The 57,671-nt window shown below is 47.6% G+C and carries 52 protein-coding genes, 5 tRNA genes and 1 other RNA gene (2 of these 58 cut by a window edge); 41 read left to right on the top strand and 17 right to left on the bottom strand.

Annotated features, from left to right (window positions below):
* The 4 genes from MHM89_RS15385 to MHM89_RS15370 form a co-directional block, all read left to right on the top strand.
* A protein-coding gene (locus MHM89_RS15385; RefSeq protein WP_239409166.1) for an alpha/beta hydrolase crosses the window boundary here: on the top strand, nt 1–456 show its 3' portion. 438 nt of this gene lie to the left of the window's left edge; the window shows 456 of its 894 coding nt (coding positions 439–894); its start codon lies beyond the left edge, outside the window; the stop codon is at nt 454–456.
* A 469-nt stretch (nt 457–925) separates the two neighbouring features.
* Nucleotides 926–1,336 (top strand): hypothetical protein, encoded by a 411-nt coding sequence (locus MHM89_RS15380; RefSeq protein ID WP_239409165.1) that lies wholly within the window; start codon nt 926–928, stop codon nt 1,334–1,336.
* 363 nt (nt 1,337–1,699) lie between these two features.
* Nucleotides 1,700–2,065, top strand: a complete 366-nt coding sequence (locus MHM89_RS15375) for a hypothetical protein (protein WP_239409164.1) — start codon at nt 1,700–1,702, stop codon at nt 2,063–2,065.
* A gap of 133 nt (nt 2,066–2,198) precedes the next feature.
* On the top strand, nt 2,199–2,624 hold the full coding sequence (locus MHM89_RS15370; RefSeq protein ID WP_239409163.1) for a hypothetical protein: 426 nt from the start codon (nt 2,199–2,201) through the stop codon (nt 2,622–2,624).
* Nucleotides 2,625–2,799: 175 nt separating this feature from the next.
* Here MHM89_RS15370 and MHM89_RS15365 read toward each other — a convergent pair whose 3' ends face one another.
* Nucleotides 2,800–3,207 (bottom strand): substrate-binding domain-containing protein, encoded by a 408-nt coding sequence (locus MHM89_RS15365; RefSeq protein ID WP_045978152.1) that lies wholly within the window; start codon nt 3,205–3,207, stop codon nt 2,800–2,802.
* A 10-nt stretch (nt 3,208–3,217) separates the two neighbouring features.
* The gene (locus tag MHM89_RS15360) at nt 3,218–4,408 is read right to left on the bottom strand and encodes a porin (protein WP_045978151.1); all 1,191 of its coding nucleotides are present in this window, start codon (nt 4,406–4,408) and stop codon (nt 3,218–3,220) included.
* Between the two features lie 389 nt (nt 4,409–4,797).
* On the opposite strand from MHM89_RS15360, the gene MHM89_RS15355 reads away from it, so the two are divergent.
* The 7 genes from MHM89_RS15355 to MHM89_RS15325 are packed head-to-tail and all read left to right on the top strand — an operon-like array spanning nt 4,798 to nt 12,801.
* Nucleotides 4,798–6,057 (top strand): HlyD family efflux transporter periplasmic adaptor subunit, encoded by a 1,260-nt coding sequence (locus MHM89_RS15355; RefSeq protein ID WP_045978150.1) that lies wholly within the window; start codon nt 4,798–4,800, stop codon nt 6,055–6,057.
* A gap of 24 nt (nt 6,058–6,081) precedes the next feature.
* On the top strand, nt 6,082–6,816 hold the full coding sequence (locus MHM89_RS15350) for an ABC transporter ATP-binding protein (RefSeq protein ID WP_138547854.1): 735 nt from the start codon (nt 6,082–6,084) through the stop codon (nt 6,814–6,816).
* A 2-nt stretch (nt 6,817–6,818) separates the two neighbouring features.
* The gene (locus MHM89_RS15345) at nt 6,819–8,132 is read left to right on the top strand and encodes an ABC transporter permease (RefSeq protein ID WP_239409254.1); all 1,314 of its coding nucleotides are present in this window, start codon (nt 6,819–6,821) and stop codon (nt 8,130–8,132) included.
* Between the two features lie 10 nt (nt 8,133–8,142).
* Nucleotides 8,143–9,348, top strand: coding sequence for an FtsX-like permease family protein (locus tag MHM89_RS15340; RefSeq protein WP_239409162.1), 1,206 nt, complete (start codon nt 8,143–8,145; stop codon nt 9,346–9,348).
* A gap of 49 nt (nt 9,349–9,397) precedes the next feature.
* Nucleotides 9,398–10,723, top strand: coding sequence for a sigma-54 dependent transcriptional regulator (locus MHM89_RS15335; RefSeq protein WP_152441464.1), 1,326 nt, complete (start codon nt 9,398–9,400; stop codon nt 10,721–10,723).
* The gene (locus MHM89_RS15330; protein ID WP_235419693.1) at nt 10,723–12,036 is read left to right on the top strand and encodes an ATP-binding protein; all 1,314 of its coding nucleotides are present in this window, start codon (nt 10,723–10,725) and stop codon (nt 12,034–12,036) included. Before MHM89_RS15335 ends, MHM89_RS15330 begins: the two co-directional genes overlap by 1 nt.
* Before the next feature lie 42 nt (nt 12,037–12,078).
* Nucleotides 12,079–12,801, top strand: a complete 723-nt coding sequence (locus MHM89_RS15325; protein WP_239409161.1) for a Sir2 family NAD-dependent protein deacetylase — start codon at nt 12,079–12,081, stop codon at nt 12,799–12,801.
* Nucleotides 12,802–12,851: 50 nt separating this feature from the next.
* On the opposite strand, the gene MHM89_RS15320 is transcribed toward MHM89_RS15325, so the two are convergent.
* From MHM89_RS15320 to MHM89_RS15305, 4 genes are all read right to left on the bottom strand, one after another.
* On the bottom strand, nt 12,852–14,117 hold the full coding sequence (locus tag MHM89_RS15320) for a hypothetical protein (RefSeq protein ID WP_138588700.1): 1,266 nt from the start codon (nt 14,115–14,117) through the stop codon (nt 12,852–12,854).
* Nucleotides 14,118–14,127: 10 nt separating this feature from the next.
* Complete coding sequence (locus MHM89_RS15315) at nt 14,128–14,640, bottom strand: outer membrane beta-barrel protein (RefSeq protein WP_045978143.1); 513 nt, start codon at nt 14,638–14,640, stop codon at nt 14,128–14,130.
* A gap of 144 nt (nt 14,641–14,784) precedes the next feature.
* The gene (locus tag MHM89_RS15310; RefSeq protein ID WP_239409160.1) at nt 14,785–15,318 is read right to left on the bottom strand and encodes a porin family protein; all 534 of its coding nucleotides are present in this window, start codon (nt 15,316–15,318) and stop codon (nt 14,785–14,787) included.
* A 160-nt stretch (nt 15,319–15,478) separates the two neighbouring features.
* Entirely contained in the window at nt 15,479–15,904 is a 426-nt protein-coding gene (locus MHM89_RS15305; protein WP_022945666.1) for a hypothetical protein, read from the bottom strand.
* 249 nt (nt 15,905–16,153) lie between these two features.
* On the opposite strand from MHM89_RS15305, the gene MHM89_RS15300 reads away from it, so the two are divergent.
* A complete protein-coding gene (locus MHM89_RS15300) occupies nt 16,154–17,089 on the top strand; it encodes a PDC sensor domain-containing protein (protein WP_239409159.1) in 936 nt (311 codons plus the stop codon).
* A gap of 56 nt (nt 17,090–17,145) precedes the next feature.
* Nucleotides 17,146–18,327 carry a response regulator gene (locus MHM89_RS15295; RefSeq protein ID WP_239409158.1) on the top strand — a complete coding sequence of 394 codons (1,182 nt, stop codon included), beginning with the start codon at nt 17,146–17,148 and terminating at the stop codon, nt 18,325–18,327.
* A gap of 196 nt (nt 18,328–18,523) precedes the next feature.
* Here the strand turns inward: MHM89_RS15295 and MHM89_RS15290 are convergent, their stop codons facing one another.
* Entirely contained in the window at nt 18,524–18,964 is a 441-nt protein-coding gene (locus MHM89_RS15290; RefSeq protein WP_239409157.1) for a hypothetical protein, read from the bottom strand.
* Nucleotides 18,965–19,298: 334 nt separating this feature from the next.
* Between MHM89_RS15290 and MHM89_RS15285 the strand changes: the two genes are divergently transcribed.
* The 5 genes from MHM89_RS15285 (at nt 19,299) to MHM89_RS15265 (ending at nt 22,546) form a co-directional block, all read left to right on the top strand.
* Nucleotides 19,299–19,907, top strand: coding sequence for a hypothetical protein (locus MHM89_RS15285; RefSeq protein ID WP_239409156.1), 609 nt, complete (start codon nt 19,299–19,301; stop codon nt 19,905–19,907).
* A 135-nt stretch (nt 19,908–20,042) separates the two neighbouring features.
* Nucleotides 20,043–20,621 (top strand): recombinase family protein, encoded by a 579-nt coding sequence (locus MHM89_RS15280; protein ID WP_239409155.1) that lies wholly within the window; start codon nt 20,043–20,045, stop codon nt 20,619–20,621.
* Nucleotides 20,622–20,700: 79 nt separating this feature from the next.
* Nucleotides 20,701–20,904 (top strand): hypothetical protein, encoded by a 204-nt coding sequence (locus MHM89_RS15275; RefSeq protein WP_135924098.1) that lies wholly within the window; start codon nt 20,701–20,703, stop codon nt 20,902–20,904.
* 142 nt (nt 20,905–21,046) lie between these two features.
* Complete coding sequence (locus tag MHM89_RS15270; RefSeq protein WP_239409154.1) at nt 21,047–21,991, top strand: hypothetical protein; 945 nt, start codon at nt 21,047–21,049, stop codon at nt 21,989–21,991.
* Between the two features lie 180 nt (nt 21,992–22,171).
* Nucleotides 22,172–22,546, top strand: coding sequence for a Rha family transcriptional regulator (locus MHM89_RS15265; RefSeq protein WP_239409153.1), 375 nt, complete (start codon nt 22,172–22,174; stop codon nt 22,544–22,546).
* On the opposite strand, the gene MHM89_RS18930 is transcribed toward MHM89_RS15265, so the two are convergent.
* Nucleotides 22,543–23,925: a tyrosine-type recombinase/integrase gene (locus MHM89_RS18930; protein ID WP_343224231.1), complete on the bottom strand. Its 1,383-nt coding sequence runs from the start codon at nt 23,923–23,925 to the stop codon at nt 22,543–22,545. The two genes, MHM89_RS15265 and MHM89_RS18930, sit on opposite strands and share 4 nt — an antisense overlap.
* A 136-nt stretch (nt 23,926–24,061) precedes the next feature.
* Nucleotides 24,062–24,419: a transfer-messenger RNA gene (gene ssrA, locus MHM89_RS15255) on the bottom strand.
* Nucleotides 24,420–24,675: 256 nt separating this feature from the next.
* On the opposite strand from ssrA, the gene MHM89_RS15250 reads away from it, so the two are divergent.
* Nucleotides 24,676–26,301, top strand: a complete 1,626-nt coding sequence (locus MHM89_RS15250; RefSeq protein ID WP_045978130.1) for a FapA family protein — start codon at nt 24,676–24,678, stop codon at nt 26,299–26,301.
* A gap of 13 nt (nt 26,302–26,314) precedes the next feature.
* Here the strand turns inward: MHM89_RS15250 and rnt are convergent, their stop codons facing one another.
* Nucleotides 26,315–26,995 (bottom strand): ribonuclease T, encoded by a 681-nt coding sequence (gene rnt, locus MHM89_RS15245; protein ID WP_239409151.1) that lies wholly within the window; start codon nt 26,993–26,995, stop codon nt 26,315–26,317.
* Nucleotides 26,996–27,175: 180 nt separating this feature from the next.
* Here rnt and MHM89_RS15240 point away from each other — a divergent pair, with 180 nt between their 5' ends.
* Nucleotides 27,176–28,042 (top strand): OmpA family protein, encoded by an 867-nt coding sequence (locus MHM89_RS15240; protein WP_239409150.1) that lies wholly within the window; start codon nt 27,176–27,178, stop codon nt 28,040–28,042.
* Between the two features lie 16 nt (nt 28,043–28,058).
* Here MHM89_RS15240 and MHM89_RS15235 read toward each other — a convergent pair whose 3' ends face one another.
* Nucleotides 28,059–28,409: a hypothetical protein gene (locus tag MHM89_RS15235; RefSeq protein ID WP_138547863.1), complete on the bottom strand. Its 351-nt coding sequence runs from the start codon at nt 28,407–28,409 to the stop codon at nt 28,059–28,061.
* Between the two features lie 63 nt (nt 28,410–28,472).
* On the bottom strand, nt 28,473–30,449 hold the full coding sequence (gene mnmC / locus MHM89_RS15230; protein ID WP_239409149.1) for a bifunctional tRNA (5-methylaminomethyl-2-thiouridine)(34)-methyltransferase MnmD/FAD-dependent 5-carboxymethylaminomethyl-2-thiouridine(34) oxidoreductase MnmC: 1,977 nt from the start codon (nt 30,447–30,449) through the stop codon (nt 28,473–28,475).
* A gap of 186 nt (nt 30,450–30,635) precedes the next feature.
* On the opposite strand from mnmC, the gene fabB reads away from it, so the two are divergent.
* The 10 genes from fabB to purF all read left to right on the top strand — a co-directional run bounded on the left by fabB (nt 30,636) and on the right by purF (nt 45,154).
* Nucleotides 30,636–31,850, top strand: coding sequence for a beta-ketoacyl-ACP synthase I (gene fabB / locus MHM89_RS15225; protein WP_022945657.1), 1,215 nt, complete (start codon nt 30,636–30,638; stop codon nt 31,848–31,850).
* A 104-nt stretch (nt 31,851–31,954) separates the two neighbouring features.
* Complete coding sequence (locus MHM89_RS15220) at nt 31,955–33,070, top strand: 4-phosphoerythronate dehydrogenase (RefSeq protein ID WP_045978127.1); 1,116 nt, start codon at nt 31,955–31,957, stop codon at nt 33,068–33,070.
* A gap of 16 nt (nt 33,071–33,086) precedes the next feature.
* Complete coding sequence (locus MHM89_RS15215) at nt 33,087–34,103, top strand: aspartate-semialdehyde dehydrogenase (RefSeq protein ID WP_045978126.1); 1,017 nt, start codon at nt 33,087–33,089, stop codon at nt 34,101–34,103.
* Between the two features lie 244 nt (nt 34,104–34,347).
* The gene (locus MHM89_RS15210) at nt 34,348–39,117 is read left to right on the top strand and encodes a FimV/HubP family polar landmark protein (protein WP_239409148.1); all 4,770 of its coding nucleotides are present in this window, start codon (nt 34,348–34,350) and stop codon (nt 39,115–39,117) included.
* 178 nt (nt 39,118–39,295) lie between these two features.
* Complete coding sequence (gene truA, locus MHM89_RS15205; RefSeq protein WP_239409147.1) at nt 39,296–40,099, top strand: tRNA pseudouridine(38-40) synthase TruA; 804 nt, start codon at nt 39,296–39,298, stop codon at nt 40,097–40,099.
* 152 nt (nt 40,100–40,251) lie between these two features.
* The gene (gene accD, locus MHM89_RS15200; RefSeq protein WP_022945652.1) at nt 40,252–41,127 is read left to right on the top strand and encodes an acetyl-CoA carboxylase, carboxyltransferase subunit beta; all 876 of its coding nucleotides are present in this window, start codon (nt 40,252–40,254) and stop codon (nt 41,125–41,127) included.
* A 30-nt stretch (nt 41,128–41,157) separates the two neighbouring features.
* Nucleotides 41,158–42,426 (top strand): bifunctional tetrahydrofolate synthase/dihydrofolate synthase, encoded by a 1,269-nt coding sequence (gene folC / locus MHM89_RS15195; RefSeq protein ID WP_239409146.1) that lies wholly within the window; start codon nt 41,158–41,160, stop codon nt 42,424–42,426.
* A 2-nt stretch (nt 42,427–42,428) separates the two neighbouring features.
* Nucleotides 42,429–43,052: an SPOR domain-containing protein gene (locus MHM89_RS15190; RefSeq protein WP_022945650.1), complete on the top strand. Its 624-nt coding sequence runs from the start codon at nt 42,429–42,431 to the stop codon at nt 43,050–43,052.
* 60 nt (nt 43,053–43,112) lie between these two features.
* Nucleotides 43,113–43,607 carry a CvpA family protein gene (locus MHM89_RS15185; protein ID WP_022945649.1) on the top strand — a complete coding sequence of 165 codons (495 nt, stop codon included), beginning with the start codon at nt 43,113–43,115 and terminating at the stop codon, nt 43,605–43,607.
* A gap of 17 nt (nt 43,608–43,624) precedes the next feature.
* Nucleotides 43,625–45,154 (top strand): amidophosphoribosyltransferase, encoded by a 1,530-nt coding sequence (purF, locus tag MHM89_RS15180; RefSeq protein WP_022945648.1) that lies wholly within the window; start codon nt 43,625–43,627, stop codon nt 45,152–45,154.
* A 60-nt stretch (nt 45,155–45,214) separates the two neighbouring features.
* Here the strand turns inward: purF and MHM89_RS15175 are convergent, their stop codons facing one another.
* The gene (locus MHM89_RS15175; RefSeq protein WP_239409145.1) at nt 45,215–45,814 is read right to left on the bottom strand and encodes a Yip1 family protein; all 600 of its coding nucleotides are present in this window, start codon (nt 45,812–45,814) and stop codon (nt 45,215–45,217) included.
* Between the two features lie 155 nt (nt 45,815–45,969).
* Here MHM89_RS15175 and MHM89_RS15170 point away from each other — a divergent pair, with 155 nt between their 5' ends.
* A complete protein-coding gene (locus MHM89_RS15170) occupies nt 45,970–46,740 on the top strand; it encodes a tRNA isopentenyl-2-thiomethyl-A-37 hydroxylase MiaE (protein WP_045978123.1) in 771 nt (256 codons plus the stop codon).
* On the opposite strand, the gene MHM89_RS15165 is transcribed toward MHM89_RS15170, so the two are convergent.
* From MHM89_RS15165 to ppiB, 3 genes are all read right to left on the bottom strand, one after another.
* Nucleotides 46,713–47,513 carry a transporter substrate-binding domain-containing protein gene (locus MHM89_RS15165; protein WP_138549131.1) on the bottom strand — a complete coding sequence of 267 codons (801 nt, stop codon included), beginning with the start codon at nt 47,511–47,513 and terminating at the stop codon, nt 46,713–46,715. The genes MHM89_RS15170 and MHM89_RS15165 overlap by 28 nt on opposite strands.
* 72 nt (nt 47,514–47,585) lie before the next feature.
* Nucleotides 47,586–48,338: a UDP-2,3-diacylglucosamine diphosphatase gene (locus MHM89_RS15160; RefSeq protein WP_239409144.1), complete on the bottom strand. Its 753-nt coding sequence runs from the start codon at nt 48,336–48,338 to the stop codon at nt 47,586–47,588.
* 43 nt (nt 48,339–48,381) lie between these two features.
* The gene (ppiB, locus tag MHM89_RS15155) at nt 48,382–48,873 is read right to left on the bottom strand and encodes a peptidylprolyl isomerase B (protein WP_045978120.1); all 492 of its coding nucleotides are present in this window, start codon (nt 48,871–48,873) and stop codon (nt 48,382–48,384) included.
* A gap of 185 nt (nt 48,874–49,058) precedes the next feature.
* On the opposite strand from ppiB, the gene cysS reads away from it, so the two are divergent.
* Nucleotides 49,059–50,438, top strand: coding sequence for a cysteine--tRNA ligase (gene cysS / locus MHM89_RS15150; protein ID WP_239409143.1), 1,380 nt, complete (start codon nt 49,059–49,061; stop codon nt 50,436–50,438).
* Nucleotides 50,439–50,633: 195 nt separating this feature from the next.
* Nucleotides 50,634–51,545, top strand: coding sequence for an EamA family transporter (locus MHM89_RS15145; protein ID WP_151172958.1), 912 nt, complete (start codon nt 50,634–50,636; stop codon nt 51,543–51,545).
* 52 nt (nt 51,546–51,597) lie between these two features.
* Here the strand turns inward: MHM89_RS15145 and folD are convergent, their stop codons facing one another.
* Nucleotides 51,598–52,455, bottom strand: coding sequence for a bifunctional methylenetetrahydrofolate dehydrogenase/methenyltetrahydrofolate cyclohydrolase FolD (gene folD, locus MHM89_RS15140; RefSeq protein WP_022945640.1), 858 nt, complete (start codon nt 52,453–52,455; stop codon nt 51,598–51,600).
* Between the two features lie 357 nt (nt 52,456–52,812).
* On the opposite strand from folD, the gene MHM89_RS15135 reads away from it, so the two are divergent.
* From MHM89_RS15135 to clpX, 8 genes are all read left to right on the top strand, one after another.
* Nucleotides 52,813–52,889, top strand: a tRNA-Pro gene (locus MHM89_RS15135).
* Nucleotides 52,890–52,939: 50 nt separating this feature from the next.
* Nucleotides 52,940–53,016: transfer RNA gene (locus MHM89_RS15130), tRNA-Arg, on the top strand.
* Nucleotides 53,017–53,024: 8 nt separating this feature from the next.
* Nucleotides 53,025–53,100 (top strand) — tRNA-His (locus tag MHM89_RS15125).
* 20 nt (nt 53,101–53,120) lie between these two features.
* Nucleotides 53,121–53,197: transfer RNA gene (locus MHM89_RS15120), tRNA-Pro, on the top strand.
* A gap of 28 nt (nt 53,198–53,225) precedes the next feature.
* A tRNA-Pro gene (locus MHM89_RS15115) sits at nt 53,226–53,302 on the top strand.
* A 1,183-nt stretch (nt 53,303–54,485) separates the two neighbouring features.
* A complete protein-coding gene (tig, locus tag MHM89_RS15110; RefSeq protein ID WP_022944379.1) occupies nt 54,486–55,790 on the top strand; it encodes a trigger factor in 1,305 nt (434 codons plus the stop codon).
* 104 nt (nt 55,791–55,894) lie between these two features.
* Complete coding sequence (gene clpP, locus MHM89_RS15105; protein ID WP_239409142.1) at nt 55,895–56,512, top strand: ATP-dependent Clp endopeptidase proteolytic subunit ClpP; 618 nt, start codon at nt 55,895–55,897, stop codon at nt 56,510–56,512.
* Between the two features lie 115 nt (nt 56,513–56,627).
* Nucleotides 56,628–57,671, top strand: partial view of an ATP-dependent protease ATP-binding subunit ClpX gene (clpX, locus tag MHM89_RS15100; RefSeq protein ID WP_022944381.1) — the 5' portion only. The gene runs 240 nt beyond the window's last position; 1,044 of the gene's 1,284 nt are visible here — the first part of the coding sequence; the start codon lies at nt 56,628–56,630; its stop codon lies beyond the right edge, outside the window.

Raw genomic sequence — 57,671 nt, 5'->3', positions numbered from 1 at the left:
GGCCTGCTAGGTGCCAGCCAAGCTGGCTGGATTATTCCAATTGCCGCACTCAATAATCAATCGGTAGAGTTTATGGTTCTCTTTAGTAGCCCAACTATCACGACTTTGGAGCAACTGAGGTTCCAGTTCTACACAAATGGAAGAGAAGATTTTTGGCAAACACAGAGCTATGAAGAGGCCCGTGAACATACCCTAAACGACCCTGATAAATATGAGTTCAATGCAACGGATCCGAAAGTTTATCTAGACTCTCTATCAATACCAGGGCTTTGGCTCTTTGGAGAGCAGGATATACAGGTCCCAGTCAAAATGTGTGTGGAGCAATTGAATGAACTAAAAGCTCAAGGCAAGCCTTTTGACTATGTCTTACTTCCATCGCTTGGGCACGATACGAACAAAGCAGAGCCTCTCGCTATTGCAATACATTGGATAGAGCAAAAATATGCCTCCAATTAACCCGCTATTCGTGTTTTGGCGAAGTTGGAAAAACCCAATCTCATGGCTAAATAACGGCTCAAATGCGACAGCAAGTTGCAGCGCAGCGCAGAGCATTATTAATCTCTAATGGCGCTTGGCCGACTTTTGAGGCTCACGAAATGAATGGTCGCTTTTGACAGCAGCCAAAAATCATTGAACTTAACATTGACCGGGCGAAAAGCAGATATTCACTTGCTAGCGAGTCTTGGAGTGCCTTTTAAATGCTGGTAAGGACATTTCCTCAGTCAAAAGAACCCTCCTAAAACTTGTTATCGACTCCTACTGTGTCGCAGTCAATAACGCATTGCATTCCTTTTGCTCTGCGGCACTATTTACTTTAATGTTTGATTCACGATAATTTTTTCAATAATACTCGCGTGTCTATAGGCGCTTGGTCTTTTATCTTGCAAGGTCTCGCTAATAAGTTTTTAAATAGTTAATGGGGTTTTTGAATATCCGCAATATTTTAGTAACTGATCGTTCAGTAGCAGAGTTCTGCTCAATATTCGATTCAGAAATAACCGTGATTACTTCTCAGCTTGAACACATTGAATCTTGTTTTGAGCAATATTTTAGTGAGCCTGAAAAGCAAAAATATAAATGGGTTCAGGAATTCACATTTATGACTATAGAGTCTGTTGTTACAGCAACAAGGCTTTTGATTGAAGGGCATATTAATGCCTCTGGGAATACAATGAGAATTTCCAATGAATCTATATGTTTAGCTATACTGCTTAGTGCAGAGAGCAACGTAGTAATTGATAAAGGAAAAAAAGCAAAACCAATCAACTTTACAAAGCCTATGAACAAGGTAAGAGTAATACAAAGGCTCATAGAGCTGTCGATAATGTTTTATTAAATGCTAGTACTTTAGGATTGGTAGAAGGGAGTGAGTGGCTCAAGCAAGCAAAGAATTTTTATAATGGTTATAGCCACGCATCGATAACGACAATGAGTTCATTGATGTTACCTTCGGGTAAGCCAATTATTGCAGGTGGTTTTTATAAGGAAAAATTAGACCTATATAAAGACCACCTACAGTTTATTGTTAGGTACGCAAATCATCTACCTAAGCTTATTGAGGCAATAGCTTTACGCAATTTAACAAGCAATTGAATTAAGATTCGTTTAAAGCTGTCCCGCCAATTGCTGCGTAATTCGCCCGCCAGCTTTGGCTCACTTACTAATTGGGCGTTATGTGGACAGGGATATTTGAATTAAAATGAAGTTTTTAATTTCTGCACTTGCTATTTTTTTGCTCATTGGTTGCACGACAGGCAGGTTGGAATATGTCACCCCGGAAGGCGAAACGAAGTACGGGTGCGAAACTGAATACACGTGGCAACCCAGTGTAGACAAATACGCAGTAGAGTACATTCTAAGTTACTGTGCCAAACAGGCTGCTCAACTTGGAAATACAGTCGTCAATACGAATCTGCTAAATCTAAACCTATCTATTCCCGCACCACCGACAGGTCAAAACTGGAGTTTTGACCTAGCGAAGTCAATGTACAAAAAAGGGCAGCTCACCGATAAACAATACGGTTACCTAATTGCTTATATGGATTTGGGGCATGACAAAGGTTGATGTTGCGGCAAGTTCAAATAATAAAGAGTTTATCCCACTCACTTCGGTCGCAGGTGCAGTAATGCAACCGTGCTTCGCGATGATGCCACTAGTTCAATATCCGCTAGCTTTGTGATTTAGGAGCAGGGTGGCCGTGAGAATATTCCTAATTTTGATAACTTCTTTATTGAGTTCAGCTTCTCTAGTCAATGATGCCGAGTTTTCATCGTTTAGAATAGGAACAGACTCTTACGATACTCGTAGTGGAGTCTTTAAACGTTTATTGTGTTTGGAAGGCCAAGATAGTATAGAAGTTGTTTTATCGCTTACTACAAGTGAAAAATTGCAACTTTTTCGTTTAGCTCAACAGGATATTTTTGAGGGCAATGCAGGTTTGGGTGAACTAGAAAGTGTATGTGTTAGCAGTTATCCATACGAAGTTATATATGGTGACAGCACGGGGGAAATTAAAACGACTTGTTATTCGCCTTTACAAGATGATGAAGCTTATTTATTAAAGTTTGTTTACTCTATTGATACTGTTCAAAATTTGCCAAAATCACATTGCAGGCATTATTAGTGCTTGCACGTGGGAAGCAATTCACCGGAAATAAAAAGTAGTGTGATGAGCTCACCCTACATAGTTTTATTCTGTTACTTAGGCCTTAGCACTCGCCATAGACACTTAAAACACTGCCAGATTGGACTAGGTTCAACCTATCCAATCTGGCAGGCTCGGTTTAGGTTTATTTAATTTAGAAGGTGGCGACCACTTTCACCTTGTCGCTGGCACTTGCGGCACTAACGTACCCTATTGCCCCAGGGTTGGCTGCCACAAAGTCAATCACCGCTTGATCGTTCGCTAACTTGTCCGGTGGTGTTCCTTTACCTGTGAACACCAGCTTAGACCAGTAGGCGTTAAGTTGTGAACTCGATTTGCCTACCACCTTATCGTTAAACTCATCAAAGGCGGGTGTGCCATCTTGATTCACCGCCGTGGCGCTATTGCCATCAGGGAAAGACTTAGATTTACCGAGATAAAGCTTCTTGATCGCATTTTGATCTAGACTTGCACCATTACTGGGATGAACGACTACGGCAATATCAGCCCACACCCCTTGCGCGAATACTAAAAGCGAAACTGCTGCTACTTTTTTTAACATGTTTTTCCCCTTAGAACACTAAGTCTACACCCATAGATACAAGATCTACTTCGGTATTGGTAATATCGTCTTCGAATCGACTCACATCAATTTTAAATGCCGCCGATGGATGGAAATTATAGCGTGCGCCTATAGTGTAGGTATTGGATTCTGCCCGCTGAGAGAGTAAGGCAAAGTTAGTTACATCTCGCAGCAACGGCGCATTTGGGTCACTCGGGTTAGTCGACACATTGATAGGGCCGTTAGGTGTTTGAATCTGTGCGGGTATCGTGTTCAACTCGGAACTGTCATTTTCGTCGTCGTTGTTTTCATAGGTAAAATGCACTGTCCAGTCATCGATACGATAACCCACCGAGGCATAGTACTGACTCTGTTTTGCTAAGAAGCTATCCTCAATTTCATACTGGGTATATTCAGCGTCAAATAAAAAGTTATTGTAATCAATACCAAAACCAATGCCGGCGAAGTAAGAGTCATCCTCTTCAACAGCTAAGTCTTGGCGTTGCTCATTGAGTCCATAGCCTGAAAGGCCACTAAACAATGCACTTAACTGTGCACTGTTACTTACATCAATAGAAACCTCGCTGAGAATGTATGCCGCTCGCGCAGTAAACCAGTCTTTTGATAGTGTCCAATTGAAGCCAAATGCATCATTGATTTCGACATTATCGCTCTCGGTAACTGCTGCTATATCTTCATTCACCGAGCCATACATCAGCTGGATGCTGCTATCCCATTCGCCAATATTGCTGTTATATAAATAGCTTAACCCTTCATAAGTGGAAAAGTTGAGGTTATACACCGATTTTGGCGGGCGCACCCAACGATAGGCGTAACCCACATCTAAAAAGTCTGAATAGCGATAAAAAGGAATACGCATTTTCCCGGCGCTAAGCTGTGAATTGTCAGATATCTCGTAGGTGAGATAGGCCCATTCAAACTCAGCATCAAAGTCGTTCTCTCCACGCGCAATAACCTGTGCGGTGGCGCTTAGGCGCTCTTGTAAATCGGCCGACACCTGCAAGGCGAACTTGCTCTCTTGCTCCATATTAAAGTCGTTATCATATCCATAGAGCGTATCGTCATCATCCAGAGTTTGACCACCGACAATAGAGGCGAAACCATTTATTCTTACCTCAGCAAAGCTGGGCAAGCTAACCAGTGCGGCTGCAATAGACAGCCCTAGTAACGTTTTCTTCATGTTGATTTCCTTACTGTTACCGATTAAGGGTGCCTTTTGAGCATAGAATAAAATACCTAGTTAACAAGGTAGGTGACTGATACTTAAGCAGTAGTTCAAGGCAAGCGTATTGCTAATGAAGTGAAGAAAGTGTCCGCTGCGGACACTTTTATTGTCCGCGGACACCTTAGATTCTCAAGAGCTATATTAAAAGTTTATGAAAAACAACAAGTTAATCTTTATTTCTAAGTTGGCATGGTTTTCGTAACCCTGTACTCATACGTACTAAGGGAAGTTGTTATGCTATTAACTTTATTTGTTTTTTTTACCTCTCCATTATTGGTGCTTGCGGCGGCACTTATCAGCACCTGGTTACACAGTAACTGCCTGTTGGTCGGGGAGGCGCAGTCATGATCCGCGATACCCAAGCACAGGACACTGTTGTGAAAGAGCGCCAGCGCTCATACAAACCCTTGTTGATTGGTCTTATCAGCGTATTAGTCATCGCTGCAGCGCTCTATACCTTTGCTAGTCCCCAGTCTAATACCAGCCACTCCATTGCCCGTGAGAGTGTCAAAATTGCCACCGTCGAGCGGGGCAACCTGGTTCGCGATATCGCTACCACAGGGTTTATCGTCGCGGCCAATGCCCCGCAAGTATATAGCCCAACGCAGGGCTATGTGGAACTGCTGGTCAACCCCGGCGATACCATTGCCGTGGGGCAGGTCGTGGCGCGAGTTAAAAGCCCCGAGCTGGCCAACAACTTAAAACAACAGCAGTCTGAGCTTCAGCGTTTAGAAGATGAGCTTTCGCGCAAAGAATTACAGGTGCGCCGCGATAAACTCGCACTTATGCGCACGCTGGATATGGCCAAAGTGACTTTAGATGCGGCTAAACGTGAGCATCGTCGAGCGCTTATCTCTATTAAAGACAATCTTATCAGCCAAATTGATATGGAACAGGCACAAGATGAATTAGCGCGTGCCAAATTGGCCTATAAACATGCTCAGCAAGAAGTACAAATTGGCGAAGACACCTTAGCATTCGAATTAAAGTCAGCACACAGCGATGTCACCAGGCAGCAGCTTGTTGTTGATGACATCAGTCGCAAAGTGCGCGAGTTAGCGATTGTCGCGCCGGTCAGCGGGGTTGTGGGTAACCACTTTGTTCAACAGCAAGCAGCTGTGGCTCCGAGCCAGGCACTGATGACGTTGGTTGATTTAAGCGCTTTTGAGGCCGAATTACAGGTACCTGAAAGCTATGCCAATGAGCTTGGCTTAGGCCTTGAGGTCGAACTCAGTATTGGCTCTGAGCAGCTGATGGGGGAGCTGGTGTCTATCTCTCCTGAAGTGAAAGATCGCCAAGTGAGCGCCCGAGTGCGTTTTACCCAGCGTGAGGGCTTGCGCATTCGTCAAAACCAACGGATTTCGGCACGCATTCTTCTAGAAAACCGTGAAGATGTATTGATGGTGCGCCGTGGGGCATTTATGAATCAAGGCGGCTTTGTGGCCTATCGCGTCAATGGCGACGTGGCTGAACGAATTCAAATTCAAACAGGGGCGAGCAGTATGGCGGCGGTCGAGCTCACCGCAGGGGCACAGCAAGGCGATGAACTCGTGGTGTCCAGTTACGATGTATTTAACCAAGCGCAACGTGTATTGCTGCGTTAAGCGCTTATATAAAAGGATATAAAAATGATTAAAATGAATAATATCAACAAGGTATACCAAACGGATATGGTGCAAACCCACGCCCTACGGGATTTCAACCTTAATGTTGAGCAGGGTGAATTTATCGCTGTCACTGGGCCGAGCGGCAGCGGTAAAACCACGTTTTTAAACATTGCCGGGATGTTAGAGCCATTCTCTAGCGGTCAGTATCAGCTCGACGGTGTGGATGTGGGTGGTTTGAACGACAATCAACGAGCTGATTTACGAAACCAAAAAATTGGCTTTATTTTCCAAGGATTTAACCTTATCCCAGATTTGAACTTGTATGAAAATGTGGAAGTGCCATTGCGATATCGCGGTATCAAAGCCGCAGAGCGTAAAAAGCGCATTGAGCGATGTCTTGAGCTGGTAGGCCTCGGTGCTCGCGCCAAACACCTGCCACAACAGCTCTCTGGGGGACAACAACAGCGTGTCGCGATCGCTCGGGCGTTGGCCGGCGAACCGCGCTTTCTACTTGCCGATGAACCAACCGGAAACCTCGATAGTTTAATGGCGCGTCAGGTCATGGAAATTCTTGAAGATATTAACCGTGAAGGGGCGACCATTGTCATGGTTACTCATGATCCGGAGTTGGCACGCCGAGCGCCGCGCAATATTCAGGTCGTCGATGGCCAACTTGCTGATTTTAGTCTGTATCAAGGCCGACCTAGTAGCGCAAGCAGTGCCGGCGATATTGCTCAACAGGCTGTAGGGGGCTAATGATGTTTTGGCACTATATTGATTTAAGTTGGCGCTCGCTCAAGCGTACCCCCATGGTGAGCACCTTGATGGTGTTGGCTATCGCCATTGGCATTGGTGTAACGATGACGACTTTATCGGTGTATCACATGATGAGCGCCGACCCTATTCCGGCAAAAAGTAAACAACTGTTTGCCGTGCAATTGCAGTCAATGGACGATGGCGACGGCTGGTGGACCAGCGATGATTTGCCTTATCAACTGTCTTTCCCAGATGCAGAAAATCTATACCAAGACCGTGCAGCGAAAGCGCAAGCGCCGATGTTGCGCACAGGTTTTGCCGTACATCTTGGAGATGCGCGTACCAAGCCACAACTGATGGGGGCAAGAGCGACGAGTCGCGACTTTTTCAGCATGTTTAACGCCCAGTTTGTGCATGGTGGAGCATGGCGCGAGCAGGCGGACAAAGACGCAATGAAACAGGTGGTCATTGAGCGTAGCTTGAGCGAAGAACTTTACGGCCAGCAAAGTCCAGTGGGAAAAACCTTATACCTCGACAATCATGTGTTTGAAGTGGTGGGAGTTGTTGCGCCAGTCACCCGTCATATCAAATTTTACGATTTGAATAATGGCGCGTTTCGCAAGCCAGAACGCATTTTTGTGCCGTTCTCTTTAATTCGTGAGCTGGAATTGCCCTCATGGGGGAACTCCAACGGTTGGAAACGCGAAGAGATCAAAAGCTATCAAGATAAATTGAATTCGGAGATTTATTGGCTGCAATATTGGGTCGAGCTCGATAATGATGAGCAAAAGCAGCAATACAGCGACTATTTGCGCAATTATATCGACCAGCAAAAGCAACTGGGGCGGTTCACGCGAGAGCATCCGAAGTTTTCCTTGCGCGATGTTAATCAGTGGATGACGTACAACAAGGTCGTCAGCGAAGACAATAAAATTTTAGTGTTATTAAGCTTTATGTTCTTGGCTGTTTGCTTGGCGAATATCCTCGGTCTACTGCTCGCTAAGTTTATGCGTAGGGCACCGGAAGTGGGTGTGCGCCGAGCCTTGGGGGCGAGCAAAACACAAGTATTTATGCAGCATTTGGTCGAGGTTGCCTTGCTTGGCAGCTTAGGCGGTGTGCTCGGTATTTTTCTGGCACAGTTGAGCCTCTGGGGCGTGCGAGAAAGTTACAGCGCCTACAGTGACTTGGCTACCATGGACGCGTTCATGCTTATCAGTGCGCCAGTCATTGCCATTATCGCGTGTGTCGTCGCTGGCTTGTTACCGGCTTGGCAGGTGTGTCGAACCAACCCCGCTTATTATCTGAAAACGCAGTAGGAGCTAGAGCATGTCAGAATTAAAACCCATGATAAACGCATTACTGCGCTCAAAAATTGGTGCTGTGTTACTACTGGTACAGGTAGCCATCACCTTGGCTATCGTCAGTAACGCGGCGTTTATGATAAGCGACCGTCTCGCCTATTTGAATCAACCTACTGGCTATGACGAGTCGGCTATTTTTAGTTTTCGAGTGAATAACTTTGACCCTGATATCAACCTGGTTCAGCAATACGCCTTGGATGAACAGGCGATCCGCTCTCTCGATGGTGTGGTTGATGTGGCGATGACTAACTGGGTGCCACTGTCCGGCAGTGGTGACTCGAGCAGTATGCACACTTCGCCACCGCCAGAGATGGGCCGTGGTGTGCGTGCAGCGTATCAGCTTACCAGCGACAGCGCCCTTAATACTCTAGGTGCCACCTTGATTGCTGGGCGTAACTTCCGTGCTGATGAAGTCGTGCACAGTGATAATCGCGACAATTTGCCAACCACAGCCATTGTCACCAAAGATTTGGCCGAGGAGATGTTTCCTGATGAGTCAGCGCTTGGGAAAACCGTTTATCAAGGGCAAGGCGCACTGAAAATAATCGGGGTTATCGATACCATTAAAGGCCCGTGGCTTGATGATAGTCGCCCGGCCAATGTGATCTTCTTCCCGTTTAATTATGCCGACTCGCGAGCCGAGTTCATAGTCCGCACCGAGCCCCATAAGCGTGCACAGGTAATGGCACAAATCGAAGAGCTGTTACTTAACAACGAATCTCAGCGTGTGATCTATCGTATTGAGGGATTAGATGAAAGCAAAGCCGCTTATATGGCGCGTGATAGGCTGGTCATGCGTATGCTGATCGTGTTAATTGTGGTCCTAGTACTGGTTACTGCGCTAGGTATTTTTGGCTTAACGCTGTTTAATATCTCCAAACGCACTAAACAAATCGGTACGCGTCGCGCCTTAGGTGCAAGACGCTCGGCCATTGTTCGTTACTTCTTGGTCGAGAATGCATTGGTTGCCAGTGTCGGTATTGTTCTTGGAGCAGGCCTGGCAATGTTATTAGGGCAGCAGCTTATGACGGTCTTTTCTTTGCCCAGTCTATCGTGGACTTTTGTCTTGGCGAGTGCCACTTTTATGCTCATAATGAGTTTGATTGCCGCTTGGGCGCCGGCTCAGCGAGCCGCCAATATCGAACCCAGCATCGCTACACGGTCTATATAATTACAATAACAAGCGGCGCCGATAGGTGCGCCGCCACATTATGGATAATATGAAAAAGATACTCATCGTTGACGATAACACCGCAGTGTTGGAAGCATTGTCGCTGCTACTGGAGATTCATGGTTATCATCCCGTGGTCTGTGAAACGCCCACCGAGGCGCTGCATATCGTTCGCTATCAACGTATTGCTTTAGTTTTACAGGATATGAACTTCAGTGCTGATACCACCTCAGGTGAGGAGGGCAGAGCGCTGTTTTATCAGTTACGAGAAATCAACCCACACCTTCCGGTGGTCTTGATCACCGCTTGGACCGAGCTCAGTACCGCAGTGGAATTAGTCAAAGCCGGCGCAGCCGACTACATTGGTAAGCCTTGGGATGACCAAAAGCTGTTAACGACCATCGAAAACCTTGTCGCGCTGGGCGAAGCCGCCAGTGAGAATGCAACCTTTAAACGCCAAGCCCAAGAGCGCAGCCAAGCTCATGCTGGCGCTGATTTAGCCGGGTTGGTATTTGCCAGTGCTGCAATGCAGCGGGTTGTGGATATGGCGTTGCAGGTGGCCCATGCTGATGTGCCTGTGCTTATCACGGGAGCGAATGGCAGTGGTAAAGAAGGCATCGCTGAGATTGTGCACCGTAACTCTGTACTCAAAGCACAGCCCTTTATTAAAGTGAATGCCGGGGCACTGCCTAGCGACTTAATTGAAGCAGAATTATTTGGCGCTGAAGCCGGCGCATTTACCGGAGCCAAAACCACACGCATAGGACGCTTTGAAGCCGCTGATGGGGGCACCTTGTTCCTTGATGAAATAGGTAACCTATCACTCGATGGGCAAATGAAATTGTTGCGTGTGCTGCAAAGTGGTGAATTTGAACGCGTTGGCTCCACGCAAACCCGTAAGGTCTCGGTGCGGGTGATCTCTGCGACCAATGCAGACCTGCGCAGTGATATTCAACAAGGGCGCTTTCGCGAAGACTTATATTATCGTCTCAATGTCATTGAATTAGCGGTGCCACCTTTGTGCCAACGCCAAGATGATATCCCAGCTTTAATTGCGCACTTTTTGCCAGGACGAGAGCTGAGTCCTCATGCCGAGCAGGCGCTGCGTCATCATAGTTGGCCGGGAAACGTACGCGAGTTGGAAAACGCCTGTAAGCGTATAGCGGTGCTTAAGCCGCAAGGTGAATTACAGGCAGATGATTTTGCTTTGCAAAGTGCTGAACAAGCACAGATGCAAAAACATGAGCCCTCGAAACAGGACATTGAGCACTCTATGCGTCTACATCAAGGCGTGGTGGCCAAAGTGGCACGGGATTTTGGTTTATCGCGACAAGCGTTGTATCGGCGTATGCAGAAATTTGGTATTGAATACTAATGGCCCTGTTAACTTCACCCACCAGTCGCCTTACCTGGCAGCTGAGCTCATGGCTGAGCTTGTTTGTTTGTGCGCCAGTTGTAGCTGGGGTATTGCTAGGGTTGTTATCGGTGTTGCAGGCGTTGCTCTTAGCCGTCGTGCTTGGCGCGCTGCAAGCCATGTTTATACATTATGTGGTCACACCCAGAGTGAAAGGGCTCCAGGCTATAGAGTCGGGGTTGTTGAACTTTAAGGATGGGGATTTTTCCACCTCTTTGGCTTATAACAAAAATGATGAGTTGGGCGATTTGTGTCGGCTTTACAATGAAACCGCGAGCAAATTACATCAAGAGCGGCAATGGATATACCAACGAGAATTGATGCTCGATAAGGTTCTGCATAGCTCGCCGCAAGCGCTGTTATTAGTGAATGACAAACAGCAGGTGGTGTACAGTAACCACAGTGCTAGGAGCTTGTTGTTTGCCGATTTACGCGTTGAGGGTGAGCAATTATCGGTATTGTTTGCGCGCATGCCAAACGGGTTAGCGCAAGCTTTGCAGGCAGGGAAAGAGGGCTTATTTAGTGTTGAGCAGCAACATGAGCAGCGGCAAACATGGCACTTAGCCACCGGACACTTCTTGCTCAACAATCAAGCTCATACCTTGTATATACTTAAGCCCATGACACGGGAGATCTCACGCCAAGAAGTGCAGGTGTGGAAAAAGGTGATCCGAGTAATTAGCCACGAACTCAATAACTCCCTCGCGCCGGTATCATCCATGTTGCACTCTGGGCAGTTGTTGGCACAAGGCATTGAAGACACCCGTTTAGCGCGAGTATTTACAACGATTGACGAGCGAATCGGTAAACTCAGTGAGTTTGTTCAAGGGTATGGGCGGTTCGCTAAATTACCACAACCGCAGATGAAACATTTCAGCTGGCACAATATGATGCAAGGGCTTACGCAGCAATGGGCTTTTACACTGCTTGGGGAATTGCCAGAGCAGGGCTATGGCGATGATACTCAGCTTGAGCAATTGCTTATTAACCTGCTCAAAAATGCCCATGAATCAGGCTCTCCAGAGGCAGATATCAGTGTTGAGGTGAATTGTAGCGAGGCGCAGCAGGAAATACTGGTTCGCGATCGCGGCAAAGGTATGTCAGAAGCCGTGATGGCCAGTGCGTTGGTGCCCTTTTACTCCACTAAAAGTTCGGGGTCAGGGCTAGGCTTAGCGCTGTGTCGTGAAATTTGCGAGGCGCATCATGGTGACATCAGTTTACACAATCGCCACCACGGTGGCTTAGTAGTGCGTGTGCACCTGCCCCTTGCTTAGTCGGTTGTGCCAGGCAAAAACAAAAGCGAACGTTAAATCAGCATGAGTAACACTTTATACATCACCGGCGCTGGGGTTAGCGCCGCCAGCGGTATTCCCACCTTTCGTGGTGAGGATGGGTTCTGGCGCATCGGCAGCGCACACTACACCCCTATGGAAATGGCAACTCGGGCCATGTACCAACATAATCCCAAGGAGTTTTTAGCCTGGTATTATCATCGTTTTGCTACGTACCGCCATCATGGCCCGAATGATGTGCATCACTGGCTCAGCGATAAAAATCTGATCACCCAAAATATTGATGGCTTAGATGCCAAGGCGGGGAACAACAATTATATCGCTATTCACGGGCGCTTAGATTTAATGACCGAATTTCATAACCAAGGAGAGGCGGTGACGACACACCCAGCGCCTTGGGAGAGCATTGATGAGGGGAACCTCCATGCTTCGTTGCTGGCGGCCTTTGCCATTGACGGTGAAAAGCCCCAGCTATACCACTCTTACAAACCTTTGGTCCTGCTCTTTGATGAGTATTACACCGACCTATATGGTATTACCGAGGCTCAGCAACGCATGCTATCAGCGGATGAAATCGTGTTTATTGGTACCTCGTTCAGCGTCAATATTACGCAAATGGCATTGGAGATAGCCCGAAGCAGAGGCATTGATGTTGAGGTTGTTGACCCTGAACCGGTGCAAGTAGCACATGCACAGGTGACTTATCACCGCATGACGGCGTTGGAATATGTGCAACGTATGGGTTAGCAGGTAATAAAAAAGCGCCCAACTGGGCGCCTTTAGTTAACGACTAGGAGTTAGTTGCTAATTTCAAAAATAACGCTTTGTTCTTGTTCGAGAAACCCGAATGTCATGAGCGCATCACCGCTGACATCCGGCTTTGCAGTGACATTCAAATACACTTCGTCACTTGCGCGCTTATTTAAGGTAGCGGTGACTAAGCTGTTATTGATAATCCACGTACTGGCATCAGTGACGTTAATGTTGTCGCTAAAACCAGTGTAATCTGCATACACACGTATTTCGGTGCTTTCACCTGCATTTAAGCTGATAGTTTCGCTATTGTCGTTTATAAAAATAGCAGATAACTCACCTTCTTGCGCAGAAGTGACTGACAGGCTGATGGAGTCTTGTACAGAGTCTGAGCAGCTCGCATACACCAACCCATCCCCTTTTTCAGTTGCCAATACGGCGCCACTGAATCTTGGGTTTGTTTCGATATAGGCGATAGCATTGTTATTTTCAGCCCAATTCACACCCGGCGTAACATCAACACTTTGCTCGTTAAGCGTGCCACGCACTTGCAAGGTTTCGCGCTCACCTAAATCAAGGTCTAAAGACTCATAGCTCTGCTCGTCGCTATCGACAAAACGAATGCTGGTGATTTGTGTTGGCGCGGTTGTGAAACTGAGCTGGTTACTGTTTGCTTGTGCGTAGGAGGCGCGCACTTGGAGATCATCACCACTGCTATCAGAGGTATATAAAACACCAAAATCATTGATGTAAGCCGTGGCACTGCCTGCCACTTCCCAGGTCAGCTTGTTGTTATCCACGGTACCTTGATACCCATCATCATAGGTGACGGCGGTGGTAATTGTGTTTGGTTGACAGGCATAAGCACGGGCACTGTTTGCGCTCAAGGTCAGGCTCGCTACTTGAATGTCTTTAATAGATACTTCGATGCTTTCACTAACGTCATTGATGGTTGTCGCAGTGAAGGTGACTAGGCCTTGTTCAGTGTCACTTTGAGCTTTAGCGGTGATTTTACCCTCGTCATTAATGCTCGCAAAATCAGGGTGTGAGGATTGCCATGTCACCTCTTTGGTAATGTCGCGAGAGTCGCCTTTTGAGTCCACCCCAGTGGCCTTGAGTTGCAGCTCATCACCAGGCTCAATACGAATGCCACCGCCAGTAATGGAAATGCTTTCAATAAGTTCACCAGATTGTCTTTGGCGCTCTTTCTCGAATGCGGTGTTAATGCTGTTGGCATTGTCATTGTCACTGCAGCCACTGAGCATGCCTAAACTTAAAAGCAGGCTGCTTGCCAATAGAGTTTTATTCATTGCTTTATCCTTAAAAAACATAACTCAGACCAACGCCCCACGCGTCAATGAGGATATCGTCTTTGTTATAACGCTGCTGGTAATCGGCATTAATACGAAAATTATAGGGAAGGTCATAATTTACTCTGCCTCCCCAAGCAAAGCCTGAGAATTCTTCTAAGCCATCATAGACACTGGGCTTGCCACTGAAGAGCACTTCGGTACGCGCATAACCTAAGGCTAAATCGACGCTAAAACCATCGTAATTCGGTGAGCGAAAGCGAAAAAATGCGCTGTAATTTTGGTCGATGTCCGTGGTGACACCTAGAAGATCGTCGTCGCTGCTACTCACTCCGCCTTGAAGCTCAAGGAAAATACCATTGTAAAGTTCAGCACCTAGCTTAATATTGTTCACCGTGGGGGAGGCGCTATTGCCATCAAAATCGGTGCTTAGTTGCAGATAATCTGCACCGATATAATATTCATTGGCGTGAGCGTAATTGCACGCGAGCGCCAAGCCTAAGCACAGCAGTTGCTTTTTCATTGTGTCTTCCTTCTCGAGATGATCCACAGCAGTGTATCAAAATTGTATCTAAAGTGGGTAACAAGATGTAACCTAAATTTCGCCAACAGGCTATGCTAGGAACGCAGCGCCCGAGGCAAGATAGTGCGGCCTTTATACAAGGGGTTAAAAATGATAACTCACGCCTAAACCGTAGCTGTCGAGCTCAACTTCGTTACCCAAATCACGTGATGTGTAATCAAGCGCAACATGCCAGTTAGGGTTCACGGCGTAGTCAATGCGTGCAGAATAGGCAAAGCCATCGTCAGAGATACTTTGGTTAAGTGCTTGATTAGTTAAATCTACTTCGGTGTGGGCATAGCCTAATCCTAAATCAAAGGCAAAACCACGATGGCGAGGGGTGAGTAAACGTACAAACAATGCGCGGTTAGCGCTTAACTCATAAGTGGTACCCTCAACCATGTCATCATTGTCGTAGACACCCAGCTGTGCCTCCAAAGCAATTTGTTCAAAGATAAATACACCACCGCGTAAATTAACGTGGCTAAAATCTGCTTGTCCGGGCGTGCCGACAGTCTTTAAATCCATTAATTGATAATCGCTACCAAGATAAAAGTCCATTGGGTTTTCAAAAGGACGATTGTCGGCATGGGCATTCAGGCAGGTAGCGGCAAGCAAGGCACACAGGAGCTTATTCATAACATTATCCCTGTTGTAGTGAGCAAAAAATTGTATGCAAAATCCTAACTTAATGATTTAGCGAAGTAAATGGATGTACTCTGTGGTGCTAACACAGCAAACAATAAAAAACCCAGCGCTAGGCTGGGTTTTGGTGCATCACAATGTTGAACTGTGGCTGTTATTGATTCGCTTCTAACTCTTCGCGTTTAGCGCGAATTTTTTCTTTCAGCTCTTCAATCTTTTCTTTTGTTTCTTCTGATAATTCACCGGCACCTTCTTTTGACTCTTCCCAAGCTTGCTGGGCTAGATCTTTAGAATCGGCAACTAAATTATCTAAATGTGTTTTACCTTCTTCACTGGCTACGGCAACAAGTGCTTGTGTTTCGTTAACAAGCTCATCAAGTTGCTCACCGAAAGACTCATCGTGCAATTGCGCGCTAAGATCTTTAGCATCTGCAACAGCAGAGTCCCATGCTTGGCTGATCTCTTCTTTTGCTTCGACCGCACTGTCTTTCGCTTGCTCTTTTGCTTCATTAGCATCTTCACAAGCACTCAGTACCAAGGCACTGGCTAGAACGGTAATAACAGCTAATAATTGCTTCATTGTGTCTTCCTCTTTGACAAAACCTGGGCTCAGTATAGCGGTAAAAATATAAATAGAGCATGAATTTGCTACTTTTATCTGAGCAGTTGTGACCGTGCACCATTTCGAAGCAGCGCTGTGCACTGATGGCGCAATGACTGCACCGGATTATGCGAATAAAAATTTAAGGTACTGAACACGAAAAGAAAAATAGAGTTGGCACTAATTCTGCGGCGGTCTTTGCCAAGCAAGGGGTTGAGGAGCACCGACATGGGCATTAGTTATCTGAGCGTGATTGAACGCTATCAAGAGCATCATAGCGTCATCACACCCTTACTCGATGCACTTATTCAGTCTTTGCAAGCCCACCCGCAGTGGCAAAACCAGCCACACCTTGCTTTTGCTAAGCTATGCCAACATTACCATTTTGCTGAGCTGTGTTATTTACTTGATAGTAGCGCAGTACAACTGAGTGCCAATATCGATAGCAAAGGGAACACCATGCACGGGCAGGGATGTAGCCGAGCCTCTCGGCCTTACTTCACGGCGCAGCAGCAGGGCCAATTTACACTCAGCGAACCTTACATCTCTTTAGCCACCGGCAACCTGTGTGTGTCGGTGATGGCCCCTTGCCAACAAGGTAGCGATAACAAAGGCTATGTAGTGGTTGATATTCACCTCGCTCAGCTGGTGGAGTATGTGATGGGGGACCGTTCTCGAAGCCGTTTTAGTGGCGTATTTAAAGCCGGCTACAGTGTCATTGTTATGAGCTTATTTACACTGGTATTAGTGCTTATGTACACCGTTAGCATGGAAATTTGGCACTTATTGCTGAGCCTAAATGGTGATAGCGACCCGCTGCAGCCTTTTGGCATTATTATCTTTATTACCTTAGCGTTATCCGTATTTGACTTAGGTAAAACCATCCTCGAGGAAGAAATTTTAATGCACAAAGATATCTTCCGTCACAGTTCTACGCGACGAACAATTACGCGATTTATTTCCACCATCCTTATTGCCATCTCCATTGAAGCGTTATTGACCATGTTCAAGGCTTCTTTGGGGCAGACAGAGTACACCACTGCCGCGCTGCTGATGATGCTGAGTGTGATGGGGTTGCTGATAGGGCTAGGCGTGTATGTTTATCTAGGTGCTAAGGCAGAGCTGCTGTTAATACAAGCTCAGCGAGCTAAAAAAGGCAGTTGAGGGCGTCTCTACTATACTTGTGGCAACGTTTACGCGGGCCTTGGGAGCGGTGAGCTATGTATGACAACTTAAAGAATCATCAGCACTACACGGTGATTCTTTACACCCCAGATAAAGACATCGACCAGCATGCGATTGATGTGCTTAGCAGACACTTTGACCATATTTTGGTTACCAGTGATAAGCAGCAACTACTGATTGCTGTGAGCCAATCTCCCGCTGTAGTTGTGTTTATGTCTTTTGAGCATTTTGCCGACGCGCTGCAGTTTTATTACACCCATTTAGAGCCAATGCAGCGCACGCCGCCCACCTTTAAGGTTGCCTACCTTATTGCTCGTAAAGACGAAGCGGACGCCTATCATGCGTTTGCCATCGACGCTATTGATGACTACGTGGTGGTGCGCCCGCTCTACGAGGTACATCGGCCGATATTAGTTGCAACCACCTTAATGCGCCAACTAGGTGTGATGGCAGCGTCGAAGCAAGCTAAAAAGGCCCATTTTCAGCAGCTTCACCTGAGCGCTAAGGTAGAGCAGCAAATGCTTGAAGGGCTGCGACATAAAAAAGCGCTGAAAGAGGCATTTACTCACTCTATAAATGAATTACAAGCGCACATTATGGACCAGTCCCAGCACTTGGGTGATGACGGCGAACAGGTTGATGTTAAAGAGGTAAAGGCACTGCTTTCGCGGCTATGCTCCAATGAGTTACGGCCTATGCTGCTCCATTTACAACAGCAAGCTTTAGATCTTCTGGAGCAATGCTTGCACTGTAGCAGTCAGCAAAGCGGTGACACTGTTGATACGTCGAAAGCGACAAACGAGTCGGTGCAGCCCTGTGTCAAAGATGCCAAAGTCAATGATATTTTACTGGTGGATCACGATGAGGTGTCGTTGCAATTAAGCGCCCGCTGCTTAGCGCATTATCAGTGTCAGGTGGTTGAAGTACTTAATGGCCGCGAGGCATTGAAACTATTACAACAACACGCATTTGATTTAATCGTGCTGGACATTAACCTTGATGACTCCGATGGTATAAACATCGCTTATCAAATTCAGCATAACCAAGGCACTAATCAGCAAACGCCCTTGATATTAATGGTTAAGCAGCTGTGCAGTGTAACTAAGCAGCGCGCAAAAGACGCGGGTTTTGAGGTACTGCTGGAAAAACCTTTGACCATGAAAAGCTTAGATGCGGCGCTTATCCAGCTGCAGCGCCGTCTGGCGCTAAAAGAATGAGCGCTTTTTTATAGTGATAAGTTGTACTAGCTCATACCTGTTTTATAGTTGAATTGGAAAGTTTAAAGCCGCGTAAAATACATGATTATGGGTGAAAAGCTGATGCTCATCTATTTTTGCTCTCTATCCTGTTCAAAAACTTTGCTTACATATACGCTCCAATGAACGCCAAAAGTAAAATGTTGGTGCCGGCACTTCATTCATTTTCATTAGTATCACTAAAGCAATCAACGTAGTCGGGTAATCGGGTAGCCTTATCAATTGCTAGACGATAAGAGAGTCGATAAGTAACGTCCTGTACAGTAGGGATTAAAGTGCCTGTTACTTCTAGCCAATTGCCACTGCAATTATCCATGAAATTGATGTTGTTCGTCGGCTCTACCAGTAACACTGAGATGGCTGACTCGGTGTCGTTTATCCTTTCGTGCGCAGGAGATAGGAATAAATAGGGCTGACCTATCTGTGAATAAAAGCCTTTTAAGCTAATACATTTTCGTGAAAACTTCTGTGGGTTAGCGATAACTTCAGTCACCGATGTGGTGTCGAAGTGTGCTTGTACTTGCTTGTCAACGGCTATGGCTTGGCTAGCAAAGCCAGCTAGTGTTGAACTTATTAGTATAGGAGCAAGTATGTTCATGAAAGTCCTTTTAAATAGTAGCTTTTCTTTCCAAAGAGATTTGTATTAGGCAATAAAAAACCCCGCGCCTTACAGCGCAGGGTTGTTATTGGTGGAGCTGGGGGGAGGCTACCTCACGCTGTCTTTAAGCCCTTTAATAGTCTTAAATAAAGGTTTTATGCTCGCCTTGGTTCCCCGAAATGGTTCCCCGAGCTGGGTTTTTCTTGATTCAACTCCCCATTTGGGAACTGAAGCGATGGGTAAAGCACTCCGCAACTTCCGCCACACGGGATAGATTTCTCTAAGTAAGAAGTCCGTGTTAATGTAATTCCTTACGTTATACCAAGGGAAGTCTATGAAAAGCATTGAAATATTTGGAATTTGTATATGTCTGATGCTCGCTGGAGGAATCTTATTTAGCGCGGTTGACTCCCAATTCAAAGACACTATCTACTTATTTGGCGCTTTGGGAGGTATTGTCGGTGGTGGTTGTGCAGCTTTGGCTCTTTTTATCTGGAAAAAGCAAATTTATTACAATAGGAAGTTAGAGGTCATAGAGGTAGCTTTAAAGGTTCAATTTTTGGCGAACAGCTACGTTAGAAAGGTTGTCAAGATAGATGATTTTTGTAGGTATGCTGTGGACCCTTCGATAACTGAGATAAAGCACCATATTGGAATGTTTAATGAGGCACAGGCGAAAGACACTAATCACTTTGACTTAGCGCTGAATGAGCTGAAAGGAAAGGCAGCTATGTATCAACGCCTTACTAATGATAGAAAGATAAGTGAGTTATCAAATGAAATCATCGCTGCAGCAATTCAAGTAAAGAGGTATAGAATTCCTTATGATATAGACACAACGGAGGAAATAAGAAATAGAGCTTTTAAGCTCCAAGAGCTCGTTGATATCGTTACTAAATTTAGATCTAAGTTCGAAACGCATATAGAAAAGAATAACTACTAGTCAAGCATTCCTTAAGGGTATACCCATAACGAACTTTTAGCATGAACCGAAAAGTAGTTCGTTTAGACTTGATCTTCCATGAACTCCATCGTAGGATGCAGACCTCTAGACCCTAAGTGAACTATTGGAGGTGTAATGACAGTTCATCGTTATGGCTATGCCCGAGTCTCAACCCTAGACCAGTCCACCAGCATTCAACGAGAAACCTTAGAGGCAGCCAAGTGCGACCGTATCTTTGAGGAAAATGCCTCGGGAACAACTCGAGAAGGCCGTTCGGAGTTATCCCTTGTCCTCGAGGTCTTAAGGGAAGGTGATACGCTTGTCGTTACTAGAATCGACCGTCTAGCTCGCTCTCTTAAGGACCTACAGGACATAGTCCACGACCTTAAATCTCGAGGCATTCACCTTGAAGCCACAGAGCAACCCGTCGACACAAAGACAGCCGCAGGAAAAGCATTCCTTGATATGCTAGGTGTCTTCGCGGAGTTCGAAACGAACCTTCGTAAAGAAAGGCAACTCGAAGGTATCGCTAAGGCGAAAGCTAAAGGTGTTTATAAGGGCAGAGCGCCACTCTCCGACGAGAAAAAGGCTAAGGTAAAGAGAATGTATTCAGACGGAATTAAACCCGCTCAAATCGTCAGAGAGACAGGCATTGGTAAAACATCAGTCTTTAAGATAATCAAAGAGATGCGCGAGAACCAACCTCAGAAATAGTCCCACTCGTGGGAGCTTCATTGTCAAAGCCATAAATCCATCGTAAGCTCCCGCACTTTCGATTAAGGAGTACGGAAATATGATCGATCAAACACACCTAGTTCAAGACATTTTAGTAGGCGACGAGACCGTCATTGAAGACTGCGAGATCTACAACATGACCCACGTCGGTCACGTCGATAAGTGGTTCGCCACGAACGCAGACACAGCGGTAGAATGGTTAATCGACAAGAAGCCCGCGATAATCTCCCATTTTGGCTGCTGGGTCGGTATTTCTGAATAGCCCCCGAGGGTCTGTATTTTAAAGTGTTCCTATAGGACCCTCCAAAGAACCCCCTAAGTCGTCCCGAAGCACTGCTGTACGTGGTCTTTACGCCGCTTAGGGTCTGACTTTTTATTTTTTTATTTATAAGGAGCAGAACCTCATGGGCAGAGCCCGTAAAGTCCCCTTATCGACCATTCTCCCAGTAAAGGAAGTAACCGCAAGGGAGCCCTTAGACTCAGGTTCCAAAGCTAAAGCGGAGGCCCTCGAGTCCCTCACGGAAGAACACCGTAAAGCCATTGCCAGCGGAACAGAGCGGGACGTTATACCCGCAGCTCAAGGACCTTCGATCGGGGCCTCCATTCCACCGTTGCTTGTAGCTAAGCCCCCTAAGGACCTACCCGAGAACTACAAGAATAGAATTACCGAAGACACGTTAGTGCTGGTGGACGGCTATCAGCGTTATAAGGCTATTAAGTCTAAGCATGGCCTCGAGGTACGAGTCAGCATTAAAGAAATCGAGGGTAACTCAATGAATGACCTCATGCTGGCAGCCCTCGAGGCAAACTATCAACGACCCTTAGTTATAAGTGCTAACGAGAAGAAAACCCACGTTTTTAGACTCCTCCTCCTTGGGGCTCATACCGAAGGGGCCGATAGGCTGATGAAGAAGTACGGGGATGTGTTCTCTCGCTCCACATTAGCTGAATACATATCCCTTGCTAAGTTCGCAAGGACCGAGGCCAACCTCAAAGACCTTCCCCCGAATGACGTAAAAGTAGCCCTCAGGGGGGCAATTAAAGATACCCTCGGGGATCTCCTAAAAATTAAGTACGACGCTAAGGGGTATCCGACGAAGTCGACTGTAAAGGCATGGAGAATGGTCCTCAAGGGTGGGGACATAACGCCCTTCATTGAAAGAGCCGAAAAGGAACAAGAAAGGACGAAAAGCGAAGCTAAATCTCTAGCTGGAGACTTATCCTATATCTTGAAGGGAGCAAGCCCCAAGGCACAGGTTCAAGCTTTGTCGATGTATCTAACGAAGGCCAAAGAACAGCTCGATAGCAAGCCAGACGACTCTTTTCTCGAATATTTCGGAGAAGACTAACGGTTATGCCTTGGGAAGGCTTACGGGTCCTTTCTGGGGCTGTCCTCGAGGGTAATTCTGGCCCCGTTGTTCAAATTCTGGGGGCCTTTGGGGCAGGGTTTATTTTGTTCCTAGCTCCGGACCCTTTAGCGACGGGATTCCCAGAGGTTTAGACCTAAAGGCAGAGTAAGGCTCTAGTGAATGAACCTTAAACACACAATGACCAGCCGCGAGATCGCGGAGCTAACGGGGAAACGTCACGACAACGTCGTTCGAGACGTCGAGGCTATGTTTAACGCCCTCAAAATTGAGGCGGTTGATTTTTTAGACAATTACGTCGAGGCGATGTTTGCCGCCCTCAAAATTGAGGCGGGGGATTTTTTAGACACCGAAGCTATGTTTACTGAGCTGAAAATTCAGCCGAGCGGCTACCTCGACAGTTACAAGGATTCGACAGGCCGCACCCTCAAGCAATACCGCCTAGACCGCGACCTTACGATGACCCTTGTCACGAAGTACGACACGGCTCGCCGCTATGCCGTCGTTAGACGTTGGTGGGAACTCGAGGAAGGCTAGGGCCTCCTTTTGCCCTCCTTGGGCTCTACGTTTAAGCCTTGGTACGTAATCTGATTAAGCAGCTCGGCCTTTTCTACAATAGTTAATCCCACAGAGTAGGTCCCATAAGTTTCCCCTACTTTCTCGTGCCCTGTTATCTCTGCGGCTTGATTATGGTGTAGACCTAAGCGCTCGAGTAAGGTCGACAAGGTTTTCCTCAGTGAATGAAACACATATCGTTCGTCATAACCTAAAGACCTTTTTAGTCGTCCGAATCGCTTCCCGATAGCCGATGAGCGCTCCCCATTGCTTGTTATTTTCTCTTTGGGCAAAAGGTAGCCGTCAGGACTGCTCTCCACTAGAGAATTGACTAGGGGAAGAATGTCGTTATGAACAGGAATATCGCGAAGACCAGCGTTAGACTTTGACTCGTCAATCGACAAAAAGGTTATGCCGTCTTTGGTCTTAACGTCTTCCACTTTTAACTGAGCTATCTCCTCGATCCTTGCGCCTGTGTAGGCCCCGAGAAGGATTAAGTCATGTAAGTTAGCATCGCCGCTTTTACTCTTTGCCTTAGCCACCAGCTTGATGACGTCTTCAACTTCCCACGCTTGACGTTGTTCTTTGCGGCTGGCCTTTTTCTTCTTACTATACTTGTGTCCTTCAAAGGGATTAACGCCTTCGGGGTCTAAGTGGCCCATACGCATTAGGTAGTCATAGAACGAGCGACAGGAACCAATGAGGCCCTTAATTGTGGCTTCGGCTTTCCCTTCGGCTTCTTGTTCAACGATCCACCTTGCGACCTCAGTCTTCTTAATAGGTAAGACAGGGAATTTATCATTGAGCCTCAATATCGCTGTGTGCCTTTGTTTTATTGTCCGTGGGATTAACTTCCCTTCTTGGGACTTGAGCCATTCTTCAAGGTAGGTCGTACAGGGGAGTGACTCACCATAGACTATGTTCGATAAAGTCCTAGCCGCGTCAGGGCCTTTCCTATCAGCAATTAGATCGAGGTACTCCGAGAATTCATGCTCTTTACTCCCTAGGCCCAATTCATGGACCTTATGGATGTAGAGTTGACCGTCCTCAGATCGGGCCTTTAATTGCGCAATGAGAGGCGCTTCTCGACGTTTTTCCGCCTCAAGCTCCCGTTTCCATTGGAGTGCGTCCTTAACGGCGCTAGACGCTCCTCTCGCTTGTTTAATCTGTGCCTTCCACTCGAGTATATAAAGGGCGGCTCGCTTTTGGGCGATATGAATATCGTCAGTTTCGAGAGTTTTCCAGAACTCAGACTTACCGATTACCTCGCGCACGTCCTCGGGAACCGTAAGACGAGCAAAGTATGTATTCCCACGAATAGCTATCCCACGGTAGCCACTTGGTCGCTTCCATTTAGCCATAGTACCTTAACGTGTTGATTTAACTTGGGAGTATTTTAGATTAAAAGAGGTTCCCCGAAAAGGTTCCCCGAATGAGTGGATAAAGAAAAACCCTAAGCTATTGATTTTACTCGTAACTTAGGGTTTCTCTAGGTGTTGGTGGAGCTGGGGGGATTTGAACCCCCGTCCGAAAAACCTCGACCATCGGTCCTACATGTTTAGTGTCGTCTTTTGGTTAACCTTTGAGTCTCGGACGCACACGATAAACAAAGGCGAGGCCGCTTAGTTTTAACCCTTCAACCCCGGCCAGGGTTTCCGTAGCGAGTCTGTGTAGGGTGACACTTCAGAACCGGGTCCACAGACATACACCGGAGAAGTGCTAGCGGGCTATTATGCCGCTAGAGCGTAGTTATCGTCGTTTGCGATTACTTTAAAATGCGGCTTTTTTACGAGGCCAACCGCACCTCGACATGCACCTCAGGCGTCTTGAATCCCGTCGAATCCTAATCAGCCCCTGAAATACGTTTCAGTATCCACAAGTATAACTGAGAGCATGACCCTACTACAAGCGAAAGCAACTGAATTTCTTATAAATCAGGCGTGTTTGCCTATTCCCTGTGCAAAACCAACGCATTTGCTATAACAACTGCGAAAAGAGTATGAACAATTACTTAACAATTAAGTATGAGTATGGTCAAATAGCGCTCGATGCAAAAACACTAATAATAAAATCGTGCCCACTTGCTGGGCGCTTCTTGGAAGTAAAATAACGTGTCCCTATTTGCCTTTGATAAGCTCAGTGGCGAGGTGAGCTTAATTGATCATCCCATGAATGGCTCAGTACCTGCCAGCGCTACCCAGCTTATGGAATTACTGGCGCAATCGCCTTACGCCGACTGCGAAATCCTTGATGCCAATATCGCGGCATTATTTAATCCGTCTAAGTCTAACCAGTCACGTGTTGTAGCGCGGGCAGTCAATGCTCGTCTGAATGTTAATATCGATGAACCACTGATGATGGCAGAGGGTGAGCTCACCTGCGCTCGTGGTGGTGAAATTTTGGATTTAGACAACGCTGTGCGCCAACTTCGTGAAGCTGGAATTAAAAAAGGTATTAGTCGTAAAGCGCTTGAGTTGTTGCTAGCAAAGCAGTTTGAGCTGCCACCAGGGGGGCGTGCCACGGCAATTGTTGCTGTTGGGCGTAAAGCCAAAAGTGGTGAAGATGCACGTTTTATTCGTCTATGCGCCACTGCTCAAGATCGCGTTTTATGTCCGAAAGAAGCTGAAAATGGCAAGGTGGATATGCGCGACCTTGGCGATATTATTACTGTGAAGCCGGGTAGCCCGTTAATGCAAAGAGTGCCAGCAACGGCAGGGGAGCCTGGGTACAATTTATTTGGTGAGCAACTTGCGCCTAAACCTGGTCGACAGTTTCCGCTTGAGGTCATGGAAGGCACGCGTCTAGATAGTGACAATGAGAACCTCTTGGTGGCCGACGCTGTCGGGGTGCCGGTTGCACTTGCTCGGGGTGTGCGAGTGGACGACGTGCTGTGCTACGACTTTGTTGATGCAACAACGGGGCATATTCGCTTCGAGGGCAGTGTGATTGTCAGCGGCGATGTAAAAGATGCGATGCAAATTGTCGCCACTGGTGATATCACCGTCTTGGGCTTTGTCGAATCGGCAACGCTACAAAGCGACAATGAGATCACCGTCGTTAAGGGCGTGATCGGACGCAAACGAGACGAGTCTGAACCCTGTAGTTGCCGTATTCAAGCTAAACGCAGTGTCTCTATTGGCTATGCTCAATACAGTGATATCCAATCGCAGCAAGATATCTTTATCGACCGCCAAGCACTGCACTGTGAGCTAAGCGCTCGGCGCTTAATTCGTGTTGGCCGGGGCAAAACCCCCCGAGGCAAGTTGATTGGTGGTTTTGTCAGCAATGCTTTGCGCATAGAAACTGGCGAGTTAGGCGCGCCATCGGGTACACGCACTAAAGTGTATCTGGGTCAGTATTACTATGAACTAAAACAAAAGCGTAAAACCTTGGCTGAACAGCAAAAACGCATTAACGAGAAGTTTGCTGCCTTACAGGTGCTTCGTAAAAAGGCCTTAAAAGAGGCGGATAATGACAAACGCAAACGTCAGTGTGCACATTTGGATAAGCATGAAGCTCAGTGGGTGGCCATCAAGCAAGGGTTAGAGAAGAAAAAGCGACTCGTGCAACAGCGCATTAATATGTTGTTGGGCACGAGCCGTGTGCGGGTAAATGACTTAATGCACCCTGGAGTGGAGCTGAAAATTGCCCATGATACAACGCAGATATCGCGTATCTATCCGCCGCATTCGGCGCTGTTGAGTGAAGGCAAAATCACTCAACAATTTCCACTTTAAGGCACATGCGGCCTTAGACGCCTTCGCTATTTTCCGGCGGTGTAGGCTCTTCGCTAGTCTCGGTACTAGCGAGCGGCCAGCCTCCCAAGCTTTGCCATTTGTTAACGATAAAGCAGAACAGCTCAGCAGTACGCTCTGTATCATACAAGGCGCTGTGCGCTTGGGCATTATCAAACTCAATTCCCGCAGTGCGACACGCTTTTGCCAGTACCGTTTGTCCCAACGCTAATCCGGCCAGCGACGTGGTGTCAAAGCTTACAAAAGGGTGAAATGGCGTGCGTTTAATTTTACAGCGCTCAATAGCCGCATTTAAAAAGCCATGATCAAAGGCGGCATTATGGGCAACCACCACGGAGCGTTGGCAGCCGGCGTCTTTTTGCGCTTTGCGTACAAATTTACAGATACTTTTCATTGCTTCGCTTTCATCCACCGCGCCACGCAAAGGTGAGAAAGGGTCGATACCATTAAACTCAATAGCCGATTGCTCGATGTTTGCCCCGTCAAAAGGGTCAACATGAAAGTGTTGCGTTTGGTCTAGGTGCAAGTAGCCTTGCTCATCCATTTTTAATGTAGTGACAGCAATTTCAAGCAATGCGTCGGTATTTTTATTAAAGCCAGCGGTTTCCACGTCGATAACTACAGGAAAGAAGCCGCGAAAGCGCTGTGCAAAGCGTGTTGGTTCTGTGTCTGCCATAATACTGCCCAAAGCCAATAAAGGCCGGCTATTATGGCAAAAACTGCGCCATGCCAACAGGGGCTAAGGTAAAATTAATCACGCCATAGTGCCATCAAGTTCGTTTTCTGTGGTACAAGTATTGCATTGCGTTTCGTACACGGTAAAAGCGTCAATGGTTCGACGAGGTATGTTCACATCATGATTAGGTTTTCATTAATTGCATTGAGTGTGTTGTTAAGCGCTCAGGCGCAGGCGGCGATGCGCAGCTATGAGGCTTCAGCACAGTCTTCGCATTGGACCTTGGTAGAAAACTCGCGTTTACAGTGCCAACTTAATCATGAAGTTCCCTATTATGGCGAAGCCATATTCCGCGCTCATGCCAGCAAAAATAAAGCCTTAAACTTTAATTTGGACATGGTTGTTCGCCCCAATAATTATGACTTAGCCGCATTGGAAGCGGTGCCGCCAAGCTGGCGCCCAGGCACCCATGCGAAAGCGTTAGCGTCAATGGAGCTACTGCGGCAATTCGATGGCGAGCTCGGTGACAGCACGGCCTGGGAGATGCTCTCAGAGCTAGAGAAGGGCAATCACCCCACTTTTTACTACCAAGACTGGCGTAACACCCGTGATCAGGTTTCGGTGGGCTTATCGTCGGTTAATTTTAAGCAAGCGTATTGGGCGTTTTTACAATGTCGTGACGGATTATTGCCTTTTAGTTTTGAAGATATCGCGTTTACGGTGATGAACTACAAGAAAAACTCTAGCGAGTTGACCAAATCATCGAAAAAGCGCCTCGCACAGATAGGTGAGTACCTCAAGCATGACAAAGAAATAGAGTCGGTGATGATCTCAGCCTACACCGATAGCTATGGTGGACGTTGGAATAACCTCGAACTTTCTAAACGCCGTGCGGCGGCGATTGCCGAGTATATTAAAGAGTTAGGTGTAGATGAAGGTAAGTTGGTGACTACGGGGTTTGGCGAGAAGCGCCATGTGGCTCCAAACGAGACGGTGATTGGTCGCGGCAAAAACCGTCGCGTAGTGATTCAAATAGCTAAGCCATAAGGCTCATCAGCGTAGCTTATTCGTTAGCGGCGCTGACCATGGCACTGATTTCTGTCCACTCATCACGTTGATACACACTAATGCGTACCGGGTGGCCGTTTACATCATAAAACAAGGTAAAGCGGCCAATATCACTGGTAATATTCAACGGTTCACCCAGCTTGCTCTGATAAAAATCAGTGACTTCGTTGTCAGTAAGTCGAGTGAAACCATCAAGCACCATGGGGTATTTCTTTTCCACGGTCATGCGGGTGGTAAAATCTTCTGGCAAAGGTAGCAAAGACAAGTCCGCATAGGCTAGGTTGCTCGCCGCTACCAAAACACTTCCTGCAAGGGTGGTAGCTAGTCGGCGAAAAGCGTTATTCATGGTTTCACTCCGATTATAAACACATCTTTATATTATAAAATTTAACCTATATTTAACCAAAAATCACTTTATTTGTCCGCGCTTTAGGTCGCGAATAATAAAACGGGCAGGGTGCAGGGCCTGATCGACACGATTTGAAATCGGTAACGGCTCGTCACATAGGCTGGCAACTAAGCTCTCAGCGCACAGGGGAGCCGTGCATAAGCCCCGCGCACCTAAGCCAGTAAACAAGTGTAAACCAGGGTTTTGATGACGCAGTGGTTGCTGGCCTTGCCACTGTCCTCTAGGTAGCAATGGGAAGGCCGCCATATAATCGTCTTGTTGCGCATATTGACCGATAATAGGCAAATGGTCGGCGAGGGTTGCGCGAATAGCGACTTTGGCACCGTTAATATCCTGCAACTCTCGAGTCCAGTCGCAATCACCATAAAACCCGGTAAATTGTTGCCAATTAGTGCGATCATCAGCATCGCGAATATCCCGCGCTTGGGTGTCTTTTTCAAAGGTTGCACCCATACAATGGCTGCCATCGTGAGCCGGTGTAAAATACCCTTTGTGGCAAAGCACAGTGTTGAGCTTGCGCGAGTTATCGCTGGCGCTCAGGTGTGACACTTGACCGCGCACACTTTGTAGCGCCAACTCGTTCTTTGGCAACAGCTCAGTGGAGTGCTCCCCCATACAAATAAATACATCGCTAAAATCGTCATAGCTCTGGTTTTTGCACAGCAACTGCCAACGCTCACCCACGCGATTAACAGCCGTAACCTGAGTGGCAAAATGGATGTCGATCTGCGCCTGCTGCTTGGCTTGAGTGACCAATGCCTGCACCAGTTCCACGGGGCTAACCCAGCCCGCATCAGGGATGAATAAACCACCATAGGGAGTATCAATGCCGGCAATATTGCTGGCTTGCTTCGCATCTACACCCTGTATCAACCACTGCGGCCAATTGTTCTTACTGAGCAAGTTGGCATGGCGTTTTTGTCCTTCCTCTTTAACGCCTTGTAGCAGCACGCCACACCATTGGTGGGCAAAATCAACATCGTTTGCCAGTTGCTCGTACAAGCGCTTGGCATATAAAAAGCTGTGCGCGAAGAGCTCACTGGAGGGCGATACATCTGCTTGCAAGTGCGGATACACTGCGCCTTGTTTGTTGTGTGACGCACCTTGAGCCAGTTCGTCGTCAGCGCAAAAGAGGGTGCAAGGAATATTGCGTGCCGTTAACCGATGAGCCAATGTCGCCGCAGCGATGCCACCACCAACAATGGCAACCTTATCTAAGGGGCGGGTATGGCGAACAAATGGCGCCGGAACATTGGTGGTCGCGGTGGTATGTTCAAGCTCACCCACTATCATCTCGCGCTTGCGGCCATAGCCTTTCACTTTATTCACCTTGAACCCGGCTTGCTGCAGCCCTCGGCGTACAAAGCCTGCAGCGGTGAAGGTGGCAAAGGTGGCGGCTTCGCGACCAAGATGTGCCATAGCATCGAACAAAGACTGCTGCCACATATCAGGATTTTTACTCGGGGCAAAGCCATCTAAAAACCACGCATCGACGAGACCATGCCGATTGAAGTTCATCTGCTCGATGCTATCAAGCACATCGCCAATCCATAAATCCAAGGTAACTTCGCCAAAGTGCAGGCGATGGCAGCCAGGCAAAGCCTCGGGGTACTGTGCCACCAGTTGCTCACTGTAATGGCTCAGTTGCGGCCAGGCTGCTAGAGCCCGGGCTAAATCCTGACGCTGGATAGGGAATTTTTCAAAGGAGATAAAATGCAGCCGGGTGGCTTTTTTCTCTGTTTGGGTGGCAAAGCGTTGCCATGCATTCAAAAAGTTTAAACCCGTACCAAACCCTGTTTCGGCAATGACAAATTGCTCGCGCGGATGACTGCATAGTCGCTCACTGATGTGGTTATGCTGATAAAATACATAATCAGATTCTGCCAGGCCGTCTTCATTAGAGAAGTAAACATCGTCAAAATCATCGGCGACGGGAGTGCCACAGTCATTAAAATGGATTTTAGCGTGGGTAATCATTTTAGCTCTTTGAGTAAGTCTTTGCCCACTATTTTAGCGACTTTACAGCGGTGCGTATATTGTCACTAAAAGATCATCTCGGGCGCTTGAAAATTTCAGTGTACATATGTACGCTGGAATGACCACTTCGGAATCAGTTTCCGCGTAAACTATACGCAATTTAGATCTAAGCTAAGGTAAATTCTCATGAGAAGAGCCGTCATTACGGGTATCGGTGTTGTTTCTAGCATCGGTAATAACAAAGAAGAAGTACTGGAATCTCTAAAAACGGGTAAAAGTGGTATTGCCTTTAACCCTGAATTTGCAGAATACAATTTGCGTAGCCAGGTCTCTGGCCACATTGATATTAATGTTAAAGATCACGTTGACCGCAAAGCCCACCGCTTTATGGGTGATGCAGCAGCCTATTCTTATATCTCAATGGCTCAGGCCATTGCTGACGCTAAACTCACCGACGAGCAAGTGTCTAATGAGCGCACCGGATTGGTTGTTGGCTCTGGTGGTGGCTCATCGAAGTATCAGGTGGAAGCCGCCGATATTCTTCGCGAGAAAGGAGTTAAGCGGGTAGGCCCATACATGGTTCCACGCACCATGGCTAGCACCACCTCGGCGTGTTTGGCCACGCCGTTTAAAATTAAAGGTGTGAATTACTCTATCAGTTCGGCCTGTGCCACCTCGGCGCATTGTATTGGCCATGCGGTAGAGCAGATTCAACTAGGCAAGCAAGATGTTATTTTCGCCGGTGGCGGTGAAGAGCTGCACTGGACCCTTGCGATGGAATTTGATGCTATGGGCGCCTTGTCGACCAAGTATAACGATGCGCCAGAAAAGGCGTCTCGTACTTATGATGCTAACCGAGATGGCTTTGTCATCTCTGGTGGCGGCGGTATCGTCGTGGTTGAAGAGCTAGAGCATGCATTGGCCCGTGGCGCGCATATCTACGCCGAAATTACCGGTTATGGTGCAACTTCTGATGGCTTCGATATGGTGGCACCATCGGGCGAGGGCGCCGTTCGCTGTATGAAACAAGCGATGCAAAACCTGCAGGGTCCTGTCGACTATCTCAATACCCACGGCACCTCAACGCCAGTAGGTGATGTCAAAGAGCTCGGTGCAATTCAAGAGCTATTTGGTGAGCAGTCACCGGCTATTAGCGCCACTAAAGCAATGACGGGTCACGCGCTCGGCGCAGCCGGTGTTCATGAAGCGATTTACTCTTTGCTCATGCTAGAGAATAACTTTGTAGCGCCATCTATCAACATTGATGAGCTGGACGAGCAAGCAAAAGGTTTGGATATAGCCACTGAGCGCCGCGATGTGGAGCTTAATACCGTGATGTCGAATAGCTTCGGCTTTGGCGGTACCAACGCCACATTGGTGATGAGTAAATACAAAGGCTAATTTTGCTGCTTTGTTAATCATAAAGCCACGCAGATGCGTGGCTTTTTGCTTTGTGTGCCAAGGGCGATTAGAATGGCGCTCCAAACTGGGCTGGGATAACTGCCATGAAGATATTAGCTGATCAAAATATGCCTTTGGTGGATGCATTGTTTTCACCGCTGGGCGATGTCGAGCGCTTCGATGGGCGCACACTCACAGCGGCACAAGCGCAGCATGCCGATGTACTGCTAACGCGCTCGGTGACCCAGGTGAACGAGCAGCTGCTAGATAGCAACACGCAACTCTCTTTCGTTGGCACGGCGACCATTGGTATCGATCATATCGACCAAGGGTATTTGCAAAACCGTGGTATTCCTTTCACCAATGCCCCAGGTTGCAATGCCATTGCGGTGGCAGAATACGTGCTAAGTGCCATGCTGGTGTTAGCGCAGCAACAACAGTTTTCGCTATTCACCAAGAAAGTAGCTATTGTCGGTGTCGGCAATATTGGCCAATGCTTAGCCGATAAGCTCGCCGCCATCGGTGTGCAAACCTTGCTGGTTGACCCGCCGCGTGCCGCGCGAGGTGACAGCGGCCAATGGTACGAACTAGAGCAGGCGCTAGCGCAAGCAGACATCATTAGCTTCCATGTGCCCTTGGTAAAAGAAGGCAGTCATCAAACGCGGCACTTACTCAATGCCGAGCGCATTGCGGCTTTAGCCAGCAACAAGGTGATCATTAATGCCAGTCGCGGTGATGTGATTGATAACGCTGCATTGCTTGCGCGTCAGCAAAGTGACAATGACCTGCATCTGGTACTAGATGTGTGGGAAAATGAGCCGCATATTCTTACTGAGCTGATGAATTATGTGGATTTAGCTACGGTGCATATTGGCGGTCATACCCTCGAAGGTAAAGGTCGAGGCACCTTTATGTTGTATCAAGCGTTGTGTCAGCACTTGGGGATTCGCGCTGAAGCCACCCTCAGTGAGCTGCTGCCGACGCCGAGTTTAAATGAACTCACATTAAGCCCTAGTTGGACATTGCAGGAGCTTGGCTCGCTTGTGCACCTTATTTATGACGTTCGTCGCGATGATGCCATTATGCGTCAAGCACTCGCGACAGAGGGCTTTGATAGCCTAAGAAAGAATTATCCGGTTCGCCGTGAGCTCAGCACTTTGCGGCTGCGCGGTGATAACCCTCACCTCAGTGCGCTGGCTGCACTGGGGTTCAGTATTTAATGCCTGAGGAAATAGCATGTCGCAAAAGTTTAACGTCGCGGTATTAGGAGCCACAGGGCTCGTAGGTCGCCAAATTATCGAAACGCTCGCGGAGCGTAACTTTCCGGTCGATAACCTTTATCCATTGGCCAGCAGTCGCTCTGCCGGTGAGGAAATTGAGTTTAAAGGCCAGAGCATTGAGGTGTTGGATGTCGAGCAATTCGACTTCGCTGATGCCCATATTGGTCTGTTCTCGGCTGGTGGCAGCGTGTCACAAAAATATGCTCCCATTGCCGCCGAGGCTGGTTGTATCGTCATCGATAATACCTCAGAGTTTCGCTATGAGTTTGATGTGCCACTGGTTGTGCCTGAGGTGAATAGCTCAGCGCTAGCAGATTTTCGCAATCGTAATATCATTGCCAATCCGAACTGCTCCACTATTCAGATGATGGTGGCGCTGAAACCTATCTATGACGCCTATGGCATCGATCGTATTAACGTCTCAACCTACCAAGCGGTGTCGGGGGCAGGTAAAGAAGCGGTGGAAGAGCTGGCTAAGCAAACGGCGCACTTAATGAATGGCCGGCCCATGGAAAATGAAGTCTTTAGCAAGCAAATGGCTTTTAACGTCATTCCGCAAATTGATAAGTTTGAAGACAATGGCTACACCCGCGAAGAAATGAAAATGGTGTGGGAGACGCAAAAAATTCTTGGTGATGACAGCGTATTAGTGAACCCAACAGCGGTGCGCGTGCCGGTATTTTACGGTCATGCTGAAGCGGTACACCTAGAAACGCGTATGCCGGTGGATGTTGAGCACGTTAAACAGCTGCTCGAGCAAGCGCCAGGTGTTGAGCTTATCAATGATGACCATGATTTTCCGACGCCGGTGACCGATGCAAGCGGCAATGACAGCGTCTATGTTGGTCGCGTGCGGCAAGATATTTCTCATCCACACGGCTTAAACCTGTGGATCGTCAGCGATAACACCCGCAAAGGTGCGGCGACCAATAGCGTACAGATTGCTGAGGCGCTCATTGCCGAATATTTGTAAAATGAAGGCCAAAGGCGAGTAAGTACAGTAAAAAAGCGGCAAATTGCCGCTTTTTTCTTAGTTATCAATTGTTTCGGAGTAAAGTGAAATTCCCTTTCCGGCGTGGATATTCCCCTATATCTGGTTTATAGTTTGAAAGTGGAATAAAGCTTGCTGATAAACACAAGAAAAACAATGACTCGGGAGATGGCTTTTGCGGCCGATAACCTTCCATAAAGCACAAAAAAATGAGTAAAGGAAAAGCATGCGCGGTTTAGTTACACTGGTTTTTGTTGTCGCGACCCTAGTAGCGGCTGGCACGAGTGCGCAAAGCACTGAAATTCGTGGTCCTAAAGGGGTCGACTATGGTGCTCAAGGCCGCTCTATCGGACCCATTAAGCCAACTGACACCTTGTGGCGAATCGCTGCCAAGGTGCGTCCCGACAACTCAGTGACCATGTATCAAGTAATGGTTGCCCTTTACGAGAAAAACCCCGACTCATTTTTAGACAAAAACCTTAACCACATGCGTGATGGCGCATATTTGCGTATTCCCTCGTTAAATGAAATTCGTACTATTGACCCAGCTCAGGCACGACAAAAGTCTGAGCAAGATGACCGTTTGTGGGAGAAAATTAAAAACGGCACGCTTAATAGTAATGAAATCGATCTGGTCGCGAAAAAAACCACGTCGGCGCGTCAAGAAGATGTCGAAAAAGCCAAAACGGAACTGAAAAGCGAATTAGAGCAGCTTAAGCGTTTACAAGGCGAGCGTTTGGTGGAGCTACAAGAGCAGTTCAAGTCGTCTGTGACCGATGTAGAGGCGATATTGACTGAGAATCGTCAACTGAAATCGCAACTTGAGAAGATCAGCGAACAGCTTGCCACAGTCAAAGATCAGCTTGACGAAAAGGACGCAGAGTTGCAGCGCCAGCTGCAACAAATACTGGCTGAACGTGAGGCCATGGCGCAGCAGAAGTTACAGCAAGCGCAGCAAGAACAAAGTGCACTCGAAGGCATCCCAACGTGGTTGAAATTAGTTTTGATGATGACTATTCCAGCATTAGCCGTGCTCGGGTTAATTATTTTCATTTTAAAGAAACGCCAGTCAGCAAAAGAGCCTGAGCCAAGCGACGACGATGAATTCCTACCGCAAACACCGGCGCCGCAAATGCAAACTCAACCTGAGGCCGGTATCGATGACCTAGATTTAGGTGCGGATGACGACAGTTTAGACGACAGCCTTGATGATTTACCGCTCGATGACCCCGATGATGCGTTAGATGAGCCAGGCATTCAGTTAGACGATGACGACTTCCTTGATCAAAGCGACGATATTTTAGATGAAGGCGGTGATGGGGCTGACGATATCGACTCACTGTTAGACCAAGACGAGTTAGACGGCTTACTTGATGATGACGTGGTATTTGACGATGAGTCTGATGCTGAAGTTAGCCAAGAAGAAGCGGTATTACAGCAAAATTTTGATGCCCCTGGTGATGACATCAGTGTTGATGTGCCAGAAGAAAATGAACCAGATAGCGATATTCTTAGCGACGAAGATATTGACGACTTATTTGCCACCGATGATAGCGAAGACGAGTCACAGGCAAACGCTAACGGTGAAGAACCGAGCGATGATAGCGATGAGGCGATGGCCGCATTGTCTGAGGAGTTGGCTGACGATCAGCTCGAGCAGATAGATGCCGAGTCAGGGGATGACACCTTTGATATTGATGAGCTTGTTGATGAAACGCAGTCCGAGCCGGCGGATGACGATTTCGATGTCGATGACCTACTAGAGGAAAACGCCGCAGACGAGCAAGGCGCTGAAGAAGATGACCTTGATGTTGATAGTCTGCTCGATGAAGCGGCAGAAGCGCCAGCAGCAGATGCCGATGAAAGCGATGTCGACATCGATGAGCTGATTGATGAAAACGGCGCAGACGAGCAAAGCGCTGAAGAAGATGACCTTGATGTTGATAGCCTACTCGATGAAGCGGCAGAAGCGCCAGCAGCAGATGCCGATGAAAGCGATGTCGACATCGATGAGCTGATTGATGAAAACGCCGCAGACGAGCAAAGCGCTGAAGAAGATGACCTTGATGTTGATAGCCTACTCGATGAAGCGGCCGAAGCGCCAGCAGCAGATGTCGATGAAAGCGATGTTGATATTGACGAGCTGATTGATGAAAACGCCGCAGACGAGCAAAGCGCTGAAGAAGATGACCTTGATGTTGATAGCCTACTCGATGAAGCGGCAGAAGCGCCAGCAGCAGATGCCGATGAAAGCGATGTTGATATCGATGAGCTGATGGATGAAAACGGCGCTGAAGAAGATGAGCTTGATGTTGATAGCCTGCTCGATGAAGCGGCAGAAGCGCCAGCAGCAGATGCCGATGAGGGCGATGTTGATATCGATGAGCTGATGGATGAAAACGAAGCAGACGAGCAAGGCGCTGTAGATGATGACCTCGATGGTGAGGACCTACTTGATGACGCACCTCAAGAGGAGCAGACATCTGATGAAGAGGGTGACGTCGAGCCGGAGCCAGAACTTGCATTGGAAGAAGATGATGGTTTAGACGGCGATGACCTTCTTGAAGATGTCCTTGGCGATGATCAGACTTCTGATGAAGAGGGTGACGTTGAACCGGAGCCAGAGCTTGCGCTGGAAGAAGATGATCTCGATGGCGACGTCGAGCCGGAGCCAGAACTCGCATTGGAAGAAGATGATGACTTAGACGGCGATGACCTTCTTGAAGATGTCCCTAGCGATGAGCAGACTATTGATGAAGAGGGGGACATTGAACCGGAGCCAGAGCTCGCGCTGGAAGAAGGTGACGACTTAGACGGCGATGACCTTCTTGAAGATGGCCCTGGCGATGAGCAGACTCTCGATGGCGACGTCGAGCCGGAGCCAGAACTCGCATTGGAAGAAGATGACGACTTAAATGGTGACGATCTCCTTGAAGATGTCTCTGGCGATGAGCTGATTGATGAAAACGCTGCGGACGAGCAAGACGCTGTAGAAGATGATCTCGATGGCGACGTCGAGCCGGAGCCAGAACTCGCATTGGAAGAAGATGATGACTTAGACGGCGATGACCTTCTTGAAGATGTCCCTAGCGATGAGCAGACTATTGATGAAGAGGGGGACATTGAACCGGAGCCAGAGCTCGCGCTGGAAGAAGGTGACGACTTAGACGGCGATGACCTTCTTGAAGATGGCCCTGGCGATGAGCAGACTCTCGATGGCGACGTCGAGCCGGAGCCAGAACTCGCATTGGAAGAAGATGACGACTTAAATGGCGACGATCTCCTTGAAGATGCTCCTGGCGACGAGCAAGCGGCAGATGAAGAGGGTGACGTTGAACCGGAGCCAGAGCTCGCGCTGGAAGAAGATGATGACTTAGACGGCGATGACCTTCTTGAAGGTACCCCTGGCGATGAGCAGACTCTCGATGACGAGGGTGACGCTGAGCCGGAGCCAGAACTTGCGCTGGAAGAAGATGACGACTTAGACGGCGACGCTCTCCTTGATGATGCTCCTGGCGATGAGCAGACACATGATGAAGAGGGTGACGTTGAGCCGGAGCCAGAACTCGCGCTGGAAGAAGATGACGACTTAGACGGGGACGATCTCCTTGATGATGCTCCTGGCAATGAGCAAGCGGCTGATGAAGAGGGTGACGTTGAACCGGAGCCAGAGCTTGCGCTGGAAGAAGATGACGAATTAGATGGTGACGATCTCCTTGAAGATGCTCCTGGCGACGAGCAAGCGGCAGATGAAGAGGGTGACGTTGAGCCGGAGCCAGAACTTGCGCTGGAAGAAGATGACGACTTAGATGGTGACGATCTCCTTGATGACGCCCCTCGCGATGAGCAGAGTCTTGATGAAGAGGGAGACGCTGAGCCGGAGCCAGAGCTTGCGCTGGAAGAAGATGATGACTTAGACGGCGATGACCTTCCTGAAGATGTCCCTGGCGATGAGCAGACTCCTGATGAAGAGGGAGACGCTGAGCCGGAGCCAGAACTCGTATTAGAAGAGGATGATGACCTCGATGGTGATGACTTACTTGCTGATGCACCAGAGCTTGAAATAGAAGAGCAAGCGCAACCGGATGCAAGTGATGAAGATTTAATTGACGAAAGTGCAGACCAAGAGCTACTTGAAGCAGACTTTGCTGATTTTGATGAGCCTGATCTCGAACTTGACTTAGGCGACGATCCGCTGCTTGAAGACGAAGATGCATCAGACGTTGAGCCTGTTAGCTCTCAAGAGCCCCAAATGGGGGATGTTGAACATCCTAGCCAGCAGCTAGATGACTATCCCGATCTTGAACTCGACGAGCCATTTAGTAGCGAAGCTGAGCAGCAACTCAGCGAAGCGATGGCTCAAGAGGGAGGTGAAGAGCTCGATCTCTCCAGTGATTTGGATGGCGACCTTGACGATGAGTTAAGCGCACTGATGGATGACTCTCTAGATGACGATATCGATGGTGACGAACAACTCGACGACAGTCAGCTCGATGAGGATTTCCTCGCTGACTTAACGCAGACCGATTTTGATGCTCTGCTCAACGAACTTGCTGAGCCAGATGAAGATGTGATCGGTGAACCGCAAGATAACGACCTTGATCTGCAGAGTTTGCTCGCCGATAGTGACTTTGACGCGGATGATGACGCGGTCGCAGACGCGAACGAAGACGACAGTGGTGCAGCAGAGCCGGACTATCTTGATATTGATGACCTGCTCGAGCAGAGTGATGACTCAGAGCCTGATAACGAACCCTATGATGAAGTCGATATGGATGTGGGCTTGGGTGAGTTTGATGACATGCTCGACGACTCGCAAAAGACCGATGTTGATAGTGAAGACGGCGGTTTCAGCGCTAAATTAGATTTAGCGAGGGCTTATATCGAAATTGATGATGTTGATTCAGCCCTCGAAGCGCTACAAGACGTGCTTGATAATGGCCCGCAGTCGCTCCATAAAGAGGCGCAAGCCTTGCAGGAACGTCTGAAACGCTAGCGTGTTAAGCTCAGCCGCGAGATGATAAATGCGCAGGCAAAGTGTCTGCGCATTTTTTGTATTAACTGCTTGTCTATGGGCAAGCTTGCTCCCTTCGGGAGCCTCATTACCCTCAGCATTAGCTATTTGCCCGCAGAGCGTTTAAAATGCCGAAAATTTTATTGAGCTAAGAGTATCAATGCGCGTCGCTTTAGGAATCGAATACAATGGTGCCCGCTACAGTGGCTGGCAGCGTCAATCTCATGTCAGCAGTATCCAAGCGGAAATTGAAACTGCGTTGTCCCGTATTTGTAATCACCCCGTGGATATTACTTGTGCAGGGCGTACCGACGCTGGCGTTCATGCCACCGGTCAGGTTGTGCACTTTGATACCCATGCTGAGCGTGATATGGGCGCTTTTACCTTAGGTATGAATTCGCAGTTGCCTGATGACATCGCCGTGCGCTATGCAATGCCAACCGCTGATGATTTTCATGCCCGTTTTAGTGCCACCGCACGACGTTACCGTTATGTCATTTATAATCACCCCTATCGCCCAGGCATCCTGCGCTCTGGGGTGACTCATTATCATCACCCGCTGGATGAAACACGCATGCAAGCGGCCTGTGCGTATATGCTCGGCGAGCAAGACTTTACCTCGTTTCGGGCGGTGCATTGCCAGTCCAACACGCCGTTTCGTAATATCCACCATCTATTTGTTGAGCGCATCGGTGATTACATCGTTGTTGATATTAAGGCCAATGCCTTTTTACATCATATGGTGCGTAATATTACCGGGTGCTTGATGGACATTGGGGTTGGTGAGCAAGAGCCGCAATGGATGCAGCATTTATTGGCTATTAAAGACCGCACCCAAGCCAGTGCAACCGCTAAGCCTAATGGTTTATATTTGGTGGACGTGGACTATCCCGAGCAGTGGCAAATTCCCAGCACGCCACTGGGACCGCTTTTTTTACCCGATAACGAGCCACCACAGAGCTAATAAAAAGGGGTGAATGGTGGGTGTAAATGGACTACGCCGACCAGTTTTTTATATCTAAGCAACTAATTTCATGTTTTAATTGTGCTAATTTATCGGCTAATTTTGGGGTGCTCAATCCGCCCCGGTCCTGACAAGCATTAAGAGAGTTGCCAATGAGCTGGTTAGAAAAAATCTTACCAAAAACCACAAAATCTTCTGGCAAGAAAGAAATTCCAGAAGGGGTGTGGGCTAAGTGTACGTCGTGCGATTCGATTCTGTACAAAGCAGAATTAGAAAAAGCCATGAACGTATGCCCGAAATGTGATCACCACATGCGTATCAGCGCCCGTAAACGTTTAGAGCTATTTCTCGATGACGCTGGGCGCGCCGAGCTCGGTGAGCAGCATGAGCCAAAAGATGTACTGAAGTTTAAAGACTCAAAAAAATATTCAGACCGCATCAGCGCCGCGAACAAAAGCAGTGGCGAGAAAGACGCCTTAGTTGCTATGAAAGGGCAGCTTAAAGGCATTCCTGTTGCGGCGGTATCGTTTGAGTTTGCCTACATGGGTGGCTCAATGGGCTCTGTTGTTGGCGCCCGCTTCGTTGAAGCCGTCAATGTGTGCTTAGAGCATAATATGCCGTTGGTGTGCTTTTCTGCATCAGGCGGTGCACGCATGCAAGAAGCATTGATGTCGTTGATGCAAATGGCTAAAACCAGTGCCGCGTTAGCAAAAATGAGTGAAAAAGGGCTGCCTTTTATTTCCGTACTGACTGATCCAACAATGGGGGGTGTATCGGCTTCTTTAGCTATGCTAGGTGATGTGAATATTGCTGAGCCCAAAGCACTGATTGGATTTGCCGGCCCACGAGTTATTGAGCAAACAGTACGTGAAACTCTCCCAGAGGGCTTCCAGCGCAGTGAGTTCTTATTAGAGCATGGTGCTATCGACATGATCGTTGATCGCCGCGAAATGCGCGACACTGTGGCGCGTTTATTGGCTAAGCTAATGAACTTGCCTTCTACCGAGCAAGAGCATAGAGTAGCGTAAATTTCTCGGTAACCTAGAAACTTACAACCTATGTCAGATTCCATACCGAGCCAATCGTCAACCCTTGATGATTGGCTTTGTTATTTAGAGCAAATCCACCCTGCTAACATCGAAATGGGCCTTGAGCGCGTGCAGAACGTTGCCGATAAGATGGGCCTTGTTCATACCCCTAGCAAAGTAATTTTAATTGCCGGCACCAATGGTAAAGGCACCACCGCACAATGCCTGGAAAAGCTATTACTGAGCCAAGGGTATTCCGTGGGCACCTATGCCTCTCCTCATCTTATTCGCTATAACGAGCGGGTCCGCATCAATGGCGCCGAGCTTGACGATCAATACCATGTTGATGCCTTTAACAGTCTCGAGCAAGGACGAGGCGATGTGCCACTTACCTATTTTGAATATGGCACCTTGGCAGCGCTGGCAATTTTTAAACGCGAAGCGGTGGATTATGTGCTCTTGGAAGTAGGGCTTGGGGGGCGTTACGACGCCACCAATATAGTTAATCCAGTCGCGAGCGTGATCACTACCGTCGATCTCGATCATAAAGAGTACCTCGGTGATACCCGTGAACTGGTCGGTTATGATAAGGCGGGGGTTTTTCGTAGCAATGTACTCGCAGTGGTGGGTGACTTAGATATCCCCCACACTGTGGTGGATTATGGCGAGCAAATTAATGCCGATTTGTGTCTGTCTAAGCGCGACTTTATTTTTACTGAAGATGAAGCCACCTTCAATTGGCAGATGGGCAAGCTGTCGCTGACCTTTGCTAAACCCGCTATTCCGGCGCAAAATGCCGCTACCGCATTGAGTGTGTTAGCAAAACTGGATTTATTGCCGGCGGTAACAGACATAGCTGATTGTTTGAAACAACTTCAGGTGAAAGGGCGCTTTCAACAACTGAGTAAGGAGCCCTTGGTCTATACTGATGTGGCCCATAACCGAGAATCAGCCCGTTATTTAGCCACACGTTTACAGAGCCTTCAGGCACAGGGTAAGACAATACATGCCATTATCGGCATGCTGGGTGATAAAGAGCATGCCGACGTGATTACCGCGATGGCACCGGTGGTTACTCATTGGCACGTAGCTGGATTAGATAATCCGCGCGGGTTGAGTGCACAGCAATTAACAGCCAAAGTGACACAGTCTGTCAAGGTTGAAGGAACATATGAGCAGGTCAGTGACGCAATGCGCGCTGTTTTACCACAACTTTGTGCGCAAAGCCTTTTGATTATATTCGGATCGTTTTACACTGTAGCACAAGCAATCACCTTTTTTGATAACGAGAGGGCGTAACAGTGAACTCAGGGTTTATAAACCGCTTAGTGGGAACCATTATTGTCGTCGTCGCTGCGGTCGTTTTTATTCCCAATATCCTTGATGGCGATAAAGTGCGCTACAAAGAAGGGTTTAAAGCCATCCCAGAGCGCCCTGAGTTTAAGTCTATTGATCTGCAAGAAGCGTTATCGGAAAAAGCCGATAGCGCACCACTGCCTGATGATGCCAAAAGCGAAGAACTGGCAGCCGATGACGATAAGTTGCAACAGCGTGGTGATACTCAAAGCGGGGCTGATGAACAAAGTGCGCAGCAGGTTACCGAGCGCAATGATACGGTCACGGTTAACACCTTAGCCAAAGATGAGCCATTGACCCGCCCACAACAGAGTGCGTTAAAAGAAATGGCCTATGTGGTGCAGTTGGGGGCCTTCTCTCGCCAAGGTAGCGTGGATGCCTTGAGCAAAAAGCTTAAAGATGCCGGTTTTAATGTATTTACCCGCCCGGTGAAGACCCCAAATGGCGAATTGACGAAAGTGTTAGTGGGGCCTGAATTGGATAAGGCAACCTTGGAAAAGCAACTCCCCCAGTTGCAAAAGCTCACTAACTTAAAAGGACGTATCACTCAATTCCAAGTGACAAAATGATCTGGTATTTAGTGCCTCGCTCCGTTAGAATGCGCCCCAAATAAACGACTAGTGGTTATTATGATCTGGGTTGATTACGCCATTGCCGGCATTATTGCACTGTCCACCATAATTGGTTTAGTGCGTGGCTTTGTTAAAGAGTCAATGTCGTTAGCCGTATGGGCCGCCGCGTTTTTTGTCTCCAGTTTATTTTACCCCTATTTAGCCTCCTACCTTACCAACATTTCAGAACCCCTTTTAAGAAATGCAGCAGCGATAGCCATATTATTTTTCTCTACGTTGCTTTTAGGCGGATTGCTAAACTATATTTTAGGCGAACTAGTGCAGCGCACTGGGTTGTCGGGCACCGATCGCGTATTTGGAATCGTGTTTGGTGCTTTACGTGGCGTGTTAGTCGTGAGCGCCATACTCTTCTTCCTGGATGCCTTTACCGGAGCCCCAAACACCGACTGGTGGAGCGCATCTCGACTAATCCCTGAATTTGGCTTTGTGATTGAGTGGTTTTTTGACTATCTCGAACACAATTCAAGCTTTTTAAATTCAGCTAACCGTTAATCGGCGAGGAAATTTTAATGTGTGGTATCGTTGGTATAGTCGGAACATCGCCCGTCAATCAGGCGCTGTATGACGGCTTGACTGTTTTGCAACACCGAGGCCAAGACGCGGCCGGTATTATTACCATAGACAATAATACCTTTAGTCTGCGTAAAGCCAATGGTCTAGTTAAGGATGTGTTCCATACTAGACATATGAAACGTCTGCAGGGAAATATTGGCATCGGCCATGTACGTTACCCTACCGCAGGTACGTCAAGCTCTGCAGAGGCACAGCCCTTTTATGTTAACTCGCCTTTTGGCATCGCCATGGCGCACAACGGCAACCTGACTAATGCCGAGCAGCTAAAAGAACAGCTATTTACCGAAGCGCGACGTCACGTTAACACCACCTCTGATTCAGAAATTCTCTTGAATATTCTTGCGCATGAATTCAGCAAATCTGACAAGCTGCACTTGGCACCAGAAGATATCTTCGCTGCGGTTTCTGAGGTTAACTCAAAAGTAGTGGGTGGGTATGCCACCATGGCGATGATTATCGGTCATGGCATCGTTGCTTTTCGTGACCCCCATGGCATTCGTCCGCTGATTTTCGGAAAACGTGAAACCGAAAAGGGCACCGAGTACATGTTCTCTTCAGAGAGCGTGGCACTGGATACTGACGGCTTTGAGGTGATTCGTGATGTGGCACCAGGTGAGGCCATTTACGTAACCGAGGATGGACAACTGTATTCGCAACTGTGTGCAGATAAGTCGGTACAAAACCCTTGTTTGTTTGAGTTCGTTTATTTTGCGCGACCGGATTCCACCATCGACAATATGTCGGTGTACGCTACTCGCGTTAATATGGGCACCAAACTAGGCGAAAAAATTAACCGTGAATGGGCAGACAAAGACATTGATGTGGTGATCCCCATCCCTGAAACATCCTGTGATATCGCCCTAGAAATTGCTTCGGTATTGGATTTACCTTATCGCCAAGGCTTTGTTAAAAACCGCTATATCGGCCGGACTTTCATCATGCCTGGGCAAGAGCTGCGTAAAAAGTCAGTGCGCCGCAAACTTAATGCGATAGATCGTGAGTTCAAAGGCAAAAATGTATTGCTGGTTGATGACTCTATTGTCCGTGGCACCACCTCAGCGCAAATTGTAGAGATGGCCCGAGAGGCTGGCGCTAAGAACGTTTATTTTGCTTCAGCAGCACCCGAGGTGCGCTTCCCTAACGTCTATGGTATCGATATGCCTTCAGCGGCAGAGCTAATTGCCCATGGACGTGAAGTAGAAGATATCAATGCCAGCATCGGCGCAGATGGCCTGATTTATCAATCGTTGGACGACTTGGTGGCTGCAGTGGCCCAGGAAAATCCAGAAATTAGTCGTTTTGAGACCTCTGTTTTTGATGGCAATTATGTTACGGGCGACATCAATCAGGACTACCTAAATCGTATTGATGAGTTGCGTAACGATGCTGCCAAATCAGTGCGAGAGCAAGCCATGTCATCGAGCTTGGAATTACACAACCAAGATAGCGATTCGCAAGATGACTAACTGTGGTTAAAGAGCAATAAAAAAGGAGCCAAAGGCTCCTTTTTTATTGCTCCCACACTGCTAACTGAAGACCGGCGAGACAATCCCGTTAGTCCACAAAATTGCGGTAGCGGCAAGAATAATAACGAGTAACACCAGACCACATGTCACTACAGAGCTGGCGTAGATAAAGCCCCTTTCATGGGGAATATGCATCAAGATAGGAACACCTGTGTAGAGTAAATACACCGAGTAGCCAACCGCGACAATGCCCACAGACACGATAAACCATAAAGCAGGGTAGAAGGCTGCAAAAGCGGCCATAAACACGGGAGTAGAGGTATATGCCGCAAGCTCTAAGGTCTGCGTAAAAGTTGGTTCGGCGCCAAAGGTTTTTGCCATCCAGTGAGCCAGGTATGCAAGTGCAAAAACCCCGACAATCAGAGCAACATACATAGCCACAGCTATCAGCATGGCGCTGTTGTGAGTAAGAAATACGGCATCGCCCGTGCCGACATGCCAGCCTAAGTGTACGCCGGAGTAGTAGCCCATTGCACTGGGAATACAGGCGATGAGGAGAATATGCGATAAGCTGTAAAGTAAACTTTCGTGGCGATTATCAATCGTTTGCCACTCTTCCACTGGGTGGGCGTATAAGCCCCAAAGATGGTTCAAAATCATAGGTGTGCCCCTTAAATAAACTGGTTGTTATGGCTGTATTATTTTTCACCAGCCTTAATTAAGGTATCGTTCAGAGCAAAGAATTTGTCAAGAAAGCCCCATGGTAAAATCAGTATGGTAAAATGATCGGCATTAGCGGTTAGTATTACAATTCTATGTTAGCGAAGTACCAACAACTCTTAGAACCGATCAACGCATTTTTACAATGTCAGACACCGGATGCATGGCTGCAGCAAGCAAAAAAGCCAGAGAACTTAACGGTAATTTTGACCGATCACCTTATTTGTGAGTTGAAAGCGGCACAAAGCGCCATGTACTTAATTCGTCGTTATGCGGTGGATGAGCAAAGTGCAGAAGCGCTGTTGGCTTGGCTCAAACCATACGAAGATTTTACCTACCGCCAGGTGGGGGATTGGCGAGAGCTAGCTGACTATAACCGCTTAAACAAATCGATGATGCCCAAGTCAGACACCCCTTATGGCCAAGACCTGATCGATAAAATGGTGTTACTCATCAAAGAAGAATTGCACCACTTTTATCAAGTGTTAGAGATTATGCAAGCCTGTGGTATTGAATACGATAAAATTACCTCCAGCCGCTACGCCAAGGGCTTGTTGCGACATGTACGCACCTACGAGCCGCAGGCGCTGATCGATAAATTGATTTGCGGCGCTTATATCGAAGCACGCTCATGTGAACGCTTTGCTATGTTGGCCCCCCATGTTGATAAGCAATTGGGAGAATTCTACATCTCCTTATTGCGCTCAGAAGCGCGCCATTATCAAGATTACTTGAGCCTTGGCGAGCAAATAGCAGGTGAAGATATCAGTGCCCGCATCGCTTTTTTTGGTGAAGTAGAGGCGGAACTTATTTCATCTCCAGACCCAGATTTTAAATTTCACTCTGGTGCGCCAGTATCAAGATAGTGCTGTTTAAGTAAACTTAGTACTGCTTGTTGCTGCGGTGGCGGCAAAGGATGCTGTGCCAATATATCCGCCACCCGACCTTGTTTGAGCAGGCTTTGCATGCCGCTGCGAAACGCCTTTAGATGGTAATGGCTAAGGGGATGCTGACGGGCGAAGGCTAAATGTAAGGTGTTTTCGCTCAACGCCGGTGAATCAAACATCAAGTGCTCAGAGAGTGCTAATTCACGAATAATATGTTCACCCACTTCTTGCGGACCGAGTACCCAGCTAATTCGACGGCGTTCGAGTAATTGCAAGGCTTTGCTCAGATTGGGCAACTCAACGTAGTCGATGCCGCCATAGTTTATGAGCAATTGCTCCTCACCATAGTCGCGACCAACGGCAATCGGGTCATGTGCGACTAACGCTAAGTCGCCAGTAAAATCACGATTGCTTTTTGCATGGCGGAAAAATCCACTATGGGCTTTTGCCAGTGCGGCGCTAAAGACAAAGTCTTGCTGCCGCGCCGTGGTTTTATATGCGCCTAATACGGCCGAATATTTCCCTTTCTTTGTCCCTCGTAAGGCCCGAGACCACTGCGTAAAATGAATACGCACAACTATATTTTGGCTTCGGAAAGCTTCACTGACTAAATGGGCCATCCAGCCATGTTGATACAAAGTGTTGGAAAAATAAGGTGGGAAAGGTTCTGTGGCGAGCTCTAATCGCTCCAATGCATGTGTGTGCTGACTGAGTATAAACACGAGTGCGCTTAAAAGTGCACGCAAGACCATACTTTGCTCCTATCGCAACATTGGGCAATCGTTCATTAGAGCAAGTATAGTTTGAAACTCAGCGAGCGCGAGTTAGTCAGCGTGTTGCCACTGTGTAAGCGTATCAGCATGGCCGCCATAGTGCAGCCGCATATGCTGTTTATCAACCACTAGAAAAGAGCTTTGCTCGTACCAATCACCGAGGACGATACGGGTTTGCTCTTGATCATATTGATGAACTGCAGGGCGGTGAGTGTGGCCGTGGATCATGATCCTTACTTGATGTTTCGAAAAGGTATCAAGTACTGCTGAGCGCTCCACATCAAGAATTTCGATGGCCTTGTGCTGTTGGCTTTGTTTGCTTTTTGCACGGGCCTTTTTCGCCACACGACGGCGATACCAAAGCGGCATCGCGAGCATTAGTCGCGGCCACCACCAACCTCGGCTTTTGCGCCGAAAACGCTGATATTCAAGATCTTGTGTGCACATTTCATCGCCATGCAATAGCAACACCTGTGTCCCGTATAGGTCTATCACCGTTTGCTCTGCAAGCAGTGTCATGCCTGCTTTTTGCGCATAACGTTGACCAAGTAGAAAGTCGCGATTGCCATGGGTAAAGTAAATGGCAATACCTTGGTCTGCGAGTTGTTTAAGCCGAGCGGCAATATCATCACTGAATGCGTCACTGGCATCGTCGCCCACCCAAACCTCGAAGAAATCCCCTAATATGTATAAGGCATCTACTTGCTGATCTATTTCTTTATCAAGGAAGTCGAAAAAAGCATCTGTGATCTCTGGTTGGTTGCTACTGAGGTGGAGGTCGGCAATAAACAAGGTGCGTGACATAGGCGTCCAGATAGTAAAGTGGCGCGCAAGGCGCGCCTATAAGTTATTCAACAATGACTTTGTTGATGATTACATCTTCTAGGGGGACGTCTTGGTGGAAACCGGCGCTGCCAGTTGCAACGTCTTTAATTTTTTCCACTACATCCATGCCTTCAACGACTTCGGCAAACACGCAATAACCCCAGCCTTGTGGAGTTTCACTGCTGAAGTTAAGGAAGTCATTGTCATTCACATTAATGAAGAATTGTGCCGTCGCTGAGTGGGGATCTGGGGTGCGAGCCATGGCCAGCGTGCCTTTTTTGTTGCTCAGGCCATTGTTGGCTTCGTTTTTGATCGGTGACTGCACTTTTTTCTGTTCCATGCCCGGAGCAAAACCGCCGCCTTGAACCATAAAACCGTCGATGACACGGTGGAAAATAGTGCCGTCATAAAATCCAGATTTGGCGTAGTTCAAAAAGTTTTCAACCGTTACAGGAGCTTTGTCAGCAAACAGCGCGATTTTAATCGTGCCAAAGTTGGTATCTAGTACAACCATGATGAGTCTCTGATTTAATAATTAGGGGCCTATTTTATAGTAGGGTAGCAGATCAGACAATGCACCAAGCAATGACACTGCACTAAAGGCTTTATTTTTGTTATTTTCAGAGGTCTTGCGTGTGGCGAGATAGTCGGGGCAGTGGTAAGATAGCGCCATTAATATAACGATAGGATCATATTGCAATGTTGCAGATATACAACACACTTTCACGTCAAAAAGAACGCTTTACTCCACTTAACGAGAATAAAGTAGACATGTATGTGTGTGGCATCACTATCTATGACTATTGCCATGTTGGTCATGCGCGCACCTATGTTTCCTTCGATGTGATGAATCGTTACCTACGCTATCTCGGTTACGATGTCACTTATGTGCGTAATATCACCGATGTTGATGATAAAATCATTACCCGTGCTAATGACAACAATGAGCCTATTAACGCCTTAACAGAGCGGATGACCGCCGCGATGCACGAAGACTTTCGTGCCTTAAATATTCTTGATGCCGATATAGAGCCTACCGTTACCGGGCACATGGATGACATTATTGCGATTATCGAGCGGCTTATCGACAAAGAGCATGCCTATGTTGCCGATAGTGGCGATGTCTTATTTGATGTATCCACCTTTAAAGAGTACGGCAAGCTGTCGCAGCAAGACTTAGAGATGTTACAAGCGGGCGCGCGCGTTGATGTCGCAGCAGGTAAAGACGACCCCTTAGATTTTGTGTTGTGGAAAAAGGCCAAAGCCGGTGAGCCTAGTTGGTCTTCACCTTGGGGTGAGGGGCGTCCAGGGTGGCATATTGAATGCTCAGCTATGAGTTCAAAACACCTAGGTGAGTATTTTGATATTCACGGCGGTGGCTCTGATTTGCAGTTTCCACACCATGAGAATGAAATCGCTCAGTCATGCTGCGCCAATAATGGTCGCTACGTTAAAACCTGGATCCATACCGGCATGGTTCAGGTCAACAAAGAAAAAATGTCTAAGTCATTAGGCAACTTCTTTACCGTACGCGAAGTACTCAAAGCCTACGACCGCGAAACCGTACGCTATTTCCTTATAAACGGCCACTACCGGAGTCAGTTGAACTACTCGCAAGAGAATCTCGAGCAGGCGCGCTCATCGTTGGAGCGCTTATATACCGCTCTACGTGATGTTCAGCCTGTAGCTGTTGAACTGGACGGTCATCCGTTGGTAGCGCGTTTTGAGCAAGCCATGAATGACGACTTCAATACCCCTGAAGCCTTGCCCGTGCTGTTCGAGTTGGCGAAGGAAGTAAATCGCCTAAAAGGGCAAGATGAGCAAGGTGCAGGTGAGCATGCCTATATCTTAATTAAGCTGGCTGAAGTGTTAGGTATTGCCCAGCAAGACCCTGCTGCCTTTTTACAAGGTGAGCAAGACGATGATGAAACGCAAAAAATTGAAGCGTTGATCGCTAAACGTAATCAGGCTCGTGCTGATAAAGATTGGGCTGAGGCAGACGCCGCTCGTGATGCGCTTACGGCCATGGGAGTGGTACTCGAGGACTCCGCTGGTAAAACAACATGGCGTAAGGCCTAAGCGTTTATGTTAATTAAACGCCGCGCTTAGGCGCGGCGTTTTCGTTTTTACGTCACTCTTTTTCTCTCACCATGGTTGGCTGCACACTCAGTTCTTTGTTTTTTGAACGTTGCCTTTAAGTGGTGATTTTTCCATTGACCTCAATTTTAGTTGAGGTTTTACCCTGTTCGCGCTGAATGTAACTATGGAGCGTTGATGAATATTCTACTGGCAATGATCCCCGCATTTTTATGGGGCACCACTTATGCGGTCACTAAGTACGCCACCCCAGATTGGCCGCCAATTCTTCTCGGTGCTTTACGCGCCTTGCCTGCAGGGATACTGCTTTGGTTGATAAAGCCGTCGCTCCCTAAAGGTCGACAATGGCGGGGGCTAACAGTGCTCGCTTTGGTCAATATTGCTCTGTTTTTTGCTTTTATTTTTGTTATGGCGGTGAATTTGCCAGCAGCCATTGCCGGTGTAGGCATGGTCTCGGTGCCAGTGGTGGCGATGATTTATACTTGGGTTATTAAAGGTCAGCGCCCAAGTGCCGTGCAATCGCTATGTGCTGTGGCCATTGTTACCATCGCTTGGTTATTGTTTGACCCTCAGCATGTCGAATTGAGCCTCCTAGGGCTTGCTGCTTTAGCTGGGGCGTTGTTGTGTATTGTCATTGGTAGTTCGCTAGTGCAAACCGTGAGTATGCATATTCATTGGTGGACCGTGCTCACCTGGCAGTTAATTATTGGCGGCACTGCGCTGCTGATAGCCGCCGCAGTGCAAGCCAGCATATTTACACCCGATGCGTATATACCGCTTAGTGAGCCTATGACGGCAAAGCAATGGATCGCTTTGTTCTGGCTTATCGTTCCTAATACAGCACTTGCTTACACCTTGTACGTTTGGCTCTTAGGGCGTATGACGGTGGTGGAATTTACCTTTGGCACCATTGCCAATCCAATAGCAGGGATAGTGACAGCGGTAATTTTGCTCGCTGAACATTACCAAGGTTGGCAATATGCCCTGATGGCATTGATGATCATGTTCTCGGTACTGCCACAGGGTGTTAACTTAGCAAAACAGCGGCTCAGACCGGTGGTGGCAGCCCAGCCAAGGCAAGGAAAATAAGCACAAAAAAGCCAGCATTAAGCTGGCTTTTCTTTCATATTGACTCTGGCTGTCAGTCGCTGTGATAGTTCTCACAGGCCTCAAGGGTATTTTCTATTAGGCTCGCCACCGTCATTGGGCCAACACCGCCGGGCACGGGCGTGATGTAACTGGCACGTTGACTCGCAGCCTCATAGGCAATATCGCCAACCAAAGAGCCATTATCAAGACGGTTGATGCCAACATCAATCACTAAAGCGCCGTCTTTCACCCATTCACCAGGAATAAACTCAGGTTTGCCTACAGCCACAACAAGTAAATCGGCACGACGAACGTGTTGCTCAAGGTCTTGGGTGAACTTGTGACAAACAGTGGTGGTGCAGCCAGCGAGCAGCAGCTCCAATGACATGGGGCGGCCAACAATATTCGACGCGCCAACGACCACGGCATGCATGCCTTTATAACGGACCCCAGTGGAATCTAGTAAGGTAATGATCCCCTTTGGTGTACATGGGCGCAATGCCGGCATACGTTGTGCTAAGCGGCCAATATTATAAGGGTGAAAACCATCGACATCTTTATGAGGGGTGATGCGCTCTAGTACTTTCTCTGCGTTCAGACCTTCAGGTAGAGGAAGTTGTACTAAAATACCATCAACTTCTTTGTCGGCATTGAGCTCGTCAACCAGCGCCAACAATTGCGCTTCGGTGGTATCACCTGGGAGATCGTAAGATTTGGAAACAAAGCCGACTTCGTCGCATGCTTTGCGCTTAGAACCTACATAAACTTGGCTAGCTGGGTCTTGCCCAACTAGTACCACCGCTAAACCAGGAGCACGAAGACCTTGCTCTTTCCTAGCAGCAACACGTGTAGCCACTTGCGAACGCACTTGCTTCGCAATTGCTTTACCATCAATGATGTTTGCCGTCATGGGTAACCTATACCTTGGGGTTAGTGTGCTTTTTGCTTTTATGCATGAGCAACACATGTGAACGAAATACTTTTATTATTAGTGAGGGCATTTTGGGGTCTCCCGTCACCAACTGGCGGATATTTTCGCAGAAAAGCGTCTTGCCGCCAAGGTAAAGGGGGATGCTTAGCATGCTTTTATGGTCTAAGGTGATAAAAAATCAACCAAAATTGCTAAAACAACAGCACTATGTCCTAAAAATGAGCAAACGCGCAGTTCAAGGCAAAAAAATGTTTGACCTTGTCAGGGCAAATCACTATTATGCACCCCGTTGTCAGCGAGGGGTCAGTAAAGAGTCCTCAATGATGCATCAAGTATCGGCGATTAGCGCAGTTTGGTAGCGCACTTGGTTTGGGTCCAAGGGGTCGCAGGTTCAAATCCTGCATCGCCGACCACTTTCTTAGAAAGTGTCACTTGGTTCGCACGAAGAAGTATTCGTTGCACCGCGCCCGTAGCTCAGTCGGATAGAGCAACGGCCTTCTAAGCCGTCGGTCGAAGGTTCGAATCCTTCCGGGTGCGCCATTATAGTGGCGGCTGTAGCTCAGTTGGTAGAGCCCTGGATTGTGATTCCGGTTGTCGTGGGTTCAAGTCCCATCAGTCGCCCCATTTTTCTACAATATGTTTATCGGCGATTAGCGCAGTTTGGTAGCGCACTTGGTTTGGGTCCAAGGGGTCGCAGGTTCAAATCCTGCATCGCCGACCATTTTCATATTTAGAACACATCACAGTATCGGCGATTAGCGCAGTTTGGTAGCGCACTTGGTTTGGGTCCAAGGGGTCGCAGGTTCAAATCCTGCATCGCCGACCACTTCTAAATAAATTCAGAAATACACATCTTGGTTTGGGTATAACCGCATGCAGTCGCAGGTTCAAATCCTGCATCGCCGACCACTTCTAAATAAATTCAGAAATACACGTCTTGGTTTGGGTATAACTGCATGCAGTCGCAGGTTCGAATCCTGAATCGCCGACCACTTCTAATAAATTCAGAAATACACATCTTGGTTTGGGTATGAGCACATGCAGTCGCAAGTTCGAATCCTGCATCGCCGAGCGCTTCTAAATAAATTCAGAAATACACATCTTGGTTTGGGTATGAGCACATGCAGTCGCAAGTTCGAATCCTGCATCGCCGACCACTTCTAATAAATCCAGAAATACACATCTTGGTTTGGGTATGAACACATGCAGTCGCAGGTTCAAATCTTTCATCGCCGAGCACTTCTAAATAAATTCAGAAATACGCATCTTGGTTTGGGTATAACCTCATGCAGTCGCAGGTGCAAATCCTGCATCGCCGAGCACTTCTAAATAAATTCAGAAATACACATCTTGGTTTGGGTATGAACACATGCAGTCGCAGGTTCAAATCCTGCATCGCCGAGCACTTCTAAATAAATTCAGAAATACACATCTTGGTTTGGGTACAGCCCATTCAGTTGCAGACTCAAACTCTCTAACATAAACCGCACCACCTTTCTCTTATCAGTCATCAACGTTTTGCGCTAGATATGAAAAGCATTGCTACGTTTATCGCTACGCACTTGCTTGCCGACATCAGTTAATCCAAGATTCTTAGCCGAGCTTATTTTTAAAGACAGCTTTTTGTACAGACTCATAGAGTGGCATGTTGAACACAGCACCATTAGCGATACTTTAACGCCAAGCGGTAATTACTTTTTTGACGCGCGTCCAACGTAGCTGTTGCTTAGAATTCATTGTTAGCAAATCCCCTCAATTTATTGCTGTAAAAGTAATCAGCAATGCGCCATACGCCCAATTTATTGGTGCTCGCTCTCGACTCTTATAAATATTAGGTTATAATGCCGCGTCTATTGTTTAACGTAAGTGCCCATAGGGCAGTGCAAGCATAGGGATCGCTGGCTATCGCCGAGGTGCATAATGTGCACTTAATGTGGTGTAGCAACTAATTGATCGCCATGTATGTAAGGAAGGCGCAAAGTCGCCACATTTGAAGATTGAGGTAAATCATGCAAGTTTCTGTTGAGACGACTCAAGGCCTTGAGCGCCGTCTGACTATCACTGTTCCTTCAGAGAACGTTGAGACCGAAGTAAAAAAACGCCTACAACAACTGTCTAAAACTCAACGTATCGACGGTTTCCGTCCGGGCAAAGTACCAGTTTCTATCATTAAAAAGCGTTACGGCACTGCTGTACTTCAAGAAGTTGCTGGCGAATTAATGCAGCGCAACTACATTGAAGCGATCGTTTCTGAGAAAATTAACCCAGCGGGTGCACCTTCATTTGCACCAAAAACGCTTGAGACAGGTAAAGACCTAGAATTCGAAGCGACTTTCGAAGTTTACCCTGAAGTTGAGCTTCAAGGTTTAGACAAAATCGCAGTAGAAAAGCCAGCTGTTGAAGTAAAAGACGAAGACCTAGAAAACATGCTAGAGACACTTCGTAAGCAGCACGCTTCTTGGAAAGAGTCTGATGACAAAGCCGGTGAAAATGACCGTGTAACAATCGACTTCGTTGGCACTATTGATGGCGAAGAGTTTGAAGGTGGTAAAGCTGAAGACTTCCCACTAGAGCTTGGCCAGGGTCGTATGATCCCAGGTTTTGAAGACAACATCGTTGGCAAGAAAGCCGGTGAAGAGGTTGTTGCTGACGTAACTTTCCCTGAAGAGTACCACGCTGAGAACCTTAAAGGTAAAGCGGCGCAGTTCACTATTACTGTGAAGAAAGTTGAAGTTCAAGAGCTTCCAGAGCTAAACGACGAGTTTGCTAAGCTGTTCGGTATTACCGAAGGCGGTGTTGACGCACTTAAAGAAGAAGTGAAGAAAAACATGAGCCGTGAGCTCGACCAAGCGGTTAAAGCTAAGGTTAAAGAGCAGGCAATTGAAGGCCTACTTGAGCAAAACGAAGTGGACGTTCCAAAAGCACTTGTTGAGCAAGAAATCGACGCGCTTCGCAAGCAAGCTGCACAGCGTTTTGGTGGCGATGCCAACAACATGCCTGAGCTTCCTGCTGAATTATTCCAAGAGCAAGCAATTAAGCGTGTTAAAACCGGCCTACTGCTTGGTGAAGTAATCAAAGCGAACGAAATCGAAGCCGATGACGCAAAAGTAGAAGAGCTTATCAACACCATGGCGTCTGCATACGAAGACCCAAGTGAAGTAGTTGAATACTACAAATCAAATGATCAGCTTATGCAGCAAATGCGTAACGTAGCGATGGAAGAGCAAGCAATTGATGCTTTACTAGCCAACGCGAAAGTAACTGATGTTGAAACTGCGTTTGACGACATCATGAACCCGCAGGCAGCTCAATAAGTCGTTGACTTAAGCTAAAAGCAACGTTTAAATGGCTCGTATGCTTTGTTTACAAAGCACCGAGCCATTTTAGTTTGTGTCGGTCACTAAGGAATCAAGTAATAATGAATAATGGTATGACAGATCCCCTAAACGCGTTAGTGCCAATGGTAGTTGAGCAAACTGCTAAAGGTGAGCGCTCTTTCGATATTTACTCGCGCCTTCTAAAAGAGCGAATCATTTTCTTAACTGGCCCAGTAGAAGACCAAATGGCCAACTTGATTGTGGCTCAGCTATTGTTCCTTGAATCAGAAAACCCAGACAAAGACATTCATCTTTATATTAATTCACCAGGCGGCTCTGTAAGCGCTGGTATGTCTATTTACGACACCATGAACTTTATCAAGCCAGATGTAAGCACCTTGTGCGTCGGTCAAGCCGCAAGCATGGGCGCGTTTTTATTATCTGGTGGTGCCAAAGGTAAGCGTCACTGTCTGCCTAACTCACGTGTGATGATTCACCAACCATTAGGTGGGTTCCAAGGCCAGGCGTCTGATATTGAGATTCACGCCAAAGAAATTTTATATATCAAAGACAAACTAAACCGCTTGCTAGCTGAGCACACCGGCCAGCCGCTCGATATTATCGCTCGTGATACTGACCGTGATAACTTCATGACTGCTGATGCTGCTGTTGAGTACGGGCTGATCGATTCGGTCTTTGATCGCCGTAACGATAAATAAGCGCGAGCGCATTTGCCAAACAGCTGCGCATTGATAAGTAAAGTTTGGTATATTTGTTAAGAAGTACATTTGCTACTATGAATAAAAATAGTAGCGCAAAGAATGAGGTAGCTGAATGTCCGATAAACCAACAGACGGCGAAAAGACTAGCAAGCTGCTGTACTGCTCGTTTTGTGGTAAATCGCAGCACGAAGTACGCAAGCTAATTGCAGGTCCATCTGTTTATATTTGTGATGAATGTGTCGAGCTGTGTAACGACATCATCAGGGAAGAAATTAAAGATATCGCGCCAAAAACCAACGCGTCCGATAAGCTGCCCGTTCCAAAAGAGATCCGCAGCCACCTAGATGACTATGTGATCGGCCAAGAGCACGCGAAAAAGGTATTGTCAGTAGCGGTATACAACCACTACAAACGTCTTCGCAATGCGGGTACCACCGAAGGTATCGAACTCGGTAAAAGTAATATTTTGCTGATTGGTCCAACGGGCAGTGGTAAAACCTTACTCGCAGAAACGATGGCACGCCTATTGGATGTACCATTCACCATGGCGGACGCGACAACGTTAACCGAAGCGGGTTACGTCGGTGAAGACGTCGAGAATATCATTCAGAAACTACTGCAAAAGTGTGATTACGACGTCGAGAAGGCTCAGCGCGGGATCGTTTACATTGATGAAATTGATAAAATTTCTCGTAAATCAGATAACCCATCCATCACTCGTGATGTGTCAGGGGAAGGGGTGCAACAGGCGCTGCTTAAACTGATTGAAGGTACTGTTGCCTCGGTGCCACCACAAGGTGGTCGTAAGCATCCTCAGCAAGAGTTCTTACAGGTAGACACCTCGAAGATCCTGTTTATCTGTGGCGGTGCTTTCGCCGGATTAGACAAGGTTATCGAGCAACGCAGTGCTAAGAATACCGGTATTGGTTTTGGCGCACACGTTAAGTCTGCCGATGGTGAGCGTAGCATCAGTGAAACGTTTAAAGACGTGGAACCAGAAGATCTAGTTAAATACGGTCTTATTCCAGAGTTCATTGGTCGTTTGCCTGTGGTTGCAACACTCACTGAATTGGACGAAGATGCACTGATTCAGATTTTGAACGAACCTAAAAACGCATTGACTAAGCAATTCTCTTCATTATTCCAAATGGAAGAT

This window comes from Pseudoalteromonas sp. CNC9-20 (assembly GCF_022347875.1).
GTDB classification, from domain to species: domain Bacteria; phylum Pseudomonadota; class Gammaproteobacteria; order Enterobacterales; family Alteromonadaceae; genus Pseudoalteromonas; species Pseudoalteromonas ruthenica.
This window is presented reverse-complemented; position numbering and strand designations above follow the sequence as displayed.

Coding starts and splice junctions, on each gene's coding strand:
- MHM89_RS15355 (WP_045978150.1), top strand. CDS start 4,798: ATGATCCGCGATACCCAAGCACAGGACACTGTTGTGAAAGAGCGCCAG.
- MHM89_RS15290 (WP_239409157.1), bottom strand. CDS start 18,964: ATGAACATACTTGCTCCTATACTAATAAGTTCAACACTAGCTGGCTTT.
- MHM89_RS15270 (WP_239409154.1), top strand. CDS start 21,047: ATGGGCAGAGCCCGTAAAGTCCCCTTATCGACCATTCTCCCAGTAAAG.
- truA (WP_239409147.1), top strand. CDS start 39,296: ATGCGCGTCGCTTTAGGAATCGAATACAATGGTGCCCGCTACAGTGGC.
- MHM89_RS15215 (WP_045978126.1), top strand. CDS start 33,087: ATGTCGCAAAAGTTTAACGTCGCGGTATTAGGAGCCACAGGGCTCGTA.
- MHM89_RS15365 (WP_045978152.1), bottom strand. CDS start 3,207: ATGTTAAAAAAAGTAGCAGCAGTTTCGCTTTTAGTATTCGCGCAAGGG.
- MHM89_RS15320 (WP_138588700.1), bottom strand. CDS start 14,117: ATGAATAAAACTCTATTGGCAAGCAGCCTGCTTTTAAGTTTAGGCATG.
- MHM89_RS15145 (WP_151172958.1), top strand. CDS start 50,634: ATGAATATTCTACTGGCAATGATCCCCGCATTTTTATGGGGCACCACT.
- MHM89_RS15375 (WP_239409164.1), top strand. CDS start 1,700: ATGAAGTTTTTAATTTCTGCACTTGCTATTTTTTTGCTCATTGGTTGC.
- MHM89_RS15330 (WP_235419693.1), top strand. CDS start 10,723: ATGGCCCTGTTAACTTCACCCACCAGTCGCCTTACCTGGCAGCTGAGC.
- MHM89_RS15210 (WP_239409148.1), top strand. CDS start 34,348: ATGCGCGGTTTAGTTACACTGGTTTTTGTTGTCGCGACCCTAGTAGCG.
- MHM89_RS15310 (WP_239409160.1), bottom strand. CDS start 15,318: ATGAATAAGCTCCTGTGTGCCTTGCTTGCCGCTACCTGCCTGAATGCC.
- MHM89_RS15280 (WP_239409155.1), top strand. CDS start 20,043: ATGACAGTTCATCGTTATGGCTATGCCCGAGTCTCAACCCTAGACCAG.
- purF (WP_022945648.1), top strand. CDS start 43,625: ATGTGTGGTATCGTTGGTATAGTCGGAACATCGCCCGTCAATCAGGCG.
- MHM89_RS15220 (WP_045978127.1), top strand. CDS start 31,955: ATGAAGATATTAGCTGATCAAAATATGCCTTTGGTGGATGCATTGTTT.
- folD (WP_022945640.1), bottom strand. CDS start 52,455: ATGACGGCAAACATCATTGATGGTAAAGCAATTGCGAAGCAAGTGCGT.
- MHM89_RS15240 (WP_239409150.1), top strand. CDS start 27,176: ATGATTAGGTTTTCATTAATTGCATTGAGTGTGTTGTTAAGCGCTCAG.
- ppiB (WP_045978120.1), bottom strand. CDS start 48,873: ATGGTTGTACTAGATACCAACTTTGGCACGATTAAAATCGCGCTGTTT.
- MHM89_RS15275 (WP_135924098.1), top strand. CDS start 20,701: ATGATCGATCAAACACACCTAGTTCAAGACATTTTAGTAGGCGACGAG.
- MHM89_RS15170 (WP_045978123.1), top strand. CDS start 45,970: ATGTTAGCGAAGTACCAACAACTCTTAGAACCGATCAACGCATTTTTA.
- mnmC (WP_239409149.1), bottom strand. CDS start 30,449: ATGATTACCCACGCTAAAATCCATTTTAATGACTGTGGCACTCCCGTC.
- MHM89_RS15350 (WP_138547854.1), top strand. CDS start 6,082: ATGATTAAAATGAATAATATCAACAAGGTATACCAAACGGATATGGTG.
- MHM89_RS18930 (WP_343224231.1), bottom strand. CDS start 23,925: ATGGCTAAATGGAAGCGACCAAGTGGCTACCGTGGGATAGCTATTCGT.
- clpP (WP_239409142.1), top strand. CDS start 55,895: ATGAATAATGGTATGACAGATCCCCTAAACGCGTTAGTGCCAATGGTA.
- tig (WP_022944379.1), top strand. CDS start 54,486: ATGCAAGTTTCTGTTGAGACGACTCAAGGCCTTGAGCGCCGTCTGACT.
- MHM89_RS15285 (WP_239409156.1), top strand. CDS start 19,299: ATGAAAAGCATTGAAATATTTGGAATTTGTATATGTCTGATGCTCGCT.
- MHM89_RS15165 (WP_138549131.1), bottom strand. CDS start 47,513: ATGGTCTTGCGTGCACTTTTAAGCGCACTCGTGTTTATACTCAGTCAG.
- MHM89_RS15295 (WP_239409158.1), top strand. CDS start 17,146: ATGTATGACAACTTAAAGAATCATCAGCACTACACGGTGATTCTTTAC.
- MHM89_RS15265 (WP_239409153.1), top strand. CDS start 22,172: ATGAACCTTAAACACACAATGACCAGCCGCGAGATCGCGGAGCTAACG.
- MHM89_RS15335 (WP_152441464.1), top strand. CDS start 9,398: ATGAAAAAGATACTCATCGTTGACGATAACACCGCAGTGTTGGAAGCA.
- fabB (WP_022945657.1), top strand. CDS start 30,636: ATGAGAAGAGCCGTCATTACGGGTATCGGTGTTGTTTCTAGCATCGGT.
- cysS (WP_239409143.1), top strand. CDS start 49,059: ATGTTGCAGATATACAACACACTTTCACGTCAAAAAGAACGCTTTACT.
- folC (WP_239409146.1), top strand. CDS start 41,158: ATGTCAGATTCCATACCGAGCCAATCGTCAACCCTTGATGATTGGCTT.
- MHM89_RS15315 (WP_045978143.1), bottom strand. CDS start 14,640: ATGAAAAAGCAACTGCTGTGCTTAGGCTTGGCGCTCGCGTGCAATTAC.
- MHM89_RS15185 (WP_022945649.1), top strand. CDS start 43,113: ATGATCTGGGTTGATTACGCCATTGCCGGCATTATTGCACTGTCCACC.
- MHM89_RS15235 (WP_138547863.1), bottom strand. CDS start 28,409: ATGAATAACGCTTTTCGCCGACTAGCTACCACCCTTGCAGGAAGTGTT.
- accD (WP_022945652.1), top strand. CDS start 40,252: ATGAGCTGGTTAGAAAAAATCTTACCAAAAACCACAAAATCTTCTGGC.
- MHM89_RS15160 (WP_239409144.1), bottom strand. CDS start 48,338: ATGTCACGCACCTTGTTTATTGCCGACCTCCACCTCAGTAGCAACCAA.
- MHM89_RS15300 (WP_239409159.1), top strand. CDS start 16,154: ATGGGCATTAGTTATCTGAGCGTGATTGAACGCTATCAAGAGCATCAT.
- rnt (WP_239409151.1), bottom strand. CDS start 26,995: ATGGCAGACACAGAACCAACACGCTTTGCACAGCGCTTTCGCGGCTTC.
- MHM89_RS15305 (WP_022945666.1), bottom strand. CDS start 15,904: ATGAAGCAATTATTAGCTGTTATTACCGTTCTAGCCAGTGCCTTGGTA.
- MHM89_RS15340 (WP_239409162.1), top strand. CDS start 8,143: ATGTCAGAATTAAAACCCATGATAAACGCATTACTGCGCTCAAAAATT.
- MHM89_RS15360 (WP_045978151.1), bottom strand. CDS start 4,408: ATGAAGAAAACGTTACTAGGGCTGTCTATTGCAGCCGCACTGGTTAGC.
- MHM89_RS15175 (WP_239409145.1), bottom strand. CDS start 45,814: ATGATTTTGAACCATCTTTGGGGCTTATACGCCCACCCAGTGGAAGAG.
- MHM89_RS15345 (WP_239409254.1), top strand. CDS start 6,819: ATGTTTTGGCACTATATTGATTTAAGTTGGCGCTCGCTCAAGCGTACC.
- MHM89_RS15325 (WP_239409161.1), top strand. CDS start 12,079: ATGAGTAACACTTTATACATCACCGGCGCTGGGGTTAGCGCCGCCAGC.